Origin of the sequence: Uliginosibacterium sp. 31-16, assembly GCF_030730865.1 — a bacterium.
Lineage (GTDB): Bacteria > Pseudomonadota > Gammaproteobacteria > Burkholderiales > Rhodocyclaceae > Uliginosibacterium.
Map to the genome: position 1 here is coordinate 230,687 of NZ_JAVALZ010000003.1, position 57,462 is coordinate 288,148.

Genomic DNA, 57,462 nt, shown 5'->3' on the forward strand with positions numbered 1-57,462 from the left:
AGAACACCGCGGCATTGACGCGTGCAGACAGGAACACGCGGTGCGGGCGCGGTGCGCCGGCCTCATCGGCAAGGCGGTGCAGGAAGGCGAACAGGCGCGGCTGTTCCCGCGCGGTGATCTCGACATCCTTGCTGTCGCTGCCATGCTTGACGAAGAACAGGGCCTTGAGCATGAACACCGCCAGAAAGGCCGCACAGGCGCCGACGATGACGCCCAGGAAAGCATCGCCGCCGCCCTCGACCGCCGCAGCGAACAGGCGCCAGGCCGTCCAGGCGAACCAGCCGCTGAGGAACAGATAGAGCAGCACGAACAGGGCCAGCACACCCATGGCGAGCCAGGCGCGATGCTGGTAAGCCTTGCTCGGGCGGGTCAGGTCGGCGGGTACGACGGCGGGGCCGGCGGGATAGAGGTTTTCCATGGCTGAACTCGGCAGGAAGGTTTGATCAGGGCTGCGGGAGGGAGGCTTTGCGGCGCAGATGCCGGCGGCGTAACAGGTAGATCAGCGCAGCGCCTGCCAGCACCAGGCTGACCAGCGTCGCCATGGCCAGCGGCTTGTGCTGGCGGGTCCAGCGGCGGAAATCGCGCAGTTCCTGCTTGAGCGTGAACCAGCGGGCCTGGTGGAAGCCCGGTTCGATCTCGTTCTGGCCGAATTCTGCGGCCCATTCGAGATAGGCGCCGTTGTTCAGGTAGCGCTGATAGATCTTGCCGGACTCCTTCGCGTCAAGCAGCCTTACCCAGCTGCAGGCATTGTTGAGCACTTCGGCATAGGCTTCGGAGCGCGGTGGCAGATTGTCGGCCGCCTGCATCGCCAGCGCCGCCGCACGGTAGCGGTAGTGATACGAGTAGTCAGGCTGGGCCGCGCTGGCGGCGAAACGCTGTACTTCATCCTTGCCGGCCAGATCGCTGGTTTTTGGCGCAGTAGTGACGGACCAGGTGCTGCCGCGCATGAAGAACACATCCGGGTCGCCTTCCGTGCCGAAGATATTGATGCCGTGCCAGCGGGCAATGTGGGCCGCTTCATAGAGCGACTCGGCGCGGCCGGCCCGGGTCCATGCCCGATCAGCAGCGCTCAGGGCCCGGGCAAAGGCGCGGGCTTGTTCACGCGCTTCAGGATCGGGGAAGCGCTTGTCTTCCGCCTGATGGAAATAGGCCAGAGCTTCGTCGTAGCGCCCGGCACGCATCAGGCGGCGGGCGAGCAGGTCGCGCAGATGCGGCGCGCGGTCGGTCAGATCCGACCAGCCGGACGGGTCCTTGACTTCGGGAAGCTTCGTCTGCGGGACTTTGGCGTCCACAAACTGCTTGAGTTCGTCGACCGTCAGCACGCGTTCGGCGAGGTAGGCGGTTTCCAGCCAGTAGCGGTCGTCCATGCTGTAGAACTGCTCGAAAGCCTGCTGCAAATCGCCCTGGGCGAGCAGCGCCGTGCCGTGTTCGGCCTGCAGGCGCGCCAGCGTGTTGGGCGGGACAAGCGCCGTGCCGGCCTCGCGGGCACTGCGCAGGGCTTCGGCGAAAAGTGCGAGGGCTTCGGCCTGCTTGCCGGCGCGCAGGGCCAGTTTGGCCTTGATCCAGCTGGCCAGCGGCGTCTTGCTGGCGCTGCTGAAGCGCGCCGCCAGCTCGAATTTGCCTTGCTGGTAGGCGATGGCGGCGAGGCGGTCGGCGTCAGCCGGTTGCCTGATGCCGGCCTTTTCCAGTGCATCCACGAGCAGGCTCAGGCGCGAGGGCTTGCGCTGGGGCGTAGTGGCTTTCTCTGCTTCGCCCTCCAGCAGCAGTGGGGCCTCACTGGCATTGGCGACGCCCAGTGCGGCGGCTTCGCCGGAATTGCCATAGGCCTGCACGTAGCTGATCAACAGGCGTTGCACCAGCGGCGAGGCGATATGCTTTTCAAGCGTTTTCGGCTTGCTCAGCATGCGCTCGGCAACGATGCGCAGTGACGAGGTGGCGCTGATCGAGCCATGGCTGGCCTGCTCGGCGTAGAGCGCGACCGCGCCGGTGAAATCCTCGCGCTTGAGGTGCGCCCGGGCCAGCGCACCGAAGCTGTCCAGCGCCAGTCCGAGCGGATCGCTGCCGCCTTCGAAGGCCAGCTTGCGGCTCAGGGCAAAGGCGGCGTCGGCTTTGTCGAGCGGGGCCGTGTGGCTGTTTTCGTCGTAATTGCGCGCCAGAGCATAGGCCGCCCAGACGCCGCGCAAGCTGCGCTCCCTGGCCGGCAGGGCGAGAACAGCTTCAAAGCGTTTGCGCGCCTGGCGCTCGTGCGAGGGGGTTTCGTCATCGCATTCCGTGGGAGTCTCCTTGCCATCTTCGCCGACTTCCGAGCACTTCGCGTCGCTCCATGCGAGATGGAAGTCGACGGCGGCGGCGGTGTACAGGCGCACATCTTCAGGCAGCCCCTTGCCGAGGGCATAGGCGGCGTCACCATCCTCCGCAGCACGCATCTGCCCGATCAGCGCGTACTGCCGTTCGCTCAGGCCTTTTTTCTCCGCGTCGGAGATGTCGGGCTCGTCGACTGTGCCATCAGGGCTGTAGTTGTATGCATCGGCACTGCCGCCGGGCAGCTTCTGCTTCGGCGCCGGCAGCAGGTGTGCTGCATCGAAATAGAAGTTGTTTTCGACCGGGGCGAGCAGCGTAACCCGGCGCTCGGCGAGGAGGTTGGAGAACTCGAAACCGCAGGCGATGGCGATGGCCGCGGCCAGCAGAAGGGTGGCGGGCAGCAGGAGGCGAAGGAGCTTAAGGCTGGGGCTGGGCATGCAGATCGGATTCCGGGTTGTAGGGGCAGCGCGCCCAGCCGATGACGAGTTCATGTCCCGGGCGGAGCAGGCCGGATTGTGCCCGCAGCAGGGCGGGTTTGTCTTGCGTGCCGGCAAGGAAGGCATAGCCGTTTGTACCATCCGCCAGCGTGCAGGCCGCCGGCAGGGTGATGCGGGCAGGCAGCGGCACATCTGTCGTCGCCGGGTTGTGCACGACGAGATCGAACAGCTGCGGGTCGGCGCTGGTGCGTGCGCTGAGCGTGACGGCCTCGGCCAGCGTTTCGTCGCGCAGCACGGCGCGCCAGGTGGCGGGCTGCCAGCTGCGGCGATCTTCACCGGTGGGCAGGCGGAACCAGGCGAAGCCGGTCAGCCGCGCCGGCGGATGTGCCTGCAGCTCGCGCAGCAGGCGCTGCACATCGCGCGGCGCCACGATCATCTCCTCGCGTCGCCCCGCTGCGCCCAGCAGAGGCATTTCGCTCTCCACGCCGGCGAGGTTGCCGAAGGCATCGAAACGCAGCTGCGAGCCGTAGGCGGGCAGTGCGACACGAAAGGGAACCGGACTGAGCCGGCTGAAGCGCTCCACCCAGCCCAGCGCCCGGCGTGGCTCGAACAGGCCGCTTTGCGGATTGCTGACCGCATGCACCTGCAGCACAGCTTCATCGGTCTGCGCCAGCACGGCGGGCAGGCCCGGTGCATCCAGCCAGGCGGGCAGGGCGGTGATGGCGAGCGGTCGTGCAGCAGGCAGTTCGGCACGCAGGCGGGCGAGAAAGGCGGCGTAGCGCGGTAGCTTCGCACTGGCGCAATCGTGATCGATCTCCACGCCGGCGAGCCTCAGTCCCTTGTCGCGCGCCGCGTCCAGAGTGGCCCGGATGCCGGCAACCAAGCGGCTTTCGTCGAAATTCGCAATCTGCCCCTCGATGCGGATGACGCCAATGACAGGTCGTCCGGAAGCCGCCAGTGGCGGCGCTTCCAGCGATGCATTCCTGAAGACGCCCGTCTGGTCTGCCTGGGCGAGCAGTACCCGCCAGGATCGAATCTGCGCGCGGCTCTCCGCGATGGCCTCGCGCAGCGGCTCGTTCCATTGGCGTTGCCAGATATAGGCGTCGTGGGGCAGCGCGGCGGGCGCCGGGCGCAGCAGCCAGATACCCGTCGCCAGTCCGCTCAGTGCAAGCAGCGCGGCGGCAAGCAGGATGCGCGATGAATGCTTCACGCCCGGCATCCGCACGGAGGCTGGGAACAGACAGCGGCAGGAGTGGGGACGACGTGCATGGGCTTACTGAAGCTGGATGCGCAGGGTCGCCCATTCTCCTTCAAGCGGAACACTGAACGCGAGCCCCTGCACGGGAACGGTCTGTGCGGCCGGTCTGGCGGGGCTGTACAGGTCCACCCGGCGGATCTGCCGGAAAGGCAGCAGGGCCGGATTCAGACTGAGCGTGACGGCGCCCGGCCGCGTATCACCGCTACGCAGCAGATGCACAATCAGTTCCTGCGGGCGCGCCGGGTCGAACCGCGGCAAGGCGAGGATGCCGTCGCCATCGACCTGCAGCGGTGCGAGTCTGCCGCGCGCAGCATCCAGATCCGCCAGCGTGATCCGCGTGTGCGCCACCGCGTCCAGCGCACGCTGACTGGCCGCATCCAGGCCGCTGAAGGCCGAGGCGAAGATCACCGCAGGGGCCTGCGCGATGCGTTGTGCATCCAGCGTCCGGGCCGGATAGGCGCTGCGTGCCACCATCAATGCAAAGGGAATCTGGCGGGCCTGCAGGGCGCGCACGATGTCGAGCACCTCGGCCGCCTTGAAGTGTTCCACCTGGCAGATCAGCAGTACGCTGGCGAGGCCTTCGCGCCGGTCGAACAGATCCGGATTCGCACGCACGAAGCGGTACAGATCGGCATAGTCTTCCGCACGGCCGAAGTAGCGCGGCTGGGCCGTGCGCTGTTTGTCCGGCCCGATCAGGTCCGGCATGTATACATCCCAGGGCACCAGTGGCAGGGCGCCCAGTGCGTAGAAGCCGGCGATCTGGCGGCGCGTGGCCGCCACGTCCTGCGGCTGCAGGGATGGGTGATAGCTGGCGCCGACGCCCTGCACGGTGGCCGCGCCGAGCGCCGCGTTGGCCAGATCGCCGGCCGAGGTTTCGCTCATCACGCCATCGGCCAGATCGATGAGGTTGAAACTGCGCGCGTCAGGGCGCGGATTGGTGAGGTTCAGGTTCAGCGCCACGGCGGGCGATGCCGCGTGCAGACGCTGGCGCAACTCGTTGAAGAAGCCACGCACCTCTTCCAGGTGGAAGCGCTCCCAGGCCGGGTTCAGCGACAGCCGCGTGCGCCGCGCCAGATAGGCCGGCGTGCTGCCCAGCCCCCGCCCCTGTCCCTGCAGCCAGCGCCGGTAATCGAAACTGCCGCTGCGGGTTTCGGCGGGCAGATCCGGGAACAGCCCGACGCCGGGGCCGGTGAGCCAGCGGCCGAAGTTCTGCACTGCCGCGTCGGAGAAATCGCCGCCCCAGTTGAAGCTGGCCGTGGCGAGTGCCGGATCGTCGAACTGGATTTCGCTCGCGCCCCAGGCCATGTGCCGCTCAGCCGCGTCCACCAAGGCTTTGCGGGACGCCTGGCTGGAGACGCTGATCCAGCGCGCCTTCCAGGCCTGCATCCACGGAGCGATCAGCGCCTCGCCTTCCAGCGAGCGCGCCAGACCCTCATCCGGCACCGCCTGATTGGCGTTCAGCGTGCTGCCCACCTGCAGGCCGGCCGCTTTCAGCGCAGCGAGGTAATCGCGGGTCTTGGGGTAGAGCCAGGTGACGTGCGTGGCGCCGAATGCCGTGGCCGTCGCCAGCGCTTCGGGGCGCTCCCAGCGCGTGGAAAACAGCACCGCCGAGTGTGGCGGCGCACTGGCGCTTGCCGGCGGATTCAGATCAGTGAGCGGCCCGTCGGAGCGGGCGTGAAGCAGTGTCGGGCAGACGAGCAGGCCACTCAGAAGCAGGCAGCCCGGCAGGATTTTTCGGAGCGCAGCCATCGGGCTCGGTGGCCTGGGCGGCGCCTCAGCGCGAGGCGATGCGTGCCTGCAGGCGAGCGATGCGCTGGGCCGGCAAATACAGCAGCACTTTGCCGGTATCACCGGTTTTGTGCAGACGCTTGAAACCCAGCTTGCTGCAGTAGAAGCCGGCATCCAGCGGCGTGCATTCGGCAATGATGTCGGTTGCGCCCCAGGTTTCGACCGTGCCGGCCAGCGCCCGGATCATTGGCGCGATCATGGCGTTGCGCGGGGCCTGACGGTCAAAGGCCAGCTGTTCGACTTCAACGAGGCGGGCGCCCTGCGCGCGCATGCCATCCAGCGCTTCGCGGTGACGACGATCCAGGGTCAGGCCGGCTTCGCTGTCCCGGCGCAGGGTAATGACGCCCTGGGCGCGCTGGCTGCTGTGAACCGGTGAAACGTGCAGGGCTACCGCCACGGCGCGCTCATTGGCGGGAATGGCCGGTGTGTCGGCAGGGGTGCTTTTGCGGGGGGCAGGGTGAAAGGTTTCCAGCAGCATGCGCGCTTGCTCAAGCTGCCAGGCCGAGGCGGCCAGACCGATACGCAAGGTGGATCCTGCAACTTCCAGACAGGTTTCGAAGGCCAGTTCGCGCAGCGCTTCAAATACGTAAGGCTGCTCCGTCGCGGGTCTGGCTTGCAAGGAATTGCACAGGCGCGAGTGGGGCAGTTTCGCAGCAGTCGAAGCGGGTCGATCCGTGGCCACGATGGTTTTGTCTGGAAATGATCAGGTTTATGACGAAAGTACTAAGTTGCAAGATTTAACCATTATAGGGAAGAGGAATTGCTTGGCTAGACATTTTTTGCATGATCACGTGTGTTCCCGGTTAAATCGGTGCAAAAAGCCCGATAAGCGGCACGGATTGCTGCCGTTGGTCGTCCTTTTCCAGCCTGTCGGCAAGCATGCTGCCCGCTTAGCGGGCAGCGCTCCGCACGAAGCGGCTCAGGCGCACATCGGCGGTCAGCGCGATCTCCGTCAGGGCCGCTGCGCGGGCGCGGCCCTCTGCATTGGCGCGGTACAGATGCGGTGTCATCGTCAGCAGATCGGCAATCGGCTCGGCACCGGCAATGTGGAAGTGGAAGCGCAGGCATTCGTCATCCAGCCGGGTGAATCCGTCCGGCGCCTGCGCGTCGGGTTCGCGCGCCGGCTTCAGCGTGGGATAGATCACTTCGCGCAATTCGCGCAGATGATCCGGCCCCGCATCTACCTGCAGCAGCAGGCCGCCCGGTTTCAGCACGCGGGCGAATTCCGGATAGACCGGGAAACCGAACATGCACAGCACCCGGTCCAGCGTGGCCGGCAGCACCGGCAGCTTGGCATTGCTGCCCACCACCCAGGCGCAATCCTTGCCCTGCTTGGCAGCAGCCAGCACCGCCCATTTCGAGATATCCAGACCGAGTACCGCCAGATCCTGTCCGCGCTGACTGGCCGTGGCCGTCAGCTGGCGCAGGTAATAGCCTTCACCGCAGCCCGCATCCAGACAGGCTGCGCCGGCGGGCAGATCCGCCAGTGTCGCGCGGCTCACCAGCCCGGCAATCGGCGCGTAATGGCCTGCCGTGAGAAAGCGCCGCCGCGCCGCCACCATCTCCTTGCTGTCGCCCGGGTCCAGCGAGCGCTTGTTCTGCACCGGCAGCAGATTCGTGTAGCCCTGACTTGCAATGTCGAAACTGTGGCCGGCGGCGCAGCACCAGCAGCTGCCTTTGTGTAGCAAAGGGCCGCCATCCAGCGGGCAGGCCAGAGCGGAGAAGGGTGTGATGGTCATGGAATGGAAGATCAGTGAAACCGGCCCGGATTATTTCATGCCGGCGTGACACTTTAGATTGCAGGAGATTGTCGCGCCGGGCTTCCTGGTGCGATCAGGCCGCATGAAAGCCCAATAGCGGCTTCAGATAAGGCCAGGCGCGGATTTCCACGAAGGCCACGCCGAACCACACCGCAGAGGCCAGCAGCAGCGCCGGCCCGATGCGCAGATAGCGCACGCTGATGAACAGCGCGACGAGAAAGCACAGATACGTGATCAGCGACAGCATGCCAAAGGCAATCGTCTCCTGCAGCCGCTCGACCGATTGACTGCTGCCCACGAAGTAGTAGGAAAACATCGCCAGCGAGGGGAACAGCGGGATCAGCGCAGACAGGTAATACAGCTTGCTGCGCGCCGCGAGCTGAATGCCCAGCACCAGAAAGAAACCCAGCGAAGCTTTGGCGAGTGTGGCAGCGTCCATGATCCAGCCTTGTTGTCTGACAGCTTTTCAGCTTACCACCGGAGCGCATCGGCAGCGGCAACATTGCGTGGCCCGCCCAGCCGCATGGGGCGGACCTCTCCGGCATGCCTTGCTGCACAGGTCCATCCGGCGAGCCTGAGCGGGCAGGGTGCCTGCAGAGCGCCACGGCATGCGGCTCCGCAGGCGGGGCACTGACACTATGCAGATGCGGATTAAGCGCTTCCGTCTGGGTCGGGGAAATGGTTGTAGCATGCCGATTAAATGAATAAGCCTGCGGGGAAGGGAGGCTTGCTGCCGAGAATGAAGCTGAAGTGTCGTAAGGCCGTAACCCGGAATCCATGCCCGAATCGTAGGTAGGAAAGCAAAAGGGGCCAAGCTCGATTTGTTTGATGATTGCACCCTGCGTGTCGATCCCGTCATTCCCGCCTTCGCGGGAATGACGATGATGGGGGGGGGCGTACCCCGGCTGAACAGCAGCATCCCGGCCGGGCAAAAGGGGTACAGTAAAAAGACATGATTCTTACGCCCGGATGATTTCCGTGCGGGTATTCCACTAGCCCACCCATGCGTCGAATCCGGCGCGCAGATTGCTGCCCACGACACTGCAGACGCTGAAGGAACCGCTCATCCTGCGTCGGTGGCGAGTGCTGATGCTGCCTCATACAATCCATGCGAGGTTTGAGCAGCACGGTCACGGAGATAAATCATGGAGCAGGAATACCGCATCGTTTTCAATGGACGTATCCGCGAAGGGCTCAGCATGCGCAAGGTACGGGCGAACGCGGCGATCCGCCTGAATGCTTCAGAGCAGCTGATCGAGCGGATGTTCTCTGGCAAGCGTGTCGTGATGAAAAACAATGTCAGCAAGGACGCGGGGATTGCCTACATGGAGCTATTGGGCAAGCTCGGTCTGGTAGTTGAGCTTGAACCTGTGCCTTCTCCCAAGGACACGGCAACGGCGCCATCGCCCATCTCCGCTGGCTCCGCTGGCTCCGCTGGCTCCGCTGTGCTCACCCCGCCCGTTGATCGGGTGGATGTGCCGAACGAGGAGAGCTGGATGGCCAGCACCTGCCTGGCCGATCTGGCCCGCACGCAGCTGAATCTGGATCGCGCCGAAGCACTGTTGAATGGCTGTTTAATGCCCGATCTGCAGGACGGCAGGATGAAATAACTGAAGGGCATTGCACCCCGCGTGCCGGGAAGCCGCTTCTGGCGGTCTTCTCCGGCATGCCTGGCTGCACACGCCCGTCCGGCGAGCCTGCGCGGGCAGGGTGGCTGAAGAGTGCCGCTACATGAGGCTCTGCGGGCAGGGTGAAAATAAAACGGCCCGGCCGGATTGCTCCGGGCGGGCCGTTTGGGTGCCGCTCTCTGTTGGCGTCGAGGTGCGCCTTTGGGTGCTGCTAAATCGTTTGCTCAGACCTTTACGTCGTCGGCGATTTCCTTGTATTCGCTGATCTGGTCGAAGTTCATGTAGCGGTAGATCTTGCCTGCGTCGGCGTTGATCACGCCCATGTCGGCGTGGTATTCGGCGACGGTGGGCAGGCGACCGAGCTTCGAGGCAATCGCGGCGACTTCGGCCGAGGAGAGGAACACGTTGGTGTTCTTGCCCAGACGGTTCGGGAAGTTGCGGGTGGAGGTGGAGACGACGGTGGCGCCTTCACGCACCTGGGCCTGATTGCCCATGCACAGCGAGCAGCCGGGCATTTCGGTGCGGGCACCGGCCGAGCCGAAGACGCCGTAGTGGCCTTCCTTGGTCAGCTCCGAAGCATCCATCTTGGTCGGCGGTGCGACCCACAGCTTGACCGGAATGTCGCGTTTGCCTTCGAGCAGCTTGGAGGCGGCGCGGAAATGGCCGATGTTGGTCATGCAGGAGCCGATGAAGACTTCGTCGATCGGGGTGTTCTGCACTTCGGACAGGAACTTTGCGTCGTCCGGGTCGTTCGGGCAGCACAGGATGGGCTCCTTGATGTCGGCCAGATCGATCTCGATGACGTGGGCGTACTCGGCGTTGGCGTCCGGCTGGAGCAGTTCGCCGTTGGCGATCCAGTCTTCCATCTTCTGGATGCGGCGCTCCAGGGTGCGCTTGTCGGCGTAGTTGTCGGCGATCATGTTCTTCAGCAACACGATGTTGGAGCGCATGTATTCGACGATGGGGGCCTTGTTCAGACGCACCGTGCAGCCGGCGGCGGAGCGCTCGGCGGATGCATCCGACAGCTCGAAAGCCTGTTCGACCTTGAGGTCCGGCAGGCCTTCGATTTCCAGGATGCGGCCGGAGAACTCATTGACCTTGCCAGCCTTGGCGACGGTCAGCAGGCCTTGCTTGATGCCGTACAGCGGAATGGCATGGACCAGATCGCGCAGGGTGACGCCGCGTTTCTGGGCTTCGTCCAGCGAGCCCTTGAAGCGCACCAGCACGGATTCCGGCATGTCCAGCGGCATGACGCCAGTGGCAGCGGCGAAGGCGACCAGACCGGAACCGGCCGGGAAGCTGATGCCGACCGGGAAGCGGGTGTGGCTGTCGCCGCCGGTGCCGACGGTGTCGGGCAGCAGCATGCGGTTGAGCCAGGAGTGGATCACGCCGTCACCGGGGCGCAGGGCGATGCCGCCGCGGTTGCTGATGAACTTGGGCAGCTCGCGGTGGGTCTTCACATCCACGGGCTTCGGATAGGCAGCGGTGTGACAGAAGGACTGCATCACCAGGTCGGCGGAGAAGCCGAGGCAGGCCAGATCCTTCAGCTCGTCGCGGGTCATCGGGCCGGTGGTGTCCTGCGAGCCGACCGAGGTCATCTTCGGTTCGCAGTAGGTGCCGGGGCGCATGCCGGTGCCCTCAGGCAGGCCACAGGCGCGGCCGACCATCTTCTGCGCCAGGGTGTAGCCCTTGCCGGTGTCAGCGGGTATCTGCGGCAGGCGGAACAGGGTGGAGACGGGCAGGCCGAGGAATTCGCGCGCCTTGGCGGTGAGGCTGCGGCCGATGATCAGGTTGATGCGGCCACCCGCACGCACTTCGTCGAGCAGTACCAGCGTCTTCAGTTGCGACTCGGCGATGGTGGCGCCGCCCTTGGTGGCGGTGACCTTGCCGTTGGCGTGATCGACGTTCAGGGTGATCTCGTCGCCCATGTCCATCTTGGCCACGTCGATTTCGATCGGCAGCGCACCGGCATCTTCCTGGGTGTTGAAGAAGATCGGGGCGATCTTGCCGCCGAGGCAGACGCCGCCGAATTTCTTGTTCGGCACGAAGGGAATGTCTTCGCCGGTCCACCACAGCACGGAGTTCGTTGCGGATTTGCGCGAGGAGCCGGTGCCGACCACGTCGCCGACGTAGGCGACGAGGTTGCCCTTGGCGGCGAGGTCCTGAATGGCCTTGATCGGACCGCGTTTGCCGTCTTCTTCCGGGGTGATGCCGGCGCGGGTGTTCTTCAGCATGGCCAGCGCATGCAGCGGGATGTCCGGGCGGCTCCAGGCGTCCGGCGCGGGCGAGAGGTCATCGGTGTTGGTCTCGCCGGTCACCTTCAGCACGGTCAGCTTGATGCTGGCGGGGAACTCGGGGCGGGTGGTGAACCACTCGGCTTCGGCCCAGCTCTGGATCACTTCCTTGGCGGCAGCGTTGCCAGCCTTGGCCTTCTCGGCCACGTCGTGGAAGTAGTCGAACATCAGCAGGGTTTTCTTCAGCGCGGCGGCCGAGATTGGCGCCAGGGCTGCGTCGTCGAGCAGATCGATCAGCGGCTTGACGTTGTAGCCGCCGACCATGGTGCCGAGCAGCTCGGTAGCCTTCTGTTTGCTGATCAGGGCGCAGGCCAGATCACCGTGAGCGACGGCGGCCAGGAAGGAGGCCTTGACCTGCGCGGCATCATCCACACCCGGCGGTACGCGGTGGGTGAGCAGTTCGACGAGGAAAGCTTCTTCGCCGGCCGGCGGGTTCTTGATCAGTTCGATCAGTTCGGCAGTCTGCTTCGCATCCAGGGCGAGCGGCGGAATGCCGAGGGCGGCGCGTTCAGCGACGTGTTGGCGATAGGCTACGAGCACGGTCTTTCCTCCTGATTTCTGCAGGAGCCGCCGGAGCCGCTCCTGCAGGTTTGGGTTACGCGAATAAACGGTTCAATACTTCGTCTTGCAGGGTGATGCCGGTGGAATGTGCGCGCTTGAGCACGTTCCAGAAATAGCGATAGGAGGCGCGGTCATGCAGTCGGTCCTGATGCCGCGTCGGCGCCCAATCGGCATCCTGTGCGGCAAGAATGATTTCTCCGGCCATTTCGACCTCTGCCGCGGCAGGGCGCATTCCACGCAGGATGGGGTCGATCTGGTCTGGATGGATGCTCCACATGCGCAGGAAGCCGAACTCTTCGCGGGCGCGGCGGGCATCCGATTCGATGATCGCCTGGTCGCGCAATTCGATGCAGACGTTGTGCGAGGGAAGCACGGCATGTGCCAGTGCGGCCCGGACGGTCTGGATCTTGGCGCTGACCACGAGCGGATGCTCGAACTGACCGGGACTGCGCATGGCGGCTGAATCCAGCGCGCCGTGGTGGGCGCTGACAAAATCCATCAGGCCGAAATCGAGTGTTTCGATACCCGGCAGGGCGGCGATTTCCCAGGCCTGATGCAGCGCGCCGTGGGTTTCGAGAATGACGTGGAGCGGGATTTCACGGGTGAGGCCGCCGCGCGCTTCGACTTCGCGCAGGATGGCAATGACACGCTCGACATCGGAAACACCGCGCGCCTTGGGCAGAACGAGGTAGGCCAGACGCGTGCCAGCCAGGCCAACGATCTGCTCCAGATCAGTGCGCCAGGCGCTGTGAGTGATGTCGTGAATGCGTGCGCCGACGCGGTTGAAGCGGTTTTCGGGGCTCATGATCAGCGCCGCAACCAGTTCGGCATGATCGCGCTCGGCGCCAGCAGCGGCGCCATCTTCGCAATCGAGGGTGATGTCGAAAACCGGGCCGCGCTCGGCTTGCAGGGCGAGCGCCTTGCGCATCAGTTTTTCGCTGCCGGCAAAATGCTCCACCGCTGCACGCTCGGGCAAGACTCCGTCTTCGGAGTAGAGCACGGCATCAGGGTGGGCGCCGGTCGTCATTATCTGGATCTCTGTGTGTGTGGGTCAGGAGTGTGCTGGCTTCCGCGGGAGCGTTGGGTAAGCGCTCCCGCGGGGGCGGTTTTCAGCCAAGCAGGTCGGCAACGCCGGCGCGCTCTTCTTCAAGTTCCTTCAGGGTGAAGTTCATGCGATCACGCGAGAACTCGTCGATTTCCAGACCTTCGACACGGGTGTATTCGCCGTTGGCGGTAATCACCGGCACGCCGTAGATGATGCCGGCCGGGATGCCGTAGGAACCATCGGATTCGACGCCCATGGTGACCCATTCGCCGTTGGAGCCGAGGAACCAGTCGTGCATGTGATCGATGGCTGCGTTGGCCGCCGAGGCTGCAGAGGACAGACCACGCGCTTCGATGATGGCCGCGCCGCGCTTGCCGACGGTGGGCAGGAACACGTCACGGTTCCAGGCTTCATCGTTGATCAGGGCCTTCACCTTGTCGCCATTGCTGGTGACGAAGCGGTAGTCGGCGTACATGGTCGGGCTATGGTTGCCCCACACGACCAGATTCTTCAGGCTGGAAACCGGGCGGCCAGTCTTGGCGGAGAGTTGCGACAGGGCGCGGTTGTGATCCAGACGCAGCATGGCGGTGAAGTTCTTGGCCGGCACGCGACCGAACTTCCTAGCACTTTCCTTGGCGATGTAGGCGTTGGTGTTGCAGGGGTTGCCCACCACCAGCACGCGACAGTTCGGGTCAGCATACTGGCCAATCGCGGCGCCCTGTACGGTGAAGATCTTGGCGTTTTCGGCGAGCAGATCCTTGCGCTCCATGCCGGGGCCACGCGGGCGGGCACCAACGAGCAGAGCAGCCTGGGTGTCCTTGAACGCCACGGCCGGATCATCGGTGGCGATCACGCCAGCCAGCAGCGGGAAGGCACAGTCTTCCAGTTCCATGATTACACCGGCCAGCGCCTTCTGGGCTTGGGGCAGATCCAGCAGTTGCAGGATGACCGGCTGGTCCTTGCCGAGCATCTCGCCCGAGGCAATGCGGAACAGCAGGCTGTAACCGATCTGGCCGGCGGCGCCGGTAACGGTGACACGGATGGGTGACTTGGACATGCGGGACTCCTTGGGTCAGATGGGGCGGTTTCTGAAACTGGATTCATGTGCGCTTGCGCGCGGGCTCTGCTGGGGTTGTGGGTGTGCTGCCTGTTTTGTACTGCTTGGAATGAGACAAAGTCTATACTTAGCCTTTGAGTGTGTCAAAAGCTATCTTATGTCTTATATAAGACATGAGATAGGATATGGACTAAGGTTTTTATTTGTGCTTGAATGACCGTTATGGCACATGAATCGCCCACTTTCAGCCCCCTTTATCGCCAGATCAGAAATCTGATCGTGCAGGCGCTCGAGTCTGGTGAATGGCAGCCTGGGCAATCCATCCCCAGCGAGCAGGAGCTCGCCCTGCGCTTTGGTGTAAGCCAGGGGACAGTGCGCAAGGCTATCGATGAGCTGGCAGCTGAGAACATCCTGATCCGCCGTCAGGGCAAGGGCACCTTTGTTTCCACGCATCAGGATCCGCGGGCGGTGTTCCGTTTCCTGCGTTTGAAGGCCATCAATGGCGGGCCCGTTCTGCCCAAGAGCATGCCGCTGGAGTGCATGCGCGGCAAAGCCGGGCAGGAGGCCGCACGCAATCTCGGGATCGAGCCAGGCAGCCAGATTTTCATCGTGCGACGGATTCTCAAGTTTGAAGGCAAGCCGGTCGTCATCGACGAGATGTACTTGCCGGCAGATGTTTTTCAGGGGCTGGCAATCGAGCAGCTCAAGGAATGGCAAGGATCGCTCTACAGCCTGTTTGAATCGCGCTTTGGCGTCCGCATGGTGCGGGCGACTGAAAAAATCCGGGCTGTTGCGGCCGAAAGGGCAGTTGCAGAAGTACTGGGGGTGGCGGAAAACACTCCTTTATTGTCGGTGGAGCGGGTTGCTTACAGTTATGGCGACAAACCGGTGGAGTGGCGGCGTGGCTTGTATTCGACAGCTGATCATTTCTATATCAATGAATTGAGTTGAGTCCAGGGCGCCGCCTGGCGGTGCCGATTGAAGCAAGGGAGTGTGGAATGGCGGAAGCTATTGTCAGGAAAGAGCGGCCCAAGTACCTGAATCTTGTACAGATCAGGTTGCCGTTGCCGGGTGTTGTATCAATCCTGCATCGTGTCAGCGGTGTGGGTCTGTTTCTGGCTCTGGGTGGCCTGATCTGGGTGCTCGGCGCAAGTCTCGGGACACCGGATCAGCTTGAATGCCTGCGCGTCGTGCTGGCTTTCTCCCTTCTTGGCTTGCCTGTCGTGAAACTCGTCTTGCTGGGTTTGCTGTGGGCTTATCTTCACCACTTCTGTGCCGGCATCCGTTTCCTGTTGCTCGACATGCATATCGGCATCGAGCTTGCCCCGGCCCGGGCCAGTGCGGTGGCTGTGCTGCTGGTGAGTCTTTCCCTGACCGTCTTCCTGGGAGTGCTGACATGGTGAAACGTCTGGTAGTGGGCGCCCACTATGGTTTTCGCGACTGGCTGGCCCAGCGCGTGACAGCCGTGGTCATGGCCATCTATACGGTCTATATGCTGGTGCGCGTGTTCAGCCTGCCGGTTTATGACAATGCAGCCTGGCGAGCCCTGATGGCTGGTGGCTTCACGAAATTCGTAACCTTCCTGTTCGCACTGGCCTTGTTCTATCACGCCTGGGTGGGTGTGCGGGATATCTGGATGGATTACGTAAAGCCGATCAGCGTGCGTCTGACGCTGCATGTATTGACCCTTTTGGTGCTCGTCGGCTATGCCGGCTGGGTGGCCCAGATTCTGTGGAGGCTGTAAGTGAAAGTCGCCAAGCGTACGTTTGATGCGGTAATCGTCGGTGCTGGTGGCGCCGGCATGCGTGCTGCGGTGACTCTGGCCGAGTCCGGCCTGAAGACTGCGGTGATTTCAAAAGTGTTCCCGACCCGTTCGCATACGGTGGCGGCGCAGGGGGGAGTGTCTGCTTCGCTGGGCAACTCCGAGCCGGATCACTGGACTTGGCACATGTACGATACGGTCAAGGGTTCCGACTGGCTCGGCGATCAGGACGCCATCGAGTTCATGTGCAAGCAGGCGCCACAGGTGGTCGTCGAGCTTGAGCACTACGGCATGCCGTTTGACCGTACCGATGAGGGCAAGATCTATCAGCGTCCTTTCGGCGGGCATATGTCGAATTTCGGCGAGAAGCCGGTGCGCCGCGCCTGTGCAGCGGCTGACCGTACCGGTCACGCCATGCTGCATGCGCTGTATCAGCGCAATGTGCGGGCGAATACCCAGTTCTTCGTCGAGTGGCTGGCGCTGGATCTGCTGCGGGCGGCTGACGGACGCGTTCTGGGTGTGATCGCCATGGAAATGGAAACCGGCGAAATTACCGTGTTCCAGGCCAAGGCTACGCTTTTCGCCACCGGTGGTGCCGGACGCATCTACTACTCCTCGACCAATGCCTTCATCAATACCGGTGACGGCGTGGGCATGGCGGCACGAGCTGGCATTCCGCTGGAAGACATGGAGTTCTGGCAATTCCACCCGACCGGTGTGGCCGGGGCAGGTGTGCTGATCACCGAAGGTGTGCGCGGTGAGGGCGGCATTCTGCGTAACGCCTCTGGCGAGCGTTTCATGGAACGCTATGCCCCGAACGCCAAGGATCTGGCTTCGCGCGACGTCGTGTCGCGTGCAATGGTCACCGAAATCAATGAAGGTCGCGGCTGTGGTACCGCCAAGGATCACGTATTGCTCGACATCACTCACCTTGATGCCGACGTGATCAACAAGCGTCTGCCGGGTATCCGCGAAATCTCGATTCAATTTGCAGGTGCTGACCCGATCAAGACGCCGATCCCGGTGGTGCCGACCTGTCACTATCAGATGGGCGGCATTCCGACCAATTATCGCGGTGAAGTCGTCGCGCACGGTGAGGCCGTTGCTGGTTTCTACGCGGCGGGTGAATGCGCCTGTGCTTCGGTTCATGGAGCCAACCGTCTGGGTACTAATTCGCTGCTGGATCTGCTGGTCTTCGGCAAGAGCTCGGGCGAGTCGATGATCGAGTTCATTCGTGGTGAAGGCGCCGCCTTGCCCGAGATTCCACAGGGAGAGATCGACAAGGCGCTGGCTCGCGTGAATCGACTGGATACGCAGAAGAACGGCGCAGATGTGCATGAAACGCGACTGGCCATGCAGCGCACCATGCAGGCACATGCCGGCGTGTTCCGCTTCAAGGACATGCTTGCCCAGGGCGTCGACAAGATCCTCGATATCGAGAAGCAGGTGCTGCAGACCGAAATCAAGGACAAGTCGAAAACCTGGAATACGGCGCGCACCGAAGCACTGGAACTTGAAAATCTGATCGAAGTGGCCAAGGCCACCATGATCTCGGCTAACGCCCGCACCGAATCGCGCGGCGCTCACGTGCGCGACGATGCGCCGGATACTCCCGAGCATCCGAATGGCCGTGACGACGCCAACTGGCTCAAGCATTCCCTGTGGTACCGCGAAGGCAATCGTCTGGAATACAAGCCGGTTAACCTCAAGCCGCTGACCGTTGAAAGCGTTGCGTTGAAAACGCGTGCCTACTGATTGCCCGGAGCCGAGAAGAAATGACCTCCCGTACCGTCAAATTCAAGATCTACCGCTACGATCCGGACAAGGACGCAGCGCCTTACATGCAGGACATCTCGGTCGAACTCGATCCGTCCGATCGCAAGTTGCTGGATGCTCTGGTGAAGATCAAGGCGCTGGATGATTCGATGTCCTACCGCCGCTCCTGTCGCGAAGGTGTCTGTGGTTCGGATGCCATGAACATCAACGGCAAGAACGGTCTGGCTTGTCTCACCGATATCGACAGCCTGCCGCAGCCGATCACCTTGCGCCCCTTGCCGGGTCTGCCGGTGATTCGCGACCTGATCGTGGACATGACCCAGTTCTTCAAGCAATACCACTCGATCAAGCCGTATGTGGTGAACAACTCGCCGGCCCCGGAAATGGAACGCCTGCAGACGCCAGAAGAGCGCGAAGAGCTCAATGGCCTCTACGAGTGCATTCTCTGCGCCTGCTGTTCGACGAGTTGTCCGAGCTTCTGGTGGAATCCGGACAAGTTTGTCGGTCCGGCCGGTTTGCTCGCCGCTTATCGTTTCATTGCAGATACCCGTGATGAAGCCACCAACGAGCGTCTGGATAACCTTGAAGATCCGTATCGGCTGTTCCGTTGTCACACCATCATGAATTGCGTGGATGTGTGCCCGAAACATCTGAACCCGACCAAGGCCATTGGCAAGATCAAAGAGCTGATGCTCTCAAGGACAGTCTGAGCGATGGCAGACCTGCATCCACTGCGCGAGAAGATCAGGTGGCGGGCACGTCGTGGCTTGCTGGAGATCGACCTTTTCTTCACCCGCTTTGCGGCAACAGAGCTCGACAAGCTCACTGAAACACAACTTCTCGATTTGCAGGATTTGCTGACCTGCGATGACCATGAATTGTGGGCCATGCTTAACGGCAAGCAGGAATGCACGGTCGACAAGTGGAAAAACATGGTGACCCTGCTGCGGCAGAGTGCGCCAGCGATACCAACAGAAGCGCCCCCAGAAACACGTTCCAAGGAAGGGAATGAAGGCATGACCACACAGAAAACCGCCACGCTTGGCTTCAATGGCCAGTCCTACGAGTTTCCGGTTCTTTCCGGAAGTATCGGCCCGGATGTCATCGACATCCGTACGCTGTATGGCAAGACGGGTGCCTTTACCTTCGACCCGGGTTTCATGTCGACGGCGGCCTGTAAATCCTCGATCACTTATATCGATGGTGACAAGGGCGAGTTGCTCTATCGCGGCTATCCGATCGAACAGCTCGCAGTGAACTGCGACTATCTGGAAACCTGCTACCTGCTCAAGAAGGGCGAGCTGCCCAACAAGACCCAGTATGACGATTTCGTCGGCACGGTTAAGCAGCACACCATGGTGCATGAACAGCTGACCCGTCTGTATCAGGGCTTCCGTCGCGATGCGCACCCGATGGCGATTCTGGTCGGCATGGTTGGCTCACTGTCTGCCTACTATCAGGATTCGCTGGATATCAACAATCCCGAGCACCGCACCATCGCGGCGATGCGTCTGATCGCCAAGCTGCCGACGATCACGGCGATGGCCTACAAGTACACGATCGGCGAGCCTTTCATGTACCCGCGCAATGATCTGGATTACGCCGGCAACTTCCTGCACATGATGTTTGCCACGCCGTGCGAAAAGTATGAGCCGAGCCCGGTTCTTTCCCGCGCACTGGATCGTATCCTGATCCTGCACGCAGACCACGAGCAGAATGCATCGACTTCCACGGTGCGTCTGTCGGGCTCTTCGGGTGCCAATCCCTTCGCCTGTATTGCCGCTGGCATTGCCTGTCTGTGGGGGCCGGCGCACGGTGGCGCCAATGAAGCCTGTCTGGTGATGCTCGATGAAATCATGAAGCAGGGCGGCGTCGCCAAGATCGGCGAGTTCATCAATCAGGTCAAAGACAAGAATTCAAGCGTCAAGCTGATGGGCTTCGGGCATCGGGTCTACAAGAACTATGACCCACGCGCCAAACTGATGCGGGAGACCTGTCACGAAGTGCTGAGCGAGCTTGGTTTGCAGGACGATCCGATGTTCAAGCTCGCCATGGCGTTGGAAAAGATTGCTCTGGAGGATGACTATTTCGTCTCCCGCAAGCTTTACCCGAACGTCGATTTCTACTCCGGCATCGTGCAGAAGGCGATGGGCATTCCCGTGTCGCTGTTCACAGGCATCTTCGCGATGGCACGCACCATTGGCTGGATCGCCCAGTGGAACGAGATGATCGGGGATCCCGAGCAGAAGATCGGCCGTCCGCGTCAGCTCTATACTGGCGCCCCCTGTCGTGATGTCAAGCCCATGGCGTTTCGCTGAAAGCGAGCCCGTCCGAAGCATTTGCCCGAAATAACGGGAGTGACAATCAGTTGCTCCCGACCAGAAAAGGCCAACCAACATGAGACAGTTCCAGCAAAACTCCTATCTGTTCGGCAGCAATGCGCCGTTCATTGAAGAGCTCTACGAGAATTACCTCGAAAACCCGTCGAACGTGCCCGATCAGTGGCGCGACTATTTCGACTCCCTGCAGAATCTGCCTGGTGCCAGCCGCGATGTCGCGCACGCCCCCGTGATTGCTTCGTTTGCGCAGATTGCCAAGCAGGGCAAGCCACTTTCAGCTGCCGTCACGACACCGGGTGTGGCCGACAAGCGCCAGATCGGCGTGCTGCAGATGATCAACTCCTACCGTTTCCTGGGGAACCGCTGGGCGCAGATTGATCCGCTCAAGCGTCAGGAACGCCCGGCGATTGCCGAACTTGAGCCGTCTTACTACGGTTTCACCGAAGCAGATCTCTCCACCAGCTTCAATATCGGTTCCTTCCAGTTTCAGGAAGCCAGCCAGGCCTCGCTGCGCGAAATTCTCGATGCCGCCCGTCAGACCTACTGTGGCACGCTCGCCGTCGAATACATGTACATGGCGGACGTGCAGCAGAAGCGCTGGATTCAAAGCCGTCTGGAGCCGATCCGCTCGACGCCGTCATTCGATGTTGCCACCAAGAAGCGCATCCTGGAACGACTGACCGCTGCTGAGACCCTTGAGAAGTATCTGCATACCCGCTATGTCGGTCAGAAGCGTTTCTCGCTGGAAGGTGGCGACACTGCCATCGTGGCGATGGACACTTTCATCAACACCGCCGGCAGCCTCGGTGTGCAGGATATCGTCATTGGCATGGCCCACCGCGGTCGCCTCAATGTGCTGGTGAATGTGCTGGGCAAGGCGCCCAAGATGCTGTTCGAGGAGTTCGAAGGCAAACATGCTTCCGACCTTTCCGCCGGTGACGTGAAATACCACATGGGCTTCTCCAGCGATGTGAGTACCGCTGGCGGCCCGGTGCATCTGACCTTGGCCTTCAATCCTTCCCACCTGGAAATCGTGAACCCTGTGGTGCAAGGTTCGGTATATGCGCGCCAGAAGCGTCGTGGCGATGACAGCAAGAGCCAGGTTGTGCCGTTGCTGATTCACGGCGATGCTGCCGTGGCCGGCCAGGGTATCAATCAGGAATTGCTGAATTTTTCGCAGACCCGCGGCTATGGCACGGGTGGTGCAGTCCATCTGGTGATCAACAACCAGATCGGTTTCACGACTTCTGATCCGCGCGATTCACGCTCCTCGATCTACTGTACCGACATCTTCAAGATGGGCGAGTGTCCGATCTTCCACGTGAATGCAGATGATCCGGAAGCCGTCGCTCTGGCTTGCCAGCTGGCCATCGAATTCCGTCAGACCTTCAAGAAGGATGTGGTGGTCGACCTGTTGTGTTTCCGCAAACTCGGTCACAACGAGCAGGACGAGCCGATGGTCACCCAGCCGCTGATGTACAAGAAGATCGCTCAGCACCCAGGTACTCGCAAGCTTTATGCCGACAAACTGGTCGGGCAGGGGGTGTGTACCAGTGATGAACCGGACAAGATGATTGCCGAATACCGCGAGCATCTGGATCGTGGCGAACTGCTCTACAACCCGGTTCTGTCTGGCCACAGCCGCAAGTTCGCGCAAGACTGGACGCCCTTCGTCAAGAAGGACTACACCGACGAGGCACAAACCGGTGTGCCGATGGCTGAACTCAAGCGCCTCTCCAAGCGTCTGACGGATCTGCCGCAAGGCTTCACCCTGCATTCCCGTGTCGCCAACATCATCGAGGCCCGCAAGGCCATGGGTGACGGGACTCAGCCGCTGGACTGGGGCATGGCCGAGAACCTCGCCTATGCGTCACTGGTGGCGCAAGGCTATGGTGTCCGCATTTCCGGTCAGGATTGCGGACGCGGCACTTTCTTCCACCGCCACGCCGTGCTGCACGATCAGAACCGTGAAAGATGGGATGACGGCAGCCATGTGCCGCTGGCTAACATCCAGCCGGATCAGGCTCCCTTCGTGGTCATCGACTCGGTGCTGTCCGAATCCGGCATTCTCGGTTTCGAGTACGGTTATGCCACTGCCGAGCCGAATCAGCTGGTGGTCTGGGAGGCCCAGTTCGGCGATTTCGGCAACTGTGCCCAGGTGGTGATCGATCAGTTCATTGCTTCGGGTGAAGCCAAGTGGGGGCGCCAGGCTGGCATCACCATGCTGCTGCCACATGGCTATGAAGGTCAGGGACCGGAGCACTCCTCTGGTCGTCTGGAGCGTTACATGCAGCTGTGTGCCGAAAACAACTGGCAGGTTTGCGTGCCCTCCACGCCGGCCCAGATTTTCCACCTGTTGCGTCGCCAGATGGTTCGTCCCCTGCGCAAACCTCTGGTGGTGATGACGCCCAAGTCGCTCTTGCGTCACAAGGATGCCATCTCCTCACTCGACGAACTTGCCAACGGTCAATTCCAGACTGTGATCGGCGAGACTGACAAGCTTGACGCGAAGAAGGTCAAACGCGTTGTGGTGTGCTCCGGCAAGCTTTATTACGAGCTGCTGGCGGAGCGTCGCAGCAAGGAAATCAAGGACACCGCCATCGTCCGTCTTGAGCAGCTCTATCCTTTCCCCAACGATGCCTTTGCGGCAGAGCTGGCGAAGTACCCGAATGCCAAGGATGTCGTGTGGTGTCAGGAGGAGCCGCGCAATCAGGGCGCCTGGTACTGGATTGCCTCGCGTCAGCATCTGGCGCGTTCCATGGGCAGCAAGCACACGCTGTATCTGGTCAGTCGCCCGGCTTCGGCTTCGCCAGCGGTCGGTTACTACGCCGTGCATAACGCTCAGCAGCGTGATGTGGTGGAAGGTGCTTTCGGCAAACTCGGACAAGATCTGGCGCCGCGCTTCTGAGCGCGCCTGATCGGATAAAAACTGGAGAATCAGAACATGATCATCGAAGTCAAAGTTCCGCAACTGTCGGAATCCGTTTCCGAGGCCACCCTCGTCAGCTGGCATGCCCTTGAAGGCCAGGCCGTCAAGCGCGACCAGAACCTCATCGATATCGAGACCGACAAGGTCGTGCTGGAAACCCCGGCACCAGCCGATGGCGTGATCGTCAAGATCATCAAGGCCAACGGTGCCACGGTGACCAGCGGCGAGCTGATCGCCCACATCGATACCGAAGCCAAGGCCGGTGCGACACCTGCTCCGGCTGCTGCGGCAGCACCAGCGGCTTCTACTCCGGCAGCGACTGCTACGGCACCGGCGGGAACCGGTCCGGCTGCCCGCAAGATCCTCGCCGAGAAGGGCATTGATGCCGCTGCGCTGCAAGGCTCAGGCCCTGGTGGCCGGGTCACCAAGGCGGATGCACTGGGCGTATCGCTTCCTGCAGCAGCGGGGAGTTCCGTATCGGTGTCGGCCGTTGCGGCACCTGCGGTTGCAGCCACGGCTTCGTTGCCACAGCCGCCGGTTCCGCCCGCAGTGGAAGCTGCGCTCTCGGATCGTCCCGAACAGCGTGTGCCGATGAGCCGCCTGCGTGCCCGTGTAGCCGAGCGTCTGCTGCAATCGCAAGCCACCAATGCCATCCTGACCACCTTCAACGAGGTGAACATGGCTCCGGTGATGGAGCTGCGCAAGAAGTACGTCGAGAAGTTCGAGAAGGAGCATGGGATCAAGCTTGGTTTCATGTCCTTCTTCGTCAAGGCTGCCGTTGCCGCACTGAAGAAGTACCCGGTGCTGAACGCCTCCGTTGATGGCAATGACATCATCTATCACGGCTACTTCGACATCGGCATCGCGGTTGGTTCGCCGCGTGGTCTGGTGGTGCCGATCCTGCGCAATGCTGACCAGATGAGCATTGCCCAGATCGAAAAGAAGATCGCCGAGTTTGGCGCCAAGGCCAAGGAAGGCAAGCTTTCCATGGAAGATCTGGCCGGTGGCACCTTCTCCATTTCCAACGGAGGTGTCTTCGGTTCGATGCTCTCCACACCGATCATCAACCCGCCGCAGTCGGCGATTCTCGGCATCCATGCCACCAAGGATCGTCCTGTGGTCGAGAACGGCCAGATCGTCATCCGTCCGATCAACTACCTTGCCATGTCGTACGACCACCGGATCATTGACGGTCGTGAGGCGGTACTTGGTCTGGTCGCGATGAAGGAAGCACTGGAAGACCCGGCCCGCCTGCTGCTGGAAATCTGATGGATTAAAGGGGAAAGGGGGAAGGGAGAAGGGTGTGCAAACGCCAGTTCTTCCCCTGATCTTCCGATCGAATAACAGATGTTGGAGGTGAGCGGGGCACCCTTCCCCCTTCTCCCTTCCCCCTTCCCAGGGAACCCGAAATGAGCCAAGAATTTGACGTCGTAGTCATCGGTGGCGGACCCGCCGGTTATGTTGCCGCCATCCGCGCTTCGCAACTCGGGCTGAAGACCGCCTGCTGCGAATCCCAGTCATACGCAGATCCCAAGGGCGAGCCGCGTCTGGGTGGTACCTGCCTGAATGTGGGTTGCATCCCGTCCAAGGCGCTGCTGCATTCGTCCGAACTGTATGATCAGGCCAGCCACTCTTTCGTCATGCACGGTATCAAGGCCGATAGCGTGACCATCGACGTGCCATCCATGATCAAGCGCAAGGACAACATCGTCACCCAGCTGGTCAGTGGCATCAAAGGGCTGTTCAAGAAGTACAAGGTCACCTTCATCCCTGGTCATGGCAGCTTCGTGGCCAATACGGATGGCAAGTGGCAGGTGAAGATTGGTGAAGAAGTGGTGACCGCTACGCATGTCATCGTCGCTACCGGTTCGCACGCCCGCCATTTGCCGGGAGTTCCGGTCGACCAGAATCTGGTGCTGGATAACATCGGTGCGCTCAATATCTCCGGTGTGCCCAAGCGCCTTGGCGTGATCGGTGCCGGTGTGATCGGCCTCGAAATGAGTTCGGTGTGGAAGCGCCTCGGCTCCGAAGTCACCATCCTCGAAGCCATGCCGGATTTCCTCGCCGCGGCTGACGCGAATGTTGCCAAGGAAGCCTGGAAGATCTTCACCAGCAAACAGGGTCTGAATATCCAGATGGGGATTCAGATCAAGGAAGTGACACCCAAGAAGAAGACCGTCGTCATCAAGTACGAGAACGACGATGGCGACCAGACCCTCGAGGTCGACAAGCTCATCGTCGCTGTCGGTCGCGTGCCGAACACCGCTGGCCTGAATGCCGAAGGCGTTGGCCTTGCGCTCGACGAACGCGGTCGTATTGCCGTGGATCACCACTGCGCCACCAATCTGCCCAATGTGTGGGCGGTCGGCGATGTGGTGCCCGGCCCGATGCTGGCGCACAAGGGCATGGAGGAAGGCGTGATGGTCGCCGAGCGCATCGCCGGGCAGGCCACCACGATCAACCACGACACCATCCCCTGGGTCATCTATACGCATCCGGAAGTGGCCTGGGTCGGCAAGACCGAGCAGGAGCTCAAGGCCGCCAATGTGCCCTACAAGCAAGGCCAGATTCCATTCCTCGCGAATGGACGTGCGCTGGGGCAGGGTGACACCACCGGTTTCGTCAAGGTGCTGGCGCATGCAGAAACCGACCAGATCCTCGGCGTGCACATCCTTGGTACCAACGCCTCGGAGCTGATTGCTGAAGCCGTGGTAGCAATGGAGTTTGGCGGCGCTGCAGAAGATCTGGCGCGCACCTGCCATGCTCACCCGACCCTGTCGGAAGCCATGCACGAGGCCGCCCTCGCCGTCGACAAGCGCTCCTTGCACTTCTGAGCGCAGGCTTGATGCAGCAGACAGGGGGCAAAGGCCAAAACCTTTGCCCTTTGTTGTTTTGAGGCAGGAATCATGGACTCACACAAGATCCTCAATGTTCCGGAATTCGGCGTGCGCGATGCCTACGATGCGCTGCTCGGTATGCGTGGCTACACAGCTGATCCCGCCCAGCTGCGGGCCATCGCGCGCCTGCAGCAGCTCTACACCGAGCTGCTTGAATTCAAGGCGAAGCGTCGCACCCAGCTGCGCAAGCTCTTCATCCATCCGGACCTGCCGCGCAGTGTGTTCCTGTGGGGCGGCGTAGGGCGTGGGAAGAGCTTCATCATGGATTGCTTCTTCGAGGCGGTGCCCTACAAACGCAAGCGCCGGGTGCACTTCCACGCCTTCATGCACGAAATGCATGCCCAGCTGCGCGCCCACCAGAACGAGGATGATCCGCTCGCTCGCGTGGCGGATGACATCGCCAAGCAGACGCGCCTCCTGTGCTTCGACGAGTTCCACGTCTCCGACATCGCCGATGCGATGATCCTCGGGCGCCTCCTGCAGGCCCTGTTCGAGCGCGGCGTGGTGTTTGTGATGACCTCCAACTACCCGCCAGACGGCTTGTATCCGAATGGTCTGCAGCGCCAGAATTTCCTGCCGACCATCGAGCTGATCAAACAGCAGTTTGATGTGCTGGAAGTCGACAATTGCACCGACTACCGGTTGCGCACGCTCGAATCCCTCAACATTTTCCTGACCCCGGCGGACGAGGCTGCGCAACGCGAACTGGCCGGACATTTCGGCAAGGTTGCCGGCACAACCGGTGCGCCCGGTGAGATTACCGTGCAGGACCGCAAGCTGCCGGTGCGGCGTGTCGCGCCCGGCGTCGTCTGGTTCGACTTTGCCACCCTGTGTGGTGGCGCGCGTTCGCAGAACGATTACCTCGACATCGCCAGCCAGTACCACACTGTCCTGCTCTCCGATGTGCCCGTGATGAAGAAGGAGCAGGGCAACGAAGCGCGGCGTTTCACCTGGCTCATCGATGTGCTCTACGAAGCCCGTGTGAAGCTCATCTGGAGCGCCGCCGCCGACGCGCCGGAACTCTATCGTGAAGGCCCCAACGCGCAGGAATTCCCCCGTACGGTGTCACGCCTGATCGAGATGCGCTCGCGTGAATATCTGGCCGAGCCGCACCGGGCGTAGGTCTTCGGGGGGGGGGCTGCCCTGAGAGCCGCGCCCAGCCTTGCTTGCAGCCCAGTGTGCGTGGAGAAGGCCTCTGCGCGCGGTTTTTTAGAAAATGGGAAAAGCCCTCAAGCTGTACGCACTCCGTAAGTGCCGGGCTTATAGTGCTGTATGAATTCTGTTTGATCGGCTGGAGCCGGCCAATTACAGACGCTCAGATTTTCCGCTATAAAGCGGTCATTCAAGGCGCTTGGCGCCAAAAGTCGGTCTGCTGCTTTTTCTGGTGATTTGGTAGATCATTTGACGTAGCCGAATTATCAAAGAACAAGCCAGCATGCGGGCCTTGGCCAGAGTCAAACCATCGGAGTTATACAGCAGGCTCCGATGTGACAGCAGCAAAACTGCTGTCCACTTTTAACGTTTAGCCAAGACTCTGCCCGATGAATAGCCTGTTTTTTAAATACGTAACCATCAATACACTTGAAAAAATACTGGATGGGAAAAGTTTAAAATTCACAAACCCTCTGGATTTTAACGATCCGTTTGACTGCAACTTCCCAGGGTACTCTTTGTCAAAAAAACAGATAGAAAAGTCAACAAAAAATGCATTTAAAAAACTCGGCGTTAATATAAGTTCAATAAAAAACATATCCAACGAAATAAATCAGCTACACGCAAAAATTCACAACGAGCTCGAGATTCATCTCTCTGCCGTCAGAGATGACTGGGATAAGCTGATATCGAAATACAGAGTACTGTGCGTCACAGACAAAAGAGATAATATTTTAATGTGGTCGCACTATGCGGAATCGCATAAAGGAGCGGTTATCGGTATTGACTTTTCGTTCTTGTCAGACAAGAAGCCTGACCTTGTAACATACGAGCGCTACGGAGATTGGTTTAAAAGAAAAATAGATTTAGAAATCGACAAGTCGATTCATTCAATAGTGCGTAGCACGTTTGATGGATCGTCAAGTAATTATACAGAAGATTCCTTTAGCGAAAATGTGATGGCTGCAATGGCTGAGTATTTCTATTTCAAAAGAAATGACTGGCGCTACGAACGAGAGCATAGGCTTGTAGTTCAATCAGGGGCACTTTCGAACGATTTATACCCAATACCGCACACAAGCATCAAAGAGGTTGTTTTTGGGGTAAATACAGAAAGTGAGACCGCCAAAAGGATAGCAATAACGGCAAAAGCGATTAATGGCTCGGTTAAATTATACAAAGCAGTTAAGCGCCATGGGGAAATAGGCTTTAATGAACTACTTGGCTAACAACTCGGCCAAGCGCACAGTCAAAAACTACGTTTTGGGTATCCTCCGCACCTACGGAGCTCCGGCAGCCGCTTACCTCCAACGTTAAAACGTCCGCTTTCCAAAAGTCTGACCGTCCGCACCGGGTCGATCTCCGCCATTTCAAGGCATGTCAGATCGGCGATTCAAAGCACCAGAAACGCCCCAGCCGCCACCGCTGTTGGCAGCGCCGCGCCAGCGAGCAGGCCGAGCGGGCTGATCGAGCCATCCTCGAAGCATTCGCGCAGCATGGCGAAGCCGGCGGGGTTGGGGGCGTTGGCGATCACGGTGAGGCCGCCGCCCGTTACGGCACCGGCGACCAGCGCGTAGCGGAAACCGTCCGAGCTGCCGTCAACCAGTGAGCCGAGGTAGGTGAGGGCAGCGTTGTCGGTGAAGGCTGTGAGGCCCAGTGCACCGAAGAACAGGGCGATGTCGTCCATATCGGCGAGCAGGGGCTGGAGCCACCATTTCTGGAGTGAGCCGAGCACGACGAGGCCGGCCAGGAAGAGGGCGACCATCAGGCCTTCGCGCAGGATCAGGCGGTCCTGATGGCGCTCGTAGGCGTCGGCAAAACCCAGGAAGAGCAGGAAGATGGCCATGAACACGACGGGGTGGTGGCCGAACACGACCACGCCGGCGAGGCAGGCGAGATGGACCGCTGTGACCAGCCATGGCGCAGAGGCGCGCGGGGCGGGCGTCTTCGGGGTGATGCCCTGCAGATCCTTGCGGAATGCGGCGGTCAGGGCGATGGCATTGATGAGCACGGCGATCGCGGCTTTCCAGCCGAAGGTGCTGGCCATGAAGGCGGTGTCCCAGTTCCAGGCGCCGGCGACCATCAGCACGGGAGGCGCGGCGAAGCTGGTGAGGGTGCCGCCAATCGAAATGTTCACGAAGAGCACGCCGAGGGTGGCGTACTTGAAGCGGGTGGAGACATTCTGTGAGTAGTAGTGCTCGCGCAGCAGCAGGGCGGCGACCGTCATGGCGGCGGGCTCGGTGATGAAGGAGCCGAGCAGCGGCACGCCGGCCATGACGATGAAGTAGCGGGCGACAGCCTGTGGCAGCGGCAGGATGCGGGCGAGACCTTCAACCAGCTTGCCGCAGACTGCCAGCACCGGCCGCGAGGCGGCGACCACCATGATCGCGAAGACGAACATCGGTTCGGTGAAGTTCAGCCCTTCCAGATGAGCGATGGTGGCGGGCGAGCCGAGCCAGGCAAACATGGCGGCGATGAGTGCTGCGGCCCAGATGCCGAATACGGCTTCGATTTCGCCCATGAAATGCCACACGCCGGCATGCGTGCCGCCGGCGTGGGCCAGGTGCTCGAAGCGCGGGGTGAGGAAGGTGTGCAGCACCGCGATGGCAAACAGCGCGGTGGCGAGGATTTCGATGCTGTGATTCATGCTTGGCCTGGAAGATCTGTACTCATGACAGACCCTCATTATGTGGCCAGGTTCCGCTGGTCGTGTCGGTCATTCGTGCGCATGGCGCCTGCCCGGATGGGCGTCGATAATGAGACGTGTGTTCCTGATCGTGGAGTCGTCATGCGAAAACTCTTGCTTGTTCTCCTGTGCATGGTGCTGAGCCCGCTGGCACAGGCACAGCAGCGCATGGAAATCTTTCCCCTGCGCCATCGCCTTGTCGAGCAGGTGTTGCCGGCCCTGCAGCCTTTGCTGGAGCCGGGCGGCACGATGTCAGCCATGAGTGGGAAGATCATCGTGCGGGCTTCACCGGCCAATCTCGAGCAGATCCGCCGCGCGCTGGAGGCGATCGATACCCGCTCGCGCAGCCTGATGATCTCGGTGCGGCAAGGCGGCTCCGCGCAGGAGGACAGTACCCGCATCGGCGCCGATGGCCGGGTGGTGATCCGCAATGGTGAGGTGAGCGTGGATGGGCGCGGACAGGCGAGTACGCGCAGCAGCCAGAGCAGTGGCCAGACCTTGCAGACGATCCAGACCGTGGAGGATGGCGAGGCCTTCATTTACCTCGGCCGCAGCGTACCGTTGCCGATGACGCAGATGGTGTACGGCCCGGGCGGCGCGGTGGTGTCACGCGGCACGCAGTATGTGGATGTGGGCTCGGGTTTCTCGGTGCGGCCGCAGCTGGCCGGCGATCAGGTGATGCTGAACATTGCGCCGCAGAATCAGCGCATGAGCGCTGGCGTCATCGAAGGCAGCCGGTTATCCACGACCGTGCGTGGCCGCCTCGGGCAGTGGTTGCCGCTGGGCGGGGTGAGCCAGCAGGCGGACACCAGCGGGCGCGGATTGATGGATTACCGCAGCGGGCACAGCGAGCAGACCAGCGAATACTGGATCAAGGTCGAGGCGCTGGAGTAAGCAGGCTGCGAGAGGTGCCCGGGCCGTTCCGGAATCGGAGGGTGGCTGCAGACCCGCATCTGGCGGGCCTGTTCGAGCATGCTTGTTGCGAAGGCTCGTCAGTAAAGGCGCTGCGGGCAGCTTGCCCGGAAACGCAGGACAGATGCGGCTCGTGAGGTGGGGGGCGTTCAACCCGCTTTGGGCAGGCTGACGAAGAAGGTGGCGCCTTCGCCGAGGCGGCTGATGCAGCCGACCTGACCACCGCTGGCTTCGACGATGTGCTTGACGATGGACAGGCCCAGACCGGTGGAGTGCTCTCCGCCGGTGGGGCGGGCAGAGAGGCGCGTGAACTTGCGGAACAGGCGGCTCTGATCGTCTTCCGAAATGCCGGGGCCTTCGTCGCGGATCTGGATCAGGGCGTGGCCACTCTCTTCCTCCAGCCGCACATGCACGCTGCGTCCGTGCGGTGAGTACTTGATGGCATTCGACACGAGGTTGTCGACGATCTGGTGCAGGGCCGTCTTGTCCGCCATGACCTTGAGCGGCGTGTCGGGCAGTTCAAGCTTGAGGTGGATGTCCTTGACCTCGCAGCGCTGCCGGAAGGCATCGCAGACGCTCTGGATGCTGTCGCGGACATCCAGGCTGGTCGGGCGCAAGGCGTAGTGGCCGGACTCGATGGCGTTGATGTCAAGCAGGTTGCGGATGATGTCAAAGATCAGCTGCGCCATGCTGCGTACGTTGCCCAGACGATGGATTTTCTTCTCGTCATCCCAGGCATGCCAGCGTTCGCGCAGCAGGTCGACGTAGCTGATGATGGCGGCGGTGGGATTCTTCAGATCGTGCGCGGCGATCTGCAGGAAAGCGCCGCGCTCTTCGTGCAGCTCGGACATGGCGCGGCTGTTGCGCTCCAGGGTTTCGTGCTGCAGGCGTTGCTGCTCCAGCGCTTCCTCCAGTTGCAGGGTGCGTTCGGCGACACGGGATTCGAGCTGGGCTTCGGATTCGCGCAGCACTTCGATGATCTGCTGTTCGGCGATCAGATTGTCGTTCTGAGCCTGGATGCGGGCGCGCTGCAGGAGATAGACCTTGTCGGCCAGTGCGAAGGCCACGACGATCATGGTCAGCCCGGCGCCCAGCGGGAAGGCATACAGGGTCAGCGGGGTCGCCTGGATCAGATTGAAGCCGGTGGCGACATGCAGCCCGCCACCGGTGACAAGAATGCCATTGGCGATCAGGTAGAAGCGGGCAGCACGGTTGCCCTGGCGGAGTGCGATGATGCCGGCGCTCAGACCCGACAGGCCGGTGAGGGTGCCGATCAGAAAGTCTGCCGGGATCGAATAGCGCGCCCCGGCAATGAAATGCAGCGGCAGGATGGCGGCTTCCAGCCACATGCACAGGCGCATGAGCAGATCGGAGCGCGGGCTGGTCTGGCGCAGGTTGAGGAAGCGGCGGGCGAAGTGGGCATAGGCCAGACTGGCAACCACCGGCAGCAGCAGGCTGGCCAGTTCCATGACGGCAGGGGAACGATAGAAGGCCTGCTCGTGCAGCAGACCGAGCAGATGCCCCTGGAGCAGGCCGCAACTGGCGATGAAGAGCAGAAAGTCGGCGTAGTCGCGGTCCCGCGTGGTGATCCACACCATCAGGCTGAGCAGGCTCAGGGCAAAGAACACCCCGCCGTAGGTGCCCAGCCACAGGCGCTGGGTGAAGCTCTGGCGGTAGAAGTCGGTGTCTGCATAAACGCGGGGCCAGACGATCAGCGGGCGGGTGGCTGACAGGCGCAGGTAGATCGTGGCGCGCTCGCCCGGCGCGGACATGTCGAGCTCGAACACCTGATTGTGATAGGGCTCGAGCTTGAGGTCCTGAGTGCGTTCGTCGAAGCCGCCGCTCTGGGTTTCAAGACTGCCGTCGGCGCGCAGGATGTAGAGGGTGGCGCGATCAAGCAGGGGGTTGGAGAGCTCGATGATGTGCCCGCCGCCTTCAGTTGCCGTGATCTCCGTGCGCAGCCAGGCGGCGCTGCGGGTGAAGCCGGCGCTCAGCAGGCTTGTTTCGGAGTTTTGCCAGTCCGTGTCGGGCAGGCTGCGGATTTCGGCCAGTGAACGGCCGCTGTCATCGAGCAGGCTTTGCCAGGCGACAGGCAGGGTGGTGGGCGAGCTTTGCGCTGCCAGAGCGCTCAGGCTGGTGCAACACAGTACCGCCAGGATGAACGCGATGAGCCTGCGCATGTCTTTCCCCCTTGATGCGTCGGCAATCGTGCTAAGCGATACCGGTCTCTAGGCATTCTGGCATGCCCGGCAAAGTCACTGCCTGTCTTGTTGTGGCGATGCTACACCCGTCGGCATTCACGCTTGCACGCTGCCGGAAAACCAGTCGAGCCGCTCATGCAGGGAAACGACGTCGCCAATGATCAGCAGGGCCGGCGGCTTGAAACCGGCACTGACAACCTTCTGTGGCAAATCGGCAATCGTGCCGGTCAGTGTCTGCTGGTCGGGCAGAGTGGCTCGCCGCACGCAGGCGGCCGGCGTGGCCGGGCTCATGCCGTGGGCGATCAGCTGGCGGCTGATGTCCGGCAGCGAGGTCAGGCCCATGTAGATCACCAGGGTCTGGCCGGGGCGGGCCAGGGTGGGCCAGTCGAGATTGCAGGTTTCATCCTGCAGATGGCCGGTGACGAAGAAGCAGGATTGCGCATGCTCGCGATGCGTCAGCGGAATGCCGGCATAGGCTGCTGCGCCGGCGGCAGAGGTGACACCGGGCACGACTTCAAAGGCAATGCCCGCCCGCTGCAGGGTCTCGGCTTCTTCACCGCCACGCCCGAAAATGTAAGGGTCGCCGCCCTTGAGGCGCACCACCTGCTTGCCCTGCAGGGCAAGCGTGACGAGCAGCTTGTTGATGTCCAGCTGGGGCAGGGCGTGGTTGCCGGCTTTCTTGCCGACATAGATGCGCTCGGCATCGCTGCGCGCATGCGCCAGCACCGCCGCGCTGACCAGATTGTCGTACACCACCACGTCGGCCGCAGCGAGCAGGCGTGCGGCTTTCAGGGTGAGGAGTTCCGGATCGCCGGGGCCGCCGCCGACGAGATAGACCTTGCCGGGCGGAGTGCGTTCGATGCTGGGCGTGTTCATGGGCAGGAGTGTAGCGACTTCATGCGGCGCGCGGGAGAGTCGCCGTGAGAGCCGCTTGTGGCGGGCGTCTGCAGGCGCCCTGCCGGTACAACCGCTCTCGGCAAGGGTGAGCGGGCAGGCCGGCCGGAGATGCCCGCCAGAAGCCGCTCTGCAGGCCCCTCCGCAAGAGGCTTTCGTACATGCGAAAACCCCGCCACAGGGGCGGGGTCCGGATCTGCGGGAGCCCGCCGGAGCAGGCCCGCTGACGATCAGTAGGACGTGACGTTGGAGGTGCTCACCACGCAGTTGCTGGTGTTCCACTTTTCGCCCAGCGAGGTCGGCTCGGCGCCGGTGTTGTTGCCTTGATACGTGGCACAAACCTTCGGGCTGCCGGACTTGTAGCCTTTGATCTGCAGGCTGGTGATGGTGGCCTTGTCGCCGTAGTTGCTGTTGATGCCGACCACCGCAGCGCTGACGTTGGCCAGCTTGGTGCTGCTGATCGTCACGTAGCGCGCACCTTGCGACGAGCAGTTGCCGCAGGAGCGATACAGCTTGCCGATGGTGTCAGCCGCAAAGCCGCTGATCTTGATCGTGGAGCCGATGCCGTTGTGCTGGAACACCTTGTCGGACGCCTTGTAGGCCGAACCGCCGCTGACCGTCATGGTCTTGCCCGAGCCGCCTTTCATGGTCGCGGCGTCTTCGCAGACGTCAGGCCACTTCACGCCGGACAGGGTGCAGGAGCCGGTACAGTGGATGCCGTCAGCGGCTGCGCCGGCCTTGATCACCACATTCTTGATGGTGGCGCCGTCAGTCAGCAGGAACACCGGCTGCTGGCTTTCGGACTGGCCGTCACAAGAGGTACCCACCGTGGCGCCGCCGTAATCCTTGGTGCCGGTAATGGTGGTGGTGGCTGAAGCCGACAGGGCTGAAATCGTCAAAATCAGGCCGAACAGAAGCTTGCTGTACATGGAATGTCTCCTCGTTTCATTGTATGAGGCCGGCCCCTTCAAGAGGGCCGGCTGACACCAGAGGCGGCACTTGCTGCGGATGTCTGAGCCGTTCCCGGTGTGGGACGCAATTTCTATCACTTAGGTTTATGTGTCAATAGATGGAATCTTGCTTTTTGATACCGGAAACATCGCTGTTGCACAAAGGTTTTTGCTGTAGCGCAAAATTTGTGCTCGGGCTGTTTTGTGGAGGCGCCGGAAAAGGCTTTGGCAACAAGGCCTTGCTACCGGTAACAATGTTTGTTGCGCAGCCGCGTATTTGATGTATTTGGTGTTTGTACAAATTTTGATGATCAGGGAAAATACCTATGCCTGATTACGGTGCATTTGCGTCACCGGACGACGCGTGTCAACTCGCGCATCAGGGCACAGAAGCAACACTCTTTTCATGGCGGGATTGTTCCCGGACAGGTGAGGTGGTAGCTTCGCGCCAATTTCAAACACGCTCCGCCTTTGCCGTGTGCGGGAGCAACAGGACGATCAATGTCACAAACGACAACAGGCCACGGCGCGGAGATTTCGCGCACGCGGCTGGCAGGGCTCACGCTGGCAGCAGTCGGCGTGGTGTTCGGGGATATCGGCACCAGCCCGCTGTACACGATGAAGGAAGTGTTTGGCGGGCATGGCATCGCGGTCAGCCACGACAATGTGCTGGGCATCCTGTCGCTGGTGTTCTGGGCGCTGATGCTGATCGTGTCGCTCAAATACGTGCTCTTCATCATGCGTGCGGACAATCGCGGCGAAGGCGGCATCATGGCGCTCACTGCCCTGGCGCAGCGCGCGGTGGGCAAGGCTTCGCCACGCATGATGTGGGGGCTGACGGCGCTGGGCATCTTCGGTGCGGCACTGTTCTACGGCGACGGGGTGATCACGCCGGCAATGTCGGTGCTTTCGGCAGTGGAAGGGCTGGAAATCGCCGCGCCGGGCATGCATCGCTATGTCGTGCCGATCACCATCGTGGTGATCGTTGGCCTGTTCTGGATGCAGAGCAAGGGCACGGCCAGCGTGGGCGCCCTGTTCGGCCCGGTGATGGTGACCTGGTTCCTGACCCTGGGGACACTGGGCCTGGCTCAGGTGATCCATCACCCCGGCGTGCTGGCGGCGATCAACCCCTGGTATGGCATGAATTTTTTCATCGAGCATCGCCTGCACGGCTTTCTGGCGCTGGGCTCGGTGGTGCTGGCCGTCACCGGTGGTGAGGCGCTGTACGCCGACATGGGCCACTTCGGCCGGCGGCCGATCAAGCTGGCCTGGTTCTTTCTGGTGCTGCCCTGTCTGTACATGAATTATCTGGGGCAGGGGGCGCTGCTGCTTTCCGACCCTTCCACCGTGCGAAATCCCTTCTACCTGCTGGCGCCTGACTGGGCGCTGTACCCGATGGTGGGGCTGGCCACGATGGCGACCATCATTGCCTCGCAGGCCGTGATTTCCGGCGCCTTCTCGCTGACCCGCCAGGCCACCCAGCTCGGCTACTGTCCGCGCATTGCCTACATCCACACCTCGGCGCGCGAGATCGGCCAGGTCTACGTACCGGGCATCAACTGGGCACTGCTGCTGTCGGTGATTGCGCTGGTGCTGGGCTTCCGCTCTTCCAGCAATCTGGCCTCGGCCTACGGCATCGCGGTGACGATCACCATGCTCATCGATACGGTGCTGGCCTTCATCGTCGTGCAGGCGCTGTGGAAATGGCGCTTGTTCCAGAGCATTCCCTTCCTGGTCGGCTTCCTGATTGTCGATCTGGGCTTCGTGATTGCCTGTTCGGTCAAGGTATTCGATGGGGGCTGGTTCCCGCTGGCCATGGGGGCCGCCATCTTCACCTTGCTGGCCACCTGGCATCGTGGGCGCACGCTGCTGTCTGAGCGGACCCGGCTTGAAACCATGCCGCTGGATATCTTCATTTCCTCGCTGTTCCACTCGCCGCCGCGGCGGGTCGAGGGCACCGGCATCTTCATGACTGCCAACTCCGAAGGCGTGCCGCGCCCGCTGCTGCACAACCTGCTGCACAACAAGGTGCTGCATGAGCGGGTGGTGCTGCTGACGGTGATCAACGAGGATGTGCCCTTCGTGCCCGAGATCGACCGGGTGGAGGTGCAGACGCTGGACTTCGGCTTCTACCGCATGTTCGTGCGCTACGGCTTCAAGGACGAGCCGGACATTCCGGGCGCCATGGAGCAGGCCACGACGACCGGGCAGATGGAATTCCGCATGATGGAAACCACCTTCTTCCTCGGTCGCGAGCGGCTGGTGCCGCATGTCAAACCGGGCATGGCGATGTGGCGCGAACGCCTGTTCTTCTTCATGTTCCGCAACGCCAGCAGCGCGGCCGATTTCTTCAGGATTCCGCCCAACCGCGTGGTTGAATTCGGTACCCAGGTCGAGCTCTGACATCGCACGCTGTGGCTGTCTGTACAGCCGCAGCGCGCCTTGCTCTCCAGCATGCCTGCCTGTCTGGCCGCGCCAGGTGCGGCTCTCCGGCCTGCTTGCCCGGTGAGGTCCGCCGCATGCGGCTTTCGGGCAGGATGGACTGCCGGGCTTGCGATGTACGGCCTGAAGCGCCAAGCTTGAGGCCGTGACGTAATCGCGTGCCCGCCTGATGTCTTTCGCCTCTCCTCTTCCCGTCCTGTGCAGCAGTGCCTTGCGCGCCGTCGAAGCCGGGCAGTCTGCGGCGCAGCCGTCGCTGATGGAACGCGCAGGGCGCGCTGCGGCCGATTTTGCGCTGGGTCTGCTGAACGGCAGCCAGGGCTGCGTGCTGGTCCTCGCGGGGCCCGGCAACAATGGCGGCGATGGCTTCGTGCTGGCGCGGGTCTTGCGCGAGCGGGGAATCGAAGTCGTGGTGGTCAGTTGCGCCAAAGCCATCAGATTGCCGCCGGATGCCGCTGCGGCGCGCCAGCGCTGGCTGGAAGCGGGTGGGCAGATCCTGCCGGACTTCATCGGCACACAATGGGCGCTGGTGGTCGATGCCCTGTTCGGTATTGGCCTGACCCGTGCCATCGAAGGCATTCATGCCGAGTGGATCGCACGTCTGAATGCGATGAGCTGCCCGCGTCTGGCGCTGGATCTGCCTTCCGGGCTGGACGGGGACACCGGAGCGCTGACCGGCCCATGCGTGCACGCCACTCATACCGCGAGCTTCATCGCCCTCAAACCCGGCTTGCTGACCCTGGACGGGCCTGATCACTGCGGTGAGCTGCGGCTCTTCGACCTCGATCTGCCCGCGCCGGCCGCGACCGGCAGTACGCTCACCACAGCCTGTTTTTCCGCGCAGCTGCAGCCGCGCCGACGCAATTCCCACAAAGGCAGCTTCGGCTCCGTCGGTGTGATCGGCGGCGCCGAAGGCATGCAGGGAGCGGCCTTGCTGGCTGCCCGGGCCGCGTTGCATCTGGGGCCGGGCAAGGTTTTCCTGGGCATGCTGGATACGCGCGGTGCCGGTGTCGATCCGGCGCATCCCGAAATCATGTGGCGCAGCCCGGGTGAGCTGCAATTGCTGGCCAGTGCTCTGGCGATCGGGCCGGGGCTGGGCAAGGGGGAGGCCGCCAGCCTGCAGCTGCGCCGCGCTCTGGGCTTTGCCGGGCCATTGCTGATCGATGCCGATGGCCTCAACCTGCTGGCCGATGAACCCGTGCTGCAGGGCGTTGTGGCGACGCGTGCCGCCGCCAGCATCCTTACGCCGCATCCGGCCGAGGCTGCGCGCCTGCTGCAGATCACCGTGGCGCAGGTGCAGGCCGACCGGCTGGGCATCGCCTGTGATCTGGCCCGGCGCACCCGCGCCCTGGTCGTGCTCAAGGGCTGTGGCAGCGTGATCGCCACGCCGGACGGACGCTGGTTCATCAACACCACCGGCAACAGCGGCATGGCCAGCGGCGGCATGGGTGATGTGCTCAGCGGTTTCATCGTGGCGCTGCTGGCACAAGGCTGGCCCGCGCTGGAGGCGACCCTGTGCGGCGTGTACCTGCATGGCGCCGCCGCCGATGCGCTGGTGGCCGAGGGCAACGGCCCCATCGGCCTGACGGCCAGCGAGACCATTGCCGCTGCAAGGCGCCTCTTCAATTCCTGGATTCATCACTGACTCAATGGCTGCTCCCCACCCCTTGCGCGGCGTCGCGCTGTTTGCCTGTGCGGTATTCCTGTTTGCCTGTCTCGACACCACCATCAAGCACCTGACCGTGAATTTCAGCGTGCCACTGCTCGCCTTTGTGCGCTACTTCATGCATCTGTTGCTGATGCTGGCCATCGTGGCGCCGCGTCACGGTCTGAAGATGGCACAGGCCCGGCGCCCGGGGCTGGTGATCCTGCGTGCCCTGTGTCTGGTGGTGATGACCCTGTTCATGATGTTCGGCCTCAAGCGCCTGCCACTGGCCGAGGCCACCGCGATCGGTTTCGTGGCCCCTCTGCTGGTCGTGTTGCTGGCGCGTCCGCTGCTGGGTGAGCGCATCGGTCTGCTGCGCCTGCTGGCGGTGCTGAGCGGGTTCGGGGGCGTGCTGCTGGTGGCACGCCCTGGTAGTGATCTGGACTGGATCGGTGTCCTCTTCGTGCTGGTAGCCGCCTTGTGTGGCACGGCTTACCAGTTGCTGTCGCGGGTGCTGGTGGGCAGCGAGAGCACGCTGACCCTGCTGTTTTACGTAGCGCTGGCCGGCGCCGTGTGTTTCGGATCAAGTTTGCCCTGGGTGCTGCACGGACCGCAGCCGGGCTGGTTCGATGCGCTGTTGATGCTCAGCCTGGGCGTGACGGGCGGACTCGGCCACTACCTGTTCACACATGCCTATCACGATGCGCCGGCCTCCTTGCTGGCGCCGTTTTCCTACCTGCAGCTGCTGTGGGCCGGCCTGCTGGGCTGGCTGGTGTTTGGCCGCGTGCCGGATCACCTGACCCTGCTGGGCATGGGCATCATCGCCGTGGCTGGCGTGGTGGTGGCTGTACAGCAGCACCGCTCCGCGTCCTCCACGGAGCAGGCCTGAAGCACCGCACGCTGCCTGGCTTGCCAGCATGGTTGTCGCGAGAACAAGGCTGCATGCGGCTCTGCACGAGAGGGCATGATTGCGACGGATATTGCGGGGGATATGGCGCATGTCGTTGCAGAGCGGGACGGCCACCCGCCGTGCGGGCTCCCGACAATCGGGTAGTTGCACGCAATCGCCCGTTCCTTCTGGGTAATGTCCCATGTAATGGCGCAAGCCTGAGCGCCTGCCGCCGTGTACAATCGCCGGCGCTAACACAGCCTGCGGCGCGGATGTCCGCTTTGTCCGGACGCGCCGGGGCACACAGACAAAATCGTCACAACAGGGAAAACTGATGAACCGATTCTCCGAACAACTGCGCATCGAGATCCTGCGCTCCGTGGCCCAGGCGCTGGCCGAAGACGTGGGCACGGGCGATCTGACCGCCCAGCTCATCTCCGACAACTCCAGCGCGCGTGGCCGCGTGATTACCCGTCAGGATGCCGTGCTGTGCGGCACCGCCTGGTTTGATGCCGTGTTCCAGATGCTGGACCCGGAATCCTCGGTGATCTGGCATGCCAAGGACGGTGATCGAATTACAGCCGGGCAGAATCTGTGCGACATCTTTGCCAGCGCCCGTGCACTGCTGACCGCCGAACGCACCGCACTGAATTTCCTGCAGATGCTCTCCGGCACCGCGACCACCACGGCACAGTATGTCGCTGCCGTGGCCGGCACCAAGGCGAGCATCGTGGATACGCGCAAGACCCTGCCGGGCCTGCGCATGGCGCAGAAATTCGCAGTCAAGACGGCCGGCGGTGTCAATCACCGCATCGGCCTGTATGACGGAATCCTGATCAAGGAAAACCACATCATCGCCGCTGGCGGTGTAGCCCAGGCCATGCAGCGGGCACTGGCGCTGGCTCCATCAAACGTGTTCATCGAAGTTGAAGTCGAAAATCTGGCACAGCTGGAAGAAGCCCTGCAAAGTGGCGCGAAGCTGATCCTGCTGGATAATCTGGATATCGACGAAATGCGCGAAGCCGTGAAGATCACGGCCGGCCGTGCCCAGCTTGAAGCGTCCGGCGGGGTGAGCTTGGCGCGGGTGCGCGAGATTGCCGAAACCGGTGTGGATCGCATCTCGATCGGCGCACTGACCAAGGATCTGCGCGCGGTTGACCTGTCGCTGCGACATATCGAAGAATGAAGTAAGTACTGAACGCGGAGAAGGAAAGACAAATGTGGTTCGCCTTGTACTACGTCGTTGCCATTGTCGTGCTGATCCTGCACTTCACCGGCTTTCTCGCCCGACGCAAGCTGGAGTGGCTGCTTTACGTGCTGGCGCTGACCGTTTTTCCCGCCGTCTGGTATCTCTGAGCCTGAAACACCCGGGTACGGCAGGTTCATAGACGGCCCCGGCCAGCAAAAGGGCGAGCATGCATGCTCGCCTTTTTGCTGGCCGGATTGTTTATCATCAGGAGCTGCGTGCCCTTGAAGGGCATGGATACCGGACAGGAGTGTCGCGTGGCACAGCGCAAATTGCAGTTGCTCATCATCGATCCGCAGAATGATTTCTGTGACCTTCCGGAAGCGTATTGTCCGCCCTTGCCCACAGGCGCGGAGCGCATGCTGCCGGCCTTGCCGGTGAGTGGTGCGCATGCCGACATGCTGCGGCTGGCCGCGCTGATCGATGCAGGCCTGGCAGGGCTGGGCGACATTACCGTTACGCTGGATTCGCACCAGCATCTGGATATCGCGCACCCCACCTTCTGGTGTGATGCCCGTGGCGCGGCGATTGCGCCCTTCACCCAGATCACCGCCGCAGATGCGCGCGCCGGCAAATACCGGCCGAAACTGCTTCAGGCACAGGCGCGCGTGCTGGCCTATCTGGATGCGCTGGAAGCCGCCGGGCGGTACACGCACATGGTCTGGCCGGTGCACTGCGAGATCGGCACCTGGGGCCATAACATCCATCACGATTTGCGCCTTGCGCTCAATCGCTGGGAAGAGCAGTGCCTCGCCGTGGTCGACAAGGTCTCCAAAGGCAGCAATCCGTGGACCGAGCATTTCAGCGCCATCATGGCCGAAGTGCCTGATCCCGCCGATGCAAGTACCCAGCTCAACGCGGGGCTGATTGCCCGGCTTCAGAGCGCCGATCGCCTCTACATCGCGGGCGAAGCCGGCAGCCATTGCGTCAGGGCCACCGTCGAGCACCTTGCCGATAACTTTGCTTCAGCCGATCTGCACAAGATCGTACTTATCGAAGACTGCATCAGCCCGGTCAGCGGCTTCGCAGCGAACCAGACCGATTTCTTCCGTGCCATGCAGGCACGCGGCCTGCAGGTGCTGTGCGCGGCCGAGGTCATTACCGAACTGCACGCCAACGCCATCTGAACAAACCGACATGCAAGCCTCCAGCCAAGCGCCCGTCGTGCGCAGCCTGCTCGAAAACGACCTCTACAAATTCACCATGTGGCAGGCGCTGCTGCACAGCCATCCTGGCGCGCAGGCCGAGTACCGCTTCGTCTGCCGCAACACCCCGGCCTTTCCGCTGGCGGAATTGAAAGACGCTGTAGAGCTGGAGCTGGAACGGCTGTGCAGCCTGCACTTCGCGCAGGCCGAGCTGGATTACCTCTCCAGCCTGCGCTTCATCAAGAGTGATTTTGTCGACTTCCTGACCGTCTTCCGCTTCCAGCGCCGCTTCATCGAAGTGCGTGCCGAGGGTGAGCATCTCGCCATCGTCGCCAAAGGCCCGCTGGTGCACGTGATGGGCTTCGAGATCTTCGTGCTCTACATCGTCAATGAGCTCTACTTCCGCCGCCTGAGTCAGGACGGCGTGCTGGAGGTGGCGCGCGAACGCCTGCATGGCAAGATCGAATTGCTCAGGGCCCACGCCGCGGAGTTGTCGGCTGACAGCGCCTCTCCATTCGTCTTCTTCGATTTCGGCCTGCGTCGGCGCTACTCCGGTGCCTGGCAGGAAGAGGTTGTACAGACCTTCGCGCGTGAGTTCCCGCTGCATTTTCGCGGCACTTCCAACGTCTATCTGGCGAAAAAGCTTGGCCTCACGCCCATCGGCACCATGGCGCACGAATACCTGCAGGCCTACCAGTCATTCGGCTTCCGTCTGCGCGACTTCCAGAAGGCTGCGCTCGAAGGCTGGGTGCAGGAGTTCCGGGGCGATCTGGGAGTTGCGCTCACCGATGTCGTCGGCATGGATGCCTTCCTCGGTGATTTCGACCTGTATTTCGCCAAGCTCTTTGACGGCCTGCGTCACGATTCGGGCGACCCCGTGGAATGGGGTGAAAAGGCCCTGGCCCATTACGCGAAGCTGCGCATCGATCCGACGACCAAGCGCCTGGTGTTCTCCGACGGCCTCAACATTCCGCGCGCGCTGGAGCTGTACCGCCACTTCCGCGGGCGTATCCCGACCAGTTTCGGCATCGGTACCGATCTCTCCAACGACACGCCGCACAAGGCGCTCAACATCGTCATGAAGATTACCGCCTGCAACGGCCAACCCGTCGCCAAGCTTTCCGACTCCCCCGGCAAAACCCTGTGCGAAGACGAAACTTTTCTGGCCTATCTGCGGCAGGTTTTCAGGCATCCGGTTTGAGTCCGGTCGCGGAACCAAAGCTGTGTCAGCAAATTGGCTGCTCGTGCTGAGCGCAAGAAGCAAAGCGGATGACGGCTCTGCACGGTTCTGATGTGCGTACGTGCGGCCTTGCGTGCAGGTGGTTCGGAGTCATGCCGGCGGTTTGCCGTCGCGCAGGTTTGCGCATTTCAGAGGGCTGTCTGTGGAGCCACGCTGCGCTTGCCTGTGCAGCGCGCATGCCCGCCAAGGTTCATCCAGCGCGGCTCTTCAGCCTATCCGTTTAAGCTCAGGTAAAGTCAGGATGCACACCATGATGCATGCTCGTCTCACGAAAGAAGAGTTCTCTGTCGCGCTCAAGCGTGGTCAGGGGCGTGTTTTTTTGCACGCTCAGCAATTCGGCTTGGCTGATGTTGCCGATGTGGTGCTTGATGCATGCCTGAGCAATCCTGTGTTTGACCGGCAGTGCGAGTCCAGTCGGGCTCCTTGGTTGTTTCGTCTTTTCTGCGAAGCACCGGAGTACGCGTGGTTATCTTCGAAGATTCTGGAGGCATTGAAGACGCCTTCCGACGATCATGACATCGAGCATCTTTGCGAGCTGGCTGCGCTCATGGGAAAGAAGGGAGACGCCGCAGCGGCTGCCGCTTTGAGGGAAAAGGTGTTGGGGCAGACCTTCACGACGGACGACGATCAGTACGGCTGCCACGCGCTGATCTTGCTGGACGGGCAGGAGGTTGCGATTGAAATTGCGCGACGGTTTGGCGCGTTGGTGATCGAATCGCCGGATCTGTCGGCGCCTCCACTGAACTACCTCACGGACGGCACGGAGATTCTTTTGGAGCTCGAAAACAGGCTTCAATCGCTGGCAGCAACGGACCCGACAATTGATGCTTTTTGGCAGGCGCAGCTTGCCTTTCCGTATCGTGACATGGAGCCGGATACGCGTAGCAAGGAGGAATGTCGACAGGAAAGACGGGTGCGTTTTCGTGAGGAAAATCCTGTCGAAAAAATCCTTGCGGATATCGCGGCCGGCGTAGGGAGTACTCCGGGGCGTTACGTCAGTTTTGGCGGTTTCGCGACGGATGCTGAACTTGCCTGTGTGCTGCAAAAACTGGTCACGGAAACTGACGAGGACATGTGCATGCGTTTGCTGTGGATTTTTCGCAGAACGCCGCTGCCGGATTTGCCGCCAAAAATATGGGGCTTGGCGGCGTCAGCGAATGACCGGTTGCGCGCGGCTGCAATCGCGGCACTGGCACAGAGTTGTGATGCTCGCGTGGGTGATTTTGCCCGTGCCCGGCTGCAGTCGCCGGATTTCTCCGGAAATGAATCTGAGATCCTGGACCTGTTCGTCAAGAATTACCTTCCGGGCGACGAGCACTTGATCATGTCGGTCATGCGGCGTCTCTTGCTGGATGAGGACAGTGCGCATGATTTTGGCTCCAGCATTCTGAAAATTTGCGAAGAAAATGAATCAGAGCATTTTGGAGAAATGCTTGAGTGGGCCTACAAAATCAATCCGTGCACGATCTGCCGGCATCGGCTCGTCAGCGAAATGCGCGATTCCGGGCGTTTGGATCCCGAAATTGCAGCCGAAAGCCTGTACGACGCAGATGAAGATACGCGCGAACTGGCACGGGAATGGCTCGCCCAAGCAGTTTTATAGCCGATACCTGAAGAGCCATGCCAGGCTTCGTTCTTCAGCACGCCTGCCCGAAGAAGTCCGTCCAGAGCTGCTCTTCAGGTAGGTATGATTTTTTGAGGGAATTCACATGAATACGCCGCAGAAACACGAAGTCGCCGTCCTGATCGGCCGTTTCCAGCCTTTCCACAATGGCCATGCCATGCTGTTGGCCAAGGCGCTGGAGACTGCGCCGCAAGTCGTGGTGCTGCTGGGGTCAGCCTTTTCCGCGCGCAATGCCAAGAACCCGTTCAGTTGGGAAGAGCGCGCAGCGATGATCGCTTGTACTCTGGATGAGGCGCAGCGCGCCCGTGTTGCCTTCTTGCCGATGCGCGATTGTTATGACGATGCGCGTTGGGCGGAGCAGGCGGGCGATCTGGTGCGGGGGCTGGCAGGGGAGGGCGCGCGGGTAGCCTTGATCGGTCACGTGAAGGATGCGTCCAGCCAGTACCTGAACCGTTTTCCTGACTGGACTTTCATTGCCGTACCGCAGCAGGGCGATATCGACGCCAGCGCGTTGCGCGCGATCTGGTACGAGTCTGAGGATCCACGCGTTGCGGATGCGCTGCTCGCGCCGCTGATGCCCGCCGCCGCGCTGCACTATCTGCAAGGCTGGGCGCTGTTGCCGCATTTCGCGCGGCTACGCGAAGAGCATCTGGCGGTGGAGGAGAGCAAGCGCGTGTGGGGCGAGGGGCCGTTCATCACGGTGGATGCGCTGGTGCGCGCGTCCGATCAGATCCTGCTGATTCGCCGTGGCCGCGCGCCGGGCAAGGGTCAGTGGGCTTTGCCCGGGGGCTTTCTGGACGGGCGCGAGCGGGTGTTGCAAGGCGCGATTCGCGAGCTGCGCGAGGAGACCGGCTTTGCGCTGCTGGACGCGACGCTGGAAGAGGCTTTGGTGGGCACGGCGGTATTCGATCATCCTGACCGCAGCTCACGCGGACGCACCATCACCCACGCGCATTTCTTCGATCTGAAAAACGCCCGCCCGCCGCAGGTGGCGGGTGCGGATGATGCGGCCGAGGCGCGCTGGGTGCCGGTCGCGGAGCTGGCGGCGATGGAAGGCGAGCTGTTTGAAGACCATTTCAATATCCTCAATCACTTTCTGGGGCTGACGCGCTAGCCTCGGCCATTCGGGGGACGCGCTGCAAAGCGTCACCGGCATGATTACTGCAAAAAGGGAGACTCCATGTTTGGCATCCGTTTCATCAAGGTCGAGCCGACCGATTTCGTTCTCCAGTTCAAGCGTGGTCAGGTGGTGCGCGAGGGGGCCGGTCTGTCGTTCTTCTACTATGGCCCGACCTCGTCGCTGGTTCGCGTGCCGGTGGGGAGCGTCGATGTGCCCTTCATGTTCGAAGAAGTGACGGCAGATTTCCAGAAGGTGACCGTACAGGGGCAGCTGACGTATCGCGTGACGGATCCGCGCAAACTGTCGCAACTCATGAATTTCACGCTGGCGCCCAATGGCCGCGATTTCAGCTCGGAAGATCCGAAGAAGTTGCCGCAGCGCCTGATCAATCATGCACAGGTGCTGACCAGCTCTTCGCTGCGGGCGATGGCTCTGCGTGAAGCGCTGGGCGGCTCGGATCAGCTGGTTACCAGTGTGCGCGAGGGCATGCGCTCGGCTGATGCCATCGGTTCGCTGGGCGTGGAGGTGCTGGGACTGTCGATTCTGGCGATCAAGCCAACGCCGGAGACTTCGCGTGCGCTGGAGGCGGAGGCGCGCGAAGCGATCCTGCGCCAGGCCGATGAGGCGGTGTTCTCGCGACGCAATTCGGCGGTCGAGCAGGAACGCGCGATCAAGGAGAATGAGCTCAATACCGAGATCGCGGTGGAGAACAAGAAACGCCAGATCAAGGAAGCCCAGATGGATGCGGAGAAATCCGTCCAGCAGAAGAAACGCGAGCTGCGTGAAGCCGAGATGGCGACCAAGATTGCGCTGGAGCAGCAGAACAAGGATCTGCTGGCCCTGTCCACCACCAATGCACGTGAGGAGGCGGACACCAAGGCTTACGCGATTTCGGCCGTGATGCGTGCGCTCGCGGCGACCGATCCGAAGATCCTGCAGGCGCTGACAAATTCCCGTCTGGATGCGGCGCAGCTGGTGGCCTTGTCCTTCAAGGAGCTGGCCGAGAACGCCAGCAAGATCGGCGAGCTGAATATTTCTTCGGAATTGTTGCAAGGCTTGCTCAACCACGAGAGCAACGGCTGAGCATGGCGCGCAGCACCGAGAACAAGATCGTCCTGGTTACGCGCAAAAGCCGGCTCGACGAACTGATCCAGCGTTTCAATACCGAGGGGCAGGCGCGTTTTTACGTGGAGCATCTGGGGGCCGACTTTTCCGACTACCAGGCCGAGCACCAGCGCTATCGGCAGGCCGTGCTGGAAGCTGAGAAAATGCTGGCACACCATGGTCGGGTGCAGGTGCTGGATCGCGCCTTCGTGCCCAACTTCGTGTTCGGTGCGCAGGATACGGTGGTCGCGCTCGGGCAGGACGGACTGGTTGCCAACGTGCTCAAGTATCTGGCGGGGCAGCCACTGATTGGCGTGAATCCGGACCCGGCTCGCTGGGAAGGTGTACTGCTGCCGTTCTCGGTCCGGGATCTGGAGCGGCTGGTGCCGGAGGTGTTTGCCGGGCGGCGTCCGCTGCGAGAAGTCAGCATGGCGCAGGCGGTCCTGAATACCGGTGAGACGCTGTGCGCGGTCAACGACCTGTTCATCGGCCCGCGCACGCATACCTCGGCGCGCTACGAGATCAGCACCGGAGGCGAATCCGAGCGGCAGTCGTCCAGCGGCATCATCGTGTCGACCGGCATGGGCGCGAGCGGCTGGTTGCGCAGCGTGCTGGCGGGAGCCGGCGGCATCGTTTCTTCACTGACCGGCGAGGACGACATGCCTACGGCGATAGAGGATTTCCGCTGGGAATCGGATTACCTCTACTTTTCGGTGCGCGAGCCCTGGCCGAGCAAGACTTCCGCCAGTTCAATCAGCTTCGGCCAGGTCACGGGCGACAACCCGCTTACCCTGGTTTCGCACATGCCGGAAAACGGCGTGATTTTCAGCGATGGCATCGAAAGTGATTTCGTGCAGTTCAATGCTGGTACGCGGGCCACGATCAGTGTGGCCGACCGGCGTGGCTTGCTGGTGAGCTGAATTCAGGCGTGCGGCAACAAAAAGGCGAGCCCGCAGGCTCGCCTTTTTGCTGGATGACAGCGTCGCTCAGGCGAAATTCGCGGCAGCGAAATCCCAGTTGGCAAGGCTTGTCAGGAAGGTTTCGACGAACTTCGGACGGGCGTTGCGGTAGTCGATGTAGTAGGCGTGTTCCCACAGGTCGATGGCGATCAGGGGGATGTCACCGGTCGTCAGCGGGTTGCCGGCGGCGCCGGTGTTGAGGATGTCGACCGAGCCGTCGGCCTTCTTCACCAGCCAGGTCCAGGAGGAACCGAAGTTGCCCACGGCGCTCTTGGTGAAAGCTTCCTTGAAGGCATCGAAGCTGCCCCACTTGGCGTTGATGGCTTCAGCCAGCTTGCCGCTGGGGGCGCCGCCGCCGGCGGGCTTCAGGCTGTTCCAGAAGAAGGTGTGGTTCCACACCTGGGCGGCGTTGTTGTAAATGCCGCCGCTGGCCTTCTTGATGATCTCTTCCAGGCTCGCATTTTCAAACTCGGTACCCGGAATCAGGTTGTTCAGGTTGGTCACATAGGCCTGATGGTGCTTGGCGTAGTGATACTCGAAAGTTTCTTCCGAGATGTGCGGAACGAGGGCGTTCTTGGCGTAGGGCAGGGCGGGCAGGGTGTGTGCCATGTGGGTTTCTCCGTGTTTGTGGGGATGTTTTCAGACCTGCTCAGGGCCCTTGCTGCAGCGCCATGATCAGGTTGCTGGAAGATGCCTGACTAGTTTACTCGGAATTATGCCGCACGGACAAATTGCAGCAGGCAATCAGCCCGATAGGCCATGCCTACAGTATGGTCATGGTTTTTCCACGCGAGCCTTGAGGCGTGATGCGGCAAGCTGGATATCAAGGCGTTCGCCATCGCTGGCCGCTGTGGCATCGCGCAGGATGTCGCCACTCTCGCTGCGCACGATGGCGTAGCCGCGGGCGAGTACGGCGTCGGGGTTGAGCGCTTCCAGGCGTGCTGCGAGGCTGGCCAGGTGTTGGCGGGCGCTGGCAAGTCGCCACGCTGCGCTGCGCGCCATGCTTTGTTCGCATGCCTGAAGACGCGCTTGCAGCGGTGCTGTGCGTGGGGCATATCTGGAGAGCCGCGCGGCAAGCGCATCTACGCGGGTGCTCAGTCGGAAGGCCCGTGTTTGGCCGGCCTGGCGAAGGCGTTGGTGCAGCGCGCTCAGCCGTTCGGCGCTGCGGGCCAGGCGTGCGCGTGGGTGCGTGAGGCGGCGTTGCAGCTCGTCAAGGCGCTGGCCGGTCTGCAACAGGCGGCGCTGGCTGGCGCGTTGCAGATCGCTGTGCAATTGCGGCAGGCGCTGGCGCAGGGCATACCAGCCGGCCGAGGCGATTTCGGCCGCCGCCGTGGGCGTGGGCGCGCGCAGGTCGGCGGCGAAATCGGCCAGCGTGGTGTCGGTTTCGTGGCCTACGCCACAGATCACCGGCACGCTGCTGGCCACAATGGCGCGGGCGACCGCCTCATGGTTGAAGGCCCACAGATCCTCGATGCTGCCTCCGCCACGGCACACGAGCAGTACGTCGATACCATCCTTTCTGGCGCGCTGGCTGGCACTGCGGATCGCGGCGGCAATCTGTTCGCCTGCCGCGTCGCCCTGCACCGGTGTGGGGTAGAGCGTGATCGGCAAGGAGGGGGCGCGGCGTCTCAGGGTGGTGATAACGTCCCGCAAGGCCGCAGCGGCTGGCGAGGTGATCAGGCCGATGCCGTGCGGCAGCTCGGGAATCGGCCGTTTGCGCGACTCGGCGAACAGGCCTTCTGCTTCGAGTGCAGCCTTGAGACGCAGAAAGGCTTCATAGAGGTTGCCCAGTCCGGCACGCCGGATACTCTCCACGGAAAGCTGCAAATCGCCGCGTGCTTCATAGACCGTGGCCTGGGCGCGCACTTCGACGCGCATGCCCTCCTGCAGTTGAAAGGGCAGCAGCTGGGCCTTGGTACGCCACATCGTGCAGCGGATCTGGGCGCGTTCGTCCTTCAGGGTGAAATAGACGTGCCCCGATGTGGCACGGACGAGATTTGATAGCTCGCCACCGATCCAGCCAAGGGGAGTTGAGCGCTCGATAAGCTGACGAATTTGTAGGACGAATTCGGATACGCTGGAGACCCGCGTGCTTACTCGCTCTGCATGAGATGTGCCTGTGAACATGGCGTCAATTCTAGCTCAATCCACATCCCCGCCCTAAGGACCGCATGAATGCTGGCTTGGCGCGATGCAGGCAGGTATTGACAAGCCTTTTCTTTTATAAGCTTCTGATTTTAAAGAAAATGCAATATCAGCTTCATTTTTGAACGAATTGAAAAAATCCTTTTCGCGCAGGGCACTTAGCGCAGACATTCAAGACCTGTTCACACACTTATCCACAGAATCTGTGGATTACCCCAAATGGGTGCGTCAAACGTAAGAGGTGCTTTCTTTCCGCCGGATGGTCAGTGCGCGCCCGTGCAGCGCGCTTGCCCTTGGCTGGGTGTGGCGATACAGTTCAAGGCTTGTCGAAAATCAGGAGTTGCTCCCGTGCTGGAGATCATCCGTGCTGCCGGTTGGCCGATCATTCCCTTGTTGTTTGCATCCATCATCGCGCTGGCGCTGATCATCGAGCGCAGCATTTCGCTGCGTCGCTCGGTCATCGTTCCGACAGGGCTGCTGGAGAAAGTGCTGGGCGACCTGCGCAAATCCGGACCTTCGGATGAACTGGCGGCGCGTCTGCAGGCGCACTCGTCACTGGGGCAGGTGCTGGCCGCCGGGGTTCGCAACGTGCGCGCCAGCCGCGAGGTCATGAAAGAGGCAATTGAAGAGGCTGGCCGTTCGGTGGCCCATGATCTGGAGCGTTTTCTGACCACGCTGGGAACGATCGCCACGGTGGCGCCGCTGATGGGACTGTTCGGTACGGTTGTCGGCATGATCGAATTGTTTGGCGCTCAAGGCCCGTCCGGCGTGGGCGCTGATCCGCAGCAGCTTGCGCACGGCATTTCGGTCGCGTTGTACAACACCGGTTTCGGCCTGATCATCGCGATTCCTGCGCTGATCGCACACCGTCATTTCCGCGCACTGGTCGATAGCCTGGTGGTGGATATGGAAATGCAGGCGGTCAAACTGGTCGAAGTGCTGCACGGCGAGCGTCGCACGTCATCCGGCAATCCGGCTGGTAACGCCAGCGGAAGCAGCAGTTCGAGGTCTGCCGCTGCCGCCAGCGCCAGCAGCACCAGCAAGTAAGGACGGGCAACATGGACTTCCGGCGCGGTCGCGGCAAGGAAGAGCTGGAGATCAACCTGATCCCGCTTATCGATGTGCTGCTGGTGATCATCATCTTTCTGATGCTCACCACCACTTACTCAAAGTTTTCCGGGCTGGAAATCAATCTGCCGACGGCGGATGCGCCGCCTGCCCAGGACCAGCCGAATGAAATCAACGTAACCATCACGGCGAGCGGCGATGTGCTGATCAACCGCAATGCGGTAGGCAGCCGTGACCTGAATGCGATCGTGGATGCGTTGCGCCGCCTTGCGCCGGAAAACGGCAAGGCTCCGCTGGTGGTGATCAACGGCGATGCCAAAGCCAACTTCCAGAGCGTGTTTGACGTGATGCAGGCGGCACAGAAAGCCGGCCTGCCGAACGTGTCTTTCGCCGCACAGTCCCAGAAGTAAGCAGGGTTGCCCGTGGCTACCCTGAATCGTCCTGCCTGGTGGTCCCGCCGCTCGCTGATTGCGGTTTTGTGGCTGCCCCTGGCGGGACTTTTTTTTGGCGCATCGGCGCTGCGGCGGCTGGCTTACCGGGCTGGCTGGCTGAAGAGCGAGGTGCTGCCGGTGCCGGTGATCGTGGTCGGCAATATCGCGGCGGGGGGCAGTGGCAAGACGCCGGTGGTGATCTGGCTGGCGGCGACGCTCAGGGCCCGCGGGTTCCGTCCAGGCATCCTGTCGCGTGGCTATGGCGGTACTGCTGAGGTGCCGACAAGCGTCCAGACAGACAGCTATCCCGCGCTGGTGGGGGACGAGCCGGTGCTGCTGGCGCGACGCACCGGTTGCCCCTTGTGGGTCGGGCGTGATCGTGTGGCAGCAGGGCGTGCCTTGCTGGCGGCGCATCCCGAGGTCAATGTGTTGATCACGGACGATGGTTTGCAGCACTACCGTCTTGCGCGCAGTGCGGAGATCGTGGTGATTGATGAAACCATTCTTGGCAATGCCTGGCCATTGCCGGCCGGGCCGCTGCGTGAGCCGGTTTCGCGTCTGGCATCCGCCGGGCTGCTCATTTGCAATGGCGCTATCAGTGCCGGGCTGGAGAGCCGCCTCCCGCCTGTGCCTCGGGCCGGTATGCTGCTGGAGGCGCGTCAGTTCTATCGCTTGGGGCAGCCCGCTGAAAAGCGGCTTGCAGCGGACTTCTCCGGGCAGCGCCTGCGCGCAGTGGCGGGGATCGGCAATCCCGAGCGCTTCTTCACAACCCTGCGCAGTCTGGGTCTGACGCTGGCCAGTACACGTGCCTTGCCTGATCACCATGCCTTTACGGCAGAAGATTTGTCGCTGCCTGATGGCGAAGTCCTGCTGCTCACTGAGAAGGATGCAGTAAAATGCGCATCCCTCGCGCTGGCCGATGCTTGGGTGCTTCCGGTGGAAGCCTGTATCGATGAAGCCGCGCTGGAACCTTTGCTGGAGCGCCTGCATGGACCCGAAACTGCTTGAGATCCTCGTCTGCCCCGTGTGCAAGGGCCCGCTTGAACACCGTCGTGCTGCGGGCGAATTGGTCTGCCGCCCCTGTCGCCTGGCTTACGCCATCAAGGATGGCATCCCGGTGATGCTGGCTGACGAAGCGCGCCCGCTGGCTGCCGACGAAGCTGGAGCGCCGTGATGTCCGTGCGTTTCAAGGCTGTTGTTCCTGCGCGCTATGCTTCGACCCGCCTGCCGGCCAAACCACTTGCCGATATCTGCGGCAAACCGATGGTGGTGCGGGTGATGGAGCGGGCGCTTGAATCCGGTGCCGAGGAAGTGTGGGTCGCCACGGATCACGAAGGCGTGCGCGATGCCGTGCTGGCGGTGGGCGGCAAGGTGTTGATGACCAATCCTGATCACCCGACCGGTACGGATCGCCTCGCAGAGGTCGTGACGAGGCTGGGTTGGGCCCCCGGCGATATCGTGGTGAATGTGCAGGGAGATGAACCCCTGATTGATCCTGCGTTGATCCGCAAGGTCGCCGAAGCGCTGGCAGCGGACGTGAATGCTGAAATAGCCACGGCAGCCCATCCGATCGAAACCGTCGATGAGTTTCTCAATCCGGCGGCCGTGAAAGTGGTATGTGAGAAAAACGGCCACGCCCATTATTTCTCGCGTGCCCCCATTCCGTTTCCGCGCGATGCAGCCCTGGCGGGTGCCTTGCAGTCTGGTCAGCCCCTGCCCGCAGGGCTGGCGCCGCTGCGCCATGTTGGCCTGTATGCTTACCGCGTGGGTTTTCTGAAGGCCTTTGCTACGCTGACGCCCGCGCCGACCGAACAAACGGAAATGCTCGAACAATTGCGTGCCCTGTGGCACGGTTACCAGATTCGCGTTGAAACCCTGAGCGAGGCTCCGCCTGCCGGGGTCGACACCCCAGAGGATCTCGCTCGCGTGCGATCCTTGTTTGCCGCAAACAATCAATAAAGGAGATCGCACAGATGCGTCTGATTCTTTTGGGACCGCCGGGAGCCGGCAAGGGCACGCAAGCCAAGTTCATTGCCGAAAAATACGGTATTCCGCAAATTTCCACCGGCGACATGCTGCGCGCCGCAGTCAAGGCTGGCACCCCGCTGGGTGTGCAGGCCAAGGCGGTGATGGATGCAGGTCAGCTGGTGTCGGACGACATCATCATCGGTCTGGTCAAGGAACGTCTGGCTCAGCCGGATTGCGCCAAAGGCTACATGTTCGACGGCTTCCCGCGCACCCTGCCGCAAGCCGACGCGTTGAAGGATTCCGGCGTGGCGCTGGACGTGGTGCTGGAAATCGACGTGCCGGATTCGGAAATCATCGAACGCATGAGTGGTCGCCGCGTGCACCCGGCTTCGGGACGCACCTATCACGTCAAGTTCAATCCGCCCAAGGTGGCTGGCAAGGACGACGAAACCGGTGAAGACCTGATCCAGCGTGACGACGATAAGGAAGAGGTCGTCAAGAAGCGTCTGGATGTGTATCACTCGCAAACCAAGCCGCTGGTGAAGTACTACGGCGACTGGGCTGCGACGGGTGACAAGGCTGCGCCGCGCTACGCGAAGATTGCCGGAACCGGTCCGGTCGACCAGATCACAGCCAAGGCATTCAGCGCACTCGAAGGCTGATCCAGGCTGGCGGAGTCATTCTGAAAACCGCAACGCCCGGGCGTTGCGGTTTTTTTTTTGCGCCTCAAACCCGACGCTTGAAGTCAGCGGGGCGGAAGCCGAGGGCAAACAGCACGGCGAAATAGGCTGCACCGCCGATTCCCATGACCCAGGCCAGATGCAGGATGCGCCAGAGTGTGCCTTGCTTGAGCCAGTCGGTTTGCGAACCCATGGCAAAGTACAGTACGCAGCCCATGACCCCCAGCGCGCACAGCAGCTTGAGCCCGAAGGTGCTCCAGCCGGCATGCGGCACAAACGCTTGGCAGCGACGCAGGCCGCGATAGAGCAGGGCTGCATTCAGGGTGGCGGCGAGGCTGATGGACAAGGCCAGGCCGGCATGGGGCAAAAGCCCGAAGTCTTCCAGGTCGAGTACCCGCAGAAACAGAATGTTCATCAGCTGGGTTGCCGTCAGCGAGATCAGGGCGTACTTGAGTGGAGTGCGGATATCCTGGCGCGAGTAAAAGGCCGGGGCGAGAATTTTCACGAGAATCAGGCCGCATAGACCAATGCTGTAGGTCAGCAGGGCACTTTGGGTTGCCAGCGTGTCAGCCGCCTTGAAAGCTCCGTGCTGAAAGAGCGTGGCGGCCAGCGGAACGGCCAGAACCATCATGCCGATTGCGCAGGGAGCCGTGAGCAGCAGAGCAACGCGCAGGCCCCAGTCCAGCGTGGCGGAAAAACCCTGCGCGTCATTTTGCGCCTTCATTTTTGAAAGACTGGGCAGCAGGATGGTGCCCAGCGCTGCGCCGAGAATTCCCATCGGGAACTCCATCAGGCGGTCAGCATAGTTCAACCAGGACACGCTGCCCGTAGGCAGCCAGGATGCAAATGCGGTGTTGATCAGCAGGCTGATCTGTGCGACCGAAACGCCCAGCGTCGCCGGACCCATCAGCTTGAGGATGCGCATCACGCCGGGGTCGGCCGTTGAAAGGGAAAAACGCGGCAGCATGCCGATTCTGGCGAGCGCCGGAATCTGCAGCGCCAGTTGCAGCGCCCCGCCGATGAAGGCTCCCCAGGCCAGTGCCATGACAGGCTGCTCAAAGTGGGGGGCTGCAAGCAGGGCCATGGCGATGAAACTCAGGTTGAGCAGTACCGGCGTGAAGGCCGGGATGGCAAAGCGACTCCAGGTGTTGAGCACTCCAGCCGAGAGCGCCACCATGGCCATGAAGAAAATATAAGGAAAGGTGATGCGCGTAAGCTCGACGGTGAGCGCGAATTTTTCCGGCTGGTTCGCGAAGCCGCCGGCAGTGGCGTGGATCAGCCAGGGTGCGCCAATTACACCGAGTATCGAAATGAGCAGGACTATCAGGCCAAGCAGGCTGGCGACATGATTGACGAGCAGACGGGTGGCCGCGTCTCCGCGCTGGGCCTTGTACTCGGAGAGAATGGGGACGAAGGCCTGCGAAAAGGCACCCTCGGCAAACAGGCGGCGCAGCAGGTTGGGCAGGCGAAAGGCTACATTGAACGCATCGGTGAAAATGCCCGCGCCAAACAGGTTGGCAATGAGGATCTCGCGTACCAGCCCGAGGATGCGCGATACAAAGGTCAGCCCGCTGATGGTGGCAAGGGCTTTGTGCAGTTTCATGGAAGCGGTGACTGACGGGAAGTGGCGCGCATCATAACATTTGCCCGGACGGCCTTCTGTTTCCGGCGAGTAAAAGGGCTTGCAAGAAGTCGATCCGGCAGCTAGAATCCGCCTCTTCGCGTAATTTCTCACCAAAGACCGAACAAATGGCAAATTCTGCACAAGCCCGCAAGCGCGCCCGTCAGGCACTCGTGGCCCGCGCTCACAACGCCAGCCAGCGTTCCCGTCTGCGTACCGCTATCAAGGCTGTGCGCAAGGCAGTTGAAGCTGGCGACAAGGCCGCCGCTCAACAAGTGTTCCAGCAGTCTGTCAGCATCATTGACAGCCTTGCCGACAAGGACATCGTTCACAAGAATGCAGCCGCTCGCAACAAGAGCCGTCTGTCCGCCGCCATCAAGGCGATGGGCGCTGCTGCCTGATTGTGTCTCTGCGCCGCTGCGGCGGCCAGGGTCAAAGAGGGGTGTGACGCGAGTCGCGCCCCTTTTGTTTTTACTGCCCGATAGTTCCGATTGACGCTGAGACCCTCCCGATTTGGCGATGCTGCTGCATTGCCCGAGAAAGAGCACCATGACTAAAGCGCCCAGACATTTCCTGCAGTTCAAGGATCTCTCCCGTGAAGAGATCGACTACGTCTTTGCCCGTGCCAAATGGATCAAGGACAAGTTCAAACGCTACGAAACCTATCACCCGCTGTTTGACCGCACTTTGGTGATGATCTTCGAGAAGGCCAGCACGCGTACGCGTCTGTCTTTCGAAGCCGGCATGTTCCAGCTCGGCGGCTCGGCGATCTACCTGAACACGCGTGACTCGCAACTGGGGCGCGGCGAGCCGGTGGAAGATGCGGCGCAGGTGATTTCGCGCATGTCCGACGTGGTGATGATCCGTACCTTCGAGCAGACCATCGTCGAGCGCTTTGCTGCGAACTCGCGTGTGCCGGTCATCAATGGCCTGACCAACGAGTTCCATCCCTGTCAGATCCTCGCCGACATCTTCACCTGGATCGAGCGCAATGGCTCCATTCAGGGCAAGACGGTGGCCTGGATCGGCGACACCAACAACATGTGCAATACCTGGCTGCAGGCGGCTGAGCTGCTGGACTTCAAGGTGCATGTGAGCTCGCCGAAGGGCTATGAAGTCGATCAGGTCAAGGCCAACATCAGCGGCTCGGCGCACTACGAGCAGTTTGCCGACCCGATGGATGCCGCACGCGGTGCACACATCATCACGACCGATGTGTGGACCTCCATGGGCTTCGAAGCCGAGAACGAGGCACGCCTGCGTGACTTCGCGGATTACCAGGTCGACGGAGACATGATGCGCGTAGCCTCGAAGGATGCCGTGTTCATGCACTGTCTGCCTGCGCACCGTGGTGAAGAGGTGACTTCCGAAGTCATCGACGGCGCGCAGAGCGTGGTGTGGGACGAGGCTGAAAACCGTCTGCATGCGCAGAAGGCATTGCTCGAATTCCTTGTTGTTGGTCGTATCGAAAACTGACCGGATCCTGACGGATTGCTTGAAACCCCGCCTTG

49 protein-coding genes (1 of these 49 running past the window's edge) are annotated in these 57,462 nt (G+C 61.9%); 32 read left to right on the plus strand and 17 right to left on the minus strand.

The annotated features are described in order from the left end of the window. The 7 genes from Q9Q94_RS12855 to Q9Q94_RS12885 form a co-directional block, all read right to left on the minus strand. Positions 1–418, minus strand: the beginning of a protein-coding gene (locus tag Q9Q94_RS12855; RefSeq protein ID WP_305980481.1) for a M48 family metallopeptidase. It extends 3,383 nt beyond the left edge of the window; only the first 418 of its 3,801 coding nucleotides appear in the window; it begins with the start codon at positions 416–418; its stop codon lies beyond the left edge, outside the window. A gap of 25 nt (positions 419–443) precedes the next feature. Next, on the minus strand, positions 444–2,738 hold the full coding sequence (locus tag Q9Q94_RS12860) for a hypothetical protein (protein WP_305980482.1): 2,295 nt from the start codon (positions 2,736–2,738) through the stop codon (positions 444–446). Beyond that, complete coding sequence (locus Q9Q94_RS12865; RefSeq protein WP_305980483.1) at positions 2,719–3,948, minus strand: DUF3142 domain-containing protein; 1,230 nt, start codon at positions 3,946–3,948, stop codon at positions 2,719–2,721. Before Q9Q94_RS12865 ends, Q9Q94_RS12860 begins: the two co-directional genes overlap by 20 nt. 63 nt (positions 3,949–4,011) lie before the next feature. Further along, a complete protein-coding gene (locus Q9Q94_RS12870) occupies positions 4,012–5,745 on the minus strand; it encodes a hypothetical protein (RefSeq protein ID WP_305980484.1) in 1,734 nt (577 codons plus the stop codon). 25 nt (positions 5,746–5,770) lie between these two features. Beyond that, a complete protein-coding gene (locus Q9Q94_RS12875) occupies positions 5,771–6,466 on the minus strand; it encodes a hypothetical protein (protein WP_305980485.1) in 696 nt (231 codons plus the stop codon). Positions 6,467–6,674: 208 nt separating this feature from the next. Then, complete coding sequence (locus tag Q9Q94_RS12880; RefSeq protein ID WP_305980486.1) at positions 6,675–7,523, minus strand: putative RNA methyltransferase; 849 nt, start codon at positions 7,521–7,523, stop codon at positions 6,675–6,677. Positions 7,524–7,617: 94 nt separating this feature from the next. Continuing rightward, positions 7,618–7,983: a GlpM family protein gene (locus Q9Q94_RS12885; RefSeq protein ID WP_305980487.1), complete on the minus strand. Its 366-nt coding sequence runs from the start codon at positions 7,981–7,983 to the stop codon at positions 7,618–7,620. A 706-nt stretch (positions 7,984–8,689) separates the two neighbouring features. Between Q9Q94_RS12885 and Q9Q94_RS12890 the strand changes: the two genes are divergently transcribed. After that, complete coding sequence (locus Q9Q94_RS12890; protein WP_305980488.1) at positions 8,690–9,154, plus strand: hypothetical protein; 465 nt, start codon at positions 8,690–8,692, stop codon at positions 9,152–9,154. 242 nt (positions 9,155–9,396) lie between these two features. On the opposite strand, the gene acnB is transcribed toward Q9Q94_RS12890, so the two are convergent. The 3 genes from acnB to Q9Q94_RS12905 form a co-directional block, all read right to left on the minus strand. Beyond that, complete coding sequence (acnB, locus tag Q9Q94_RS12895; protein ID WP_305980489.1) at positions 9,397–12,006, minus strand: bifunctional aconitate hydratase 2/2-methylisocitrate dehydratase; 2,610 nt, start codon at positions 12,004–12,006, stop codon at positions 9,397–9,399. A gap of 55 nt (positions 12,007–12,061) precedes the next feature. Further along, positions 12,062–13,054: a CoA ester lyase gene (locus tag Q9Q94_RS12900; RefSeq protein ID WP_305980490.1), complete on the minus strand. Its 993-nt coding sequence runs from the start codon at positions 13,052–13,054 to the stop codon at positions 12,062–12,064. A gap of 82 nt (positions 13,055–13,136) precedes the next feature. After that, a complete protein-coding gene (locus Q9Q94_RS12905; RefSeq protein ID WP_305980491.1) occupies positions 13,137–14,129 on the minus strand; it encodes a malate dehydrogenase in 993 nt (330 codons plus the stop codon). 222 nt (positions 14,130–14,351) lie between these two features. Here Q9Q94_RS12905 and Q9Q94_RS12910 point away from each other — a divergent pair, with 222 nt between their 5' ends. From Q9Q94_RS12910 to Q9Q94_RS12960, 11 genes are all read left to right on the plus strand, one after another. Further along, on the plus strand, positions 14,352–15,080 hold the full coding sequence (locus tag Q9Q94_RS12910; protein WP_305980492.1) for a GntR family transcriptional regulator: 729 nt from the start codon (positions 14,352–14,354) through the stop codon (positions 15,078–15,080). A 47-nt stretch (positions 15,081–15,127) separates the two neighbouring features. Further along, positions 15,128–15,532, plus strand: a complete 405-nt coding sequence (gene sdhC, locus Q9Q94_RS12915) for a succinate dehydrogenase, cytochrome b556 subunit (RefSeq protein WP_305980493.1) — start codon at positions 15,128–15,130, stop codon at positions 15,530–15,532. Continuing rightward, positions 15,526–15,873, plus strand: coding sequence for a succinate dehydrogenase, hydrophobic membrane anchor protein (sdhD, locus tag Q9Q94_RS12920; RefSeq protein ID WP_305980494.1), 348 nt, complete (start codon positions 15,526–15,528; stop codon positions 15,871–15,873). Before sdhC ends, sdhD begins: the two co-directional genes overlap by 7 nt. Then, positions 15,874–17,646: a succinate dehydrogenase flavoprotein subunit gene (sdhA, locus tag Q9Q94_RS12925; RefSeq protein ID WP_305980495.1), complete on the plus strand. Its 1,773-nt coding sequence runs from the start codon at positions 15,874–15,876 to the stop codon at positions 17,644–17,646. 20 nt (positions 17,647–17,666) lie between these two features. Continuing rightward, entirely contained in the window at positions 17,667–18,377 is a 711-nt protein-coding gene (locus Q9Q94_RS12930; RefSeq protein WP_305980496.1) for a succinate dehydrogenase iron-sulfur subunit, read from the plus strand. A 3-nt stretch (positions 18,378–18,380) separates the two neighbouring features. Further along, positions 18,381–19,985, plus strand: a complete 1,605-nt coding sequence (gltA, locus tag Q9Q94_RS12935) for a citrate synthase (RefSeq protein ID WP_305980497.1) — start codon at positions 18,381–18,383, stop codon at positions 19,983–19,985. Between the two features lie 79 nt (positions 19,986–20,064). Continuing rightward, complete coding sequence (locus tag Q9Q94_RS12940; RefSeq protein WP_305980498.1) at positions 20,065–22,914, plus strand: 2-oxoglutarate dehydrogenase E1 component; 2,850 nt, start codon at positions 20,065–20,067, stop codon at positions 22,912–22,914. 36 nt (positions 22,915–22,950) lie between these two features. Then, positions 22,951–24,204 carry a 2-oxoglutarate dehydrogenase complex dihydrolipoyllysine-residue succinyltransferase gene (gene odhB / locus Q9Q94_RS12945; protein WP_305980499.1) on the plus strand — a complete coding sequence of 418 codons (1,254 nt, stop codon included), beginning with the start codon at positions 22,951–22,953 and terminating at the stop codon, positions 24,202–24,204. A 140-nt stretch (positions 24,205–24,344) separates the two neighbouring features. Next, entirely contained in the window at positions 24,345–25,769 is a 1,425-nt protein-coding gene (gene lpdA, locus Q9Q94_RS12950; RefSeq protein WP_305980500.1) for a dihydrolipoyl dehydrogenase, read from the plus strand. Positions 25,770–25,841: 72 nt separating this feature from the next. Then, on the plus strand, positions 25,842–26,954 hold the full coding sequence (gene zapE / locus Q9Q94_RS12955) for a cell division protein ZapE (RefSeq protein WP_305980501.1): 1,113 nt from the start codon (positions 25,842–25,844) through the stop codon (positions 26,952–26,954). Between the two features lie 419 nt (positions 26,955–27,373). After that, positions 27,374–28,213, plus strand: coding sequence for a DUF2971 domain-containing protein (locus Q9Q94_RS12960; RefSeq protein WP_305980502.1), 840 nt, complete (start codon positions 27,374–27,376; stop codon positions 28,211–28,213). A gap of 164 nt (positions 28,214–28,377) precedes the next feature. Here Q9Q94_RS12960 and Q9Q94_RS12965 read toward each other — a convergent pair whose 3' ends face one another. Continuing rightward, complete coding sequence (locus Q9Q94_RS12965) at positions 28,378–29,631, minus strand: putative Na+/H+ antiporter (RefSeq protein ID WP_305980503.1); 1,254 nt, start codon at positions 29,629–29,631, stop codon at positions 28,378–28,380. 141 nt (positions 29,632–29,772) lie between these two features. Here Q9Q94_RS12965 and Q9Q94_RS12970 point away from each other — a divergent pair, with 141 nt between their 5' ends. Then, the gene (locus tag Q9Q94_RS12970; RefSeq protein ID WP_305980504.1) at positions 29,773–30,564 is read left to right on the plus strand and encodes a secretin N-terminal domain-containing protein; all 792 of its coding nucleotides are present in this window, start codon (positions 29,773–29,775) and stop codon (positions 30,562–30,564) included. A 167-nt stretch (positions 30,565–30,731) separates the two neighbouring features. Here the strand turns inward: Q9Q94_RS12970 and Q9Q94_RS12975 are convergent, their stop codons facing one another. The 3 genes from Q9Q94_RS12975 to Q9Q94_RS12985 form a co-directional block, all read right to left on the minus strand. Next, a complete protein-coding gene (locus tag Q9Q94_RS12975; protein ID WP_305980505.1) occupies positions 30,732–32,762 on the minus strand; it encodes a sensor histidine kinase in 2,031 nt (676 codons plus the stop codon). 117 nt (positions 32,763–32,879) lie between these two features. After that, positions 32,880–33,659, minus strand: a complete 780-nt coding sequence (cobA, locus tag Q9Q94_RS12980; RefSeq protein ID WP_305980506.1) for a uroporphyrinogen-III C-methyltransferase — start codon at positions 33,657–33,659, stop codon at positions 32,880–32,882. A gap of 248 nt (positions 33,660–33,907) precedes the next feature. Beyond that, positions 33,908–34,606 (minus strand): pectate lyase, encoded by a 699-nt coding sequence (locus Q9Q94_RS12985; RefSeq protein WP_305980507.1) that lies wholly within the window; start codon positions 34,604–34,606, stop codon positions 33,908–33,910. Between the two features lie 522 nt (positions 34,607–35,128). Between Q9Q94_RS12985 and Q9Q94_RS12990 the strand changes: the two genes are divergently transcribed. The 11 genes from Q9Q94_RS12990 (at position 35,129) to Q9Q94_RS13040 (ending at position 47,999) form a co-directional block, all read left to right on the plus strand. Next, positions 35,129–37,030: a potassium transporter Kup gene (locus Q9Q94_RS12990; RefSeq protein WP_305980508.1), complete on the plus strand. Its 1,902-nt coding sequence runs from the start codon at positions 35,129–35,131 to the stop codon at positions 37,028–37,030. Between the two features lie 208 nt (positions 37,031–37,238). Then, positions 37,239–38,711 (plus strand): NAD(P)H-hydrate dehydratase, encoded by a 1,473-nt coding sequence (locus tag Q9Q94_RS12995; RefSeq protein WP_305980509.1) that lies wholly within the window; start codon positions 37,239–37,241, stop codon positions 38,709–38,711. A gap of 4 nt (positions 38,712–38,715) precedes the next feature. After that, entirely contained in the window at positions 38,716–39,600 is an 885-nt protein-coding gene (locus tag Q9Q94_RS13000; protein WP_305980510.1) for a DMT family transporter, read from the plus strand. 334 nt (positions 39,601–39,934) lie between these two features. After that, a complete protein-coding gene (nadC, locus tag Q9Q94_RS13005) occupies positions 39,935–40,786 on the plus strand; it encodes a carboxylating nicotinate-nucleotide diphosphorylase (protein ID WP_305980511.1) in 852 nt (283 codons plus the stop codon). Between the two features lie 32 nt (positions 40,787–40,818). After that, a complete protein-coding gene (locus Q9Q94_RS13010; protein WP_305980512.1) occupies positions 40,819–40,956 on the plus strand; it encodes a hypothetical protein in 138 nt (45 codons plus the stop codon). A gap of 147 nt (positions 40,957–41,103) precedes the next feature. Beyond that, positions 41,104–41,973, plus strand: coding sequence for a cysteine hydrolase (locus Q9Q94_RS13015; protein ID WP_305980513.1), 870 nt, complete (start codon positions 41,104–41,106; stop codon positions 41,971–41,973). 10 nt (positions 41,974–41,983) lie between these two features. Then, on the plus strand, positions 41,984–43,192 hold the full coding sequence (gene pncB, locus Q9Q94_RS13020; RefSeq protein WP_305980514.1) for a nicotinate phosphoribosyltransferase: 1,209 nt from the start codon (positions 41,984–41,986) through the stop codon (positions 43,190–43,192). A gap of 289 nt (positions 43,193–43,481) precedes the next feature. Further along, entirely contained in the window at positions 43,482–44,834 is a 1,353-nt protein-coding gene (locus tag Q9Q94_RS13025; RefSeq protein WP_305980515.1) for a hypothetical protein, read from the plus strand. Positions 44,835–44,940: 106 nt separating this feature from the next. Continuing rightward, on the plus strand, positions 44,941–45,969 hold the full coding sequence (locus tag Q9Q94_RS13030) for a bifunctional nicotinamide-nucleotide adenylyltransferase/Nudix hydroxylase (protein ID WP_305980516.1): 1,029 nt from the start codon (positions 44,941–44,943) through the stop codon (positions 45,967–45,969). A gap of 66 nt (positions 45,970–46,035) precedes the next feature. Then, positions 46,036–47,058, plus strand: a complete 1,023-nt coding sequence (locus Q9Q94_RS13035) for an SPFH domain-containing protein (RefSeq protein ID WP_305980517.1) — start codon at positions 46,036–46,038, stop codon at positions 47,056–47,058. A gap of 2 nt (positions 47,059–47,060) precedes the next feature. After that, positions 47,061–47,999, plus strand: a complete 939-nt coding sequence (locus Q9Q94_RS13040; RefSeq protein ID WP_305980518.1) for a hypothetical protein — start codon at positions 47,061–47,063, stop codon at positions 47,997–47,999. A gap of 66 nt (positions 48,000–48,065) precedes the next feature. Here the strand turns inward: Q9Q94_RS13040 and Q9Q94_RS13045 are convergent, their stop codons facing one another. Then, on the minus strand, positions 48,066–48,647 hold the full coding sequence (locus Q9Q94_RS13045) for a superoxide dismutase (RefSeq protein ID WP_305980519.1): 582 nt from the start codon (positions 48,645–48,647) through the stop codon (positions 48,066–48,068). A 165-nt stretch (positions 48,648–48,812) separates the two neighbouring features. Further along, complete coding sequence (xseA, locus tag Q9Q94_RS13050; RefSeq protein WP_305980520.1) at positions 48,813–50,165, minus strand: exodeoxyribonuclease VII large subunit; 1,353 nt, start codon at positions 50,163–50,165, stop codon at positions 48,813–48,815. 366 nt (positions 50,166–50,531) lie between these two features. Between xseA and Q9Q94_RS13055 the strand changes: the two genes are divergently transcribed. The 6 genes from Q9Q94_RS13055 to adk are packed head-to-tail and all read left to right on the plus strand — an operon-like array spanning position 50,532 to position 54,312. Then, a complete protein-coding gene (locus Q9Q94_RS13055; protein ID WP_305980521.1) occupies positions 50,532–51,230 on the plus strand; it encodes a MotA/TolQ/ExbB proton channel family protein in 699 nt (232 codons plus the stop codon). A gap of 11 nt (positions 51,231–51,241) precedes the next feature. Continuing rightward, positions 51,242–51,661, plus strand: a complete 420-nt coding sequence (locus Q9Q94_RS13060; protein ID WP_305980523.1) for a biopolymer transporter ExbD — start codon at positions 51,242–51,244, stop codon at positions 51,659–51,661. A gap of 12 nt (positions 51,662–51,673) precedes the next feature. Beyond that, a complete protein-coding gene (lpxK, locus tag Q9Q94_RS13065) occupies positions 51,674–52,690 on the plus strand; it encodes a tetraacyldisaccharide 4'-kinase (protein ID WP_305980524.1) in 1,017 nt (338 codons plus the stop codon). Continuing rightward, positions 52,671–52,856 (plus strand): Trm112 family protein, encoded by a 186-nt coding sequence (locus Q9Q94_RS13070; protein ID WP_305980526.1) that lies wholly within the window; start codon positions 52,671–52,673, stop codon positions 52,854–52,856. The genes lpxK and Q9Q94_RS13070 overlap by 20 nt, the downstream gene beginning before the upstream one ends. After that, positions 52,856–53,641 (plus strand): 3-deoxy-manno-octulosonate cytidylyltransferase, encoded by a 786-nt coding sequence (gene kdsB, locus Q9Q94_RS13075; protein WP_305980527.1) that lies wholly within the window; start codon positions 52,856–52,858, stop codon positions 53,639–53,641. The genes Q9Q94_RS13070 and kdsB overlap by 1 nt, the downstream gene beginning before the upstream one ends. A gap of 14 nt (positions 53,642–53,655) precedes the next feature. After that, a complete protein-coding gene (gene adk, locus Q9Q94_RS13080; RefSeq protein ID WP_305980529.1) occupies positions 53,656–54,312 on the plus strand; it encodes an adenylate kinase in 657 nt (218 codons plus the stop codon). A gap of 64 nt (positions 54,313–54,376) precedes the next feature. Here the strand turns inward: adk and murJ are convergent, their stop codons facing one another. Continuing rightward, positions 54,377–55,933, minus strand: coding sequence for a murein biosynthesis integral membrane protein MurJ (gene murJ / locus Q9Q94_RS13085; RefSeq protein WP_305980530.1), 1,557 nt, complete (start codon positions 55,931–55,933; stop codon positions 54,377–54,379). 146 nt (positions 55,934–56,079) lie between these two features. On the opposite strand from murJ, the gene rpsT reads away from it, so the two are divergent. After that, a complete protein-coding gene (gene rpsT, locus Q9Q94_RS13090) occupies positions 56,080–56,352 on the plus strand; it encodes a 30S ribosomal protein S20 (protein WP_305980532.1) in 273 nt (90 codons plus the stop codon). 148 nt (positions 56,353–56,500) lie between these two features. After that, positions 56,501–57,427 carry an ornithine carbamoyltransferase gene (argF, locus tag Q9Q94_RS13095; protein WP_305980533.1) on the plus strand — a complete coding sequence of 309 codons (927 nt, stop codon included), beginning with the start codon at positions 56,501–56,503 and terminating at the stop codon, positions 57,425–57,427. The last annotated feature ends 35 nt before the right edge of the window (positions 57,428–57,462 follow it).

Excerpts from the sequence above, each read along its gene's own strand:
- Q9Q94_RS12930 (WP_305980496.1), top strand. The coding sequence starts at position 17,667 with ATGACCTCCCGTACCGTCAAATTCAAGATCTACCGCTACGATCCGGAC.
- Q9Q94_RS12990 (WP_305980508.1), top strand. The coding sequence starts at position 35,129 with ATGTCACAAACGACAACAGGCCACGGCGCGGAGATTTCGCGCACGCGG.
- nadC (WP_305980511.1), top strand. The coding sequence starts at position 39,935 with ATGAACCGATTCTCCGAACAACTGCGCATCGAGATCCTGCGCTCCGTG.
- sdhD (WP_305980494.1), top strand. The coding sequence starts at position 15,526 with ATGGTGAAACGTCTGGTAGTGGGCGCCCACTATGGTTTTCGCGACTGG.
- Q9Q94_RS12905 (WP_305980491.1), bottom strand. The coding sequence starts at position 14,129 with ATGTCCAAGTCACCCATCCGTGTCACCGTTACCGGCGCCGCCGGCCAG.
- Q9Q94_RS12880 (WP_305980486.1), bottom strand. The coding sequence starts at position 7,523 with ATGACCATCACACCCTTCTCCGCTCTGGCCTGCCCGCTGGATGGCGGC.
- Q9Q94_RS12970 (WP_305980504.1), top strand. The coding sequence starts at position 29,773 with ATGCGAAAACTCTTGCTTGTTCTCCTGTGCATGGTGCTGAGCCCGCTG.
- Q9Q94_RS12910 (WP_305980492.1), top strand. The coding sequence starts at position 14,352 with ATGGCACATGAATCGCCCACTTTCAGCCCCCTTTATCGCCAGATCAGA.
- murJ (WP_305980530.1), bottom strand. The coding sequence starts at position 55,933 with ATGAAACTGCACAAAGCCCTTGCCACCATCAGCGGGCTGACCTTTGTA.
- Q9Q94_RS12900 (WP_305980490.1), bottom strand. The coding sequence starts at position 13,054 with ATGACGACCGGCGCCCACCCTGATGCCGTGCTCTACTCCGAAGACGGA.
- Q9Q94_RS12870 (WP_305980484.1), bottom strand. The coding sequence starts at position 5,745 with ATGGCTGCGCTCCGAAAAATCCTGCCGGGCTGCCTGCTTCTGAGTGGC.
- Q9Q94_RS13070 (WP_305980526.1), top strand. The coding sequence starts at position 52,671 with ATGGACCCGAAACTGCTTGAGATCCTCGTCTGCCCCGTGTGCAAGGGC.
- Q9Q94_RS12995 (WP_305980509.1), top strand. The coding sequence starts at position 37,239 with ATGTCTTTCGCCTCTCCTCTTCCCGTCCTGTGCAGCAGTGCCTTGCGC.
- Q9Q94_RS13060 (WP_305980523.1), top strand. The coding sequence starts at position 51,242 with ATGGACTTCCGGCGCGGTCGCGGCAAGGAAGAGCTGGAGATCAACCTG.
- Q9Q94_RS13045 (WP_305980519.1), bottom strand. The coding sequence starts at position 48,647 with ATGGCACACACCCTGCCCGCCCTGCCCTACGCCAAGAACGCCCTCGTT.
- Q9Q94_RS13025 (WP_305980515.1), top strand. The coding sequence starts at position 43,482 with ATGATGCATGCTCGTCTCACGAAAGAAGAGTTCTCTGTCGCGCTCAAG.
- kdsB (WP_305980527.1), top strand. The coding sequence starts at position 52,856 with ATGTCCGTGCGTTTCAAGGCTGTTGTTCCTGCGCGCTATGCTTCGACC.
- argF (WP_305980533.1), top strand. The coding sequence starts at position 56,501 with ATGACTAAAGCGCCCAGACATTTCCTGCAGTTCAAGGATCTCTCCCGT.
- Q9Q94_RS13030 (WP_305980516.1), top strand. The coding sequence starts at position 44,941 with ATGAATACGCCGCAGAAACACGAAGTCGCCGTCCTGATCGGCCGTTTC.
- sdhC (WP_305980493.1), top strand. The coding sequence starts at position 15,128 with ATGGCGGAAGCTATTGTCAGGAAAGAGCGGCCCAAGTACCTGAATCTT.
- zapE (WP_305980501.1), top strand. The coding sequence starts at position 25,842 with ATGGACTCACACAAGATCCTCAATGTTCCGGAATTCGGCGTGCGCGAT.
- Q9Q94_RS12860 (WP_305980482.1), bottom strand. The coding sequence starts at position 2,738 with ATGCCCAGCCCCAGCCTTAAGCTCCTTCGCCTCCTGCTGCCCGCCACC.
- Q9Q94_RS13035 (WP_305980517.1), top strand. The coding sequence starts at position 46,036 with ATGTTTGGCATCCGTTTCATCAAGGTCGAGCCGACCGATTTCGTTCTC.
- odhB (WP_305980499.1), top strand. The coding sequence starts at position 22,951 with ATGATCATCGAAGTCAAAGTTCCGCAACTGTCGGAATCCGTTTCCGAG.
- Q9Q94_RS12885 (WP_305980487.1), bottom strand. The coding sequence starts at position 7,983 with ATGGACGCTGCCACACTCGCCAAAGCTTCGCTGGGTTTCTTTCTGGTG.
- Q9Q94_RS13010 (WP_305980512.1), top strand. The coding sequence starts at position 40,819 with ATGTGGTTCGCCTTGTACTACGTCGTTGCCATTGTCGTGCTGATCCTG.
- Q9Q94_RS13000 (WP_305980510.1), top strand. The coding sequence starts at position 38,716 with ATGGCTGCTCCCCACCCCTTGCGCGGCGTCGCGCTGTTTGCCTGTGCG.
- xseA (WP_305980520.1), bottom strand. The coding sequence starts at position 50,165 with ATGTTCACAGGCACATCTCATGCAGAGCGAGTAAGCACGCGGGTCTCC.
- Q9Q94_RS12975 (WP_305980505.1), bottom strand. The coding sequence starts at position 32,762 with ATGCGCAGGCTCATCGCGTTCATCCTGGCGGTACTGTGTTGCACCAGC.
- Q9Q94_RS12960 (WP_305980502.1), top strand. The coding sequence starts at position 27,374 with ATGAATAGCCTGTTTTTTAAATACGTAACCATCAATACACTTGAAAAA.
- adk (WP_305980529.1), top strand. The coding sequence starts at position 53,656 with ATGCGTCTGATTCTTTTGGGACCGCCGGGAGCCGGCAAGGGCACGCAA.
- pncB (WP_305980514.1), top strand. The coding sequence starts at position 41,984 with ATGCAAGCCTCCAGCCAAGCGCCCGTCGTGCGCAGCCTGCTCGAAAAC.
- cobA (WP_305980506.1), bottom strand. The coding sequence starts at position 33,659 with ATGAACACGCCCAGCATCGAACGCACTCCGCCCGGCAAGGTCTATCTC.
- Q9Q94_RS12940 (WP_305980498.1), top strand. The coding sequence starts at position 20,065 with ATGAGACAGTTCCAGCAAAACTCCTATCTGTTCGGCAGCAATGCGCCG.
- Q9Q94_RS12965 (WP_305980503.1), bottom strand. The coding sequence starts at position 29,631 with ATGAATCACAGCATCGAAATCCTCGCCACCGCGCTGTTTGCCATCGCG.
- rpsT (WP_305980532.1), top strand. The coding sequence starts at position 56,080 with ATGGCAAATTCTGCACAAGCCCGCAAGCGCGCCCGTCAGGCACTCGTG.
- gltA (WP_305980497.1), top strand. The coding sequence starts at position 18,381 with ATGGCAGACCTGCATCCACTGCGCGAGAAGATCAGGTGGCGGGCACGT.
- Q9Q94_RS12985 (WP_305980507.1), bottom strand. The coding sequence starts at position 34,606 with ATGTACAGCAAGCTTCTGTTCGGCCTGATTTTGACGATTTCAGCCCTG.
- Q9Q94_RS12890 (WP_305980488.1), top strand. The coding sequence starts at position 8,690 with ATGGAGCAGGAATACCGCATCGTTTTCAATGGACGTATCCGCGAAGGG.
- lpdA (WP_305980500.1), top strand. The coding sequence starts at position 24,345 with ATGAGCCAAGAATTTGACGTCGTAGTCATCGGTGGCGGACCCGCCGGT.
- Q9Q94_RS13040 (WP_305980518.1), top strand. The coding sequence starts at position 47,061 with ATGGCGCGCAGCACCGAGAACAAGATCGTCCTGGTTACGCGCAAAAGC.